Origin of the sequence: Kitasatospora sp. NPDC056181, from assembly GCF_042266225.1 — a bacterium.
In the GTDB taxonomy this organism is placed as follows: Bacteria; Actinomycetota; Actinomycetes; order Streptomycetales; family Streptomycetaceae; genus Kitasatospora.
In genome coordinates, this window is the sequence record NZ_JBHJUK010000026.1 from 1 (window position 1) to 54,372 (window position 54,372).

The 54,372-nt window shown below is 73.1% G+C and carries 58 protein-coding genes; 36 read left to right on the top strand and 22 right to left on the bottom strand.

Features of this window, described 5'->3' with window-relative positions; all coding sequences use genetic code 11:
• Positions 1-176: 176 nt before the first annotated feature.
• Positions 177-560, bottom strand: coding sequence for a hypothetical protein (locus tag ACFC1F_RS12945; protein ID WP_376157739.1), 384 nt, complete (start codon positions 558-560; stop codon positions 177-179).
• Between the two features lie 269 nt (positions 561-829).
• On the opposite strand from ACFC1F_RS12945, the gene ACFC1F_RS12950 reads away from it, so the two are divergent.
• Positions 830-1,270 carry a PPOX class F420-dependent oxidoreductase gene (locus tag ACFC1F_RS12950; RefSeq protein ID WP_376157742.1) on the top strand — a complete coding sequence of 147 codons (441 nt, stop codon included), beginning with the start codon at positions 830-832 and terminating at the stop codon, positions 1,268-1,270.
• A gap of 84 nt (positions 1,271-1,354) precedes the next feature.
• Positions 1,355-2,212 carry a hypothetical protein gene (locus ACFC1F_RS12955; RefSeq protein WP_376157744.1) on the top strand — a complete coding sequence of 286 codons (858 nt, stop codon included), beginning with the start codon at positions 1,355-1,357 and terminating at the stop codon, positions 2,210-2,212.
• Between the two features lie 256 nt (positions 2,213-2,468).
• On the opposite strand, the gene ACFC1F_RS12960 is transcribed toward ACFC1F_RS12955, so the two are convergent.
• The 7 genes from ACFC1F_RS12960 to ACFC1F_RS12990 all read right to left on the bottom strand — a co-directional run bounded on the left by ACFC1F_RS12960 (position 2,469) and on the right by ACFC1F_RS12990 (position 7,740).
• A complete protein-coding gene (locus ACFC1F_RS12960; protein WP_209412501.1) occupies positions 2,469-2,801 on the bottom strand; it encodes a TcmI family type II polyketide cyclase in 333 nt (110 codons plus the stop codon).
• A 5-nt stretch (positions 2,802-2,806) separates the two neighbouring features.
• Positions 2,807-3,262 (bottom strand): SRPBCC family protein, encoded by a 456-nt coding sequence (locus ACFC1F_RS12965; protein ID WP_209412500.1) that lies wholly within the window; start codon positions 3,260-3,262, stop codon positions 2,807-2,809.
• A gap of 1 nt (position 3,263) precedes the next feature.
• Positions 3,264-3,524: an acyl carrier protein gene (locus ACFC1F_RS12970; protein ID WP_148641381.1), complete on the bottom strand. Its 261-nt coding sequence runs from the start codon at positions 3,522-3,524 to the stop codon at positions 3,264-3,266.
• A 39-nt stretch (positions 3,525-3,563) separates the two neighbouring features.
• On the bottom strand, positions 3,564-4,805 hold the full coding sequence (locus tag ACFC1F_RS12975) for a beta-ketoacyl synthase N-terminal-like domain-containing protein (RefSeq protein ID WP_209412499.1): 1,242 nt from the start codon (positions 4,803-4,805) through the stop codon (positions 3,564-3,566).
• A 5-nt stretch (positions 4,806-4,810) separates the two neighbouring features.
• Entirely contained in the window at positions 4,811-6,067 is a 1,257-nt protein-coding gene (locus ACFC1F_RS12980) for a beta-ketoacyl-[acyl-carrier-protein] synthase family protein (RefSeq protein WP_376157747.1), read from the bottom strand.
• Positions 6,064-6,498 (bottom strand): cupin domain-containing protein, encoded by a 435-nt coding sequence (locus tag ACFC1F_RS12985; RefSeq protein WP_209412497.1) that lies wholly within the window; start codon positions 6,496-6,498, stop codon positions 6,064-6,066. Before ACFC1F_RS12985 ends, ACFC1F_RS12980 begins: the two co-directional genes overlap by 4 nt.
• A gap of 75 nt (positions 6,499-6,573) precedes the next feature.
• Complete coding sequence (locus tag ACFC1F_RS12990) at positions 6,574-7,740, bottom strand: SchA/CurD-like domain-containing protein (RefSeq protein ID WP_209412496.1); 1,167 nt, start codon at positions 7,738-7,740, stop codon at positions 6,574-6,576.
• A gap of 301 nt (positions 7,741-8,041) precedes the next feature.
• Here ACFC1F_RS12990 and ACFC1F_RS12995 point away from each other — a divergent pair, with 301 nt between their 5' ends.
• Positions 8,042-9,667, top strand: a complete 1,626-nt coding sequence (locus ACFC1F_RS12995) for an FAD-dependent oxidoreductase (RefSeq protein WP_376157750.1) — start codon at positions 8,042-8,044, stop codon at positions 9,665-9,667.
• 111 nt (positions 9,668-9,778) lie between these two features.
• Here ACFC1F_RS12995 and ACFC1F_RS13000 read toward each other — a convergent pair whose 3' ends face one another.
• Positions 9,779-11,437 carry an APC family permease gene (locus ACFC1F_RS13000; RefSeq protein WP_209412494.1) on the bottom strand — a complete coding sequence of 553 codons (1,659 nt, stop codon included), beginning with the start codon at positions 11,435-11,437 and terminating at the stop codon, positions 9,779-9,781.
• Between the two features lie 389 nt (positions 11,438-11,826).
• Between ACFC1F_RS13000 and ACFC1F_RS13005 the strand changes: the two genes are divergently transcribed.
• The 6 genes from ACFC1F_RS13005 to ACFC1F_RS13030 are packed head-to-tail and all read left to right on the top strand — an operon-like array spanning position 11,827 to position 16,406.
• The gene (locus tag ACFC1F_RS13005) at positions 11,827-12,129 is read left to right on the top strand and encodes an urease subunit gamma (protein WP_376157753.1); all 303 of its coding nucleotides are present in this window, start codon (positions 11,827-11,829) and stop codon (positions 12,127-12,129) included.
• 14 nt (positions 12,130-12,143) lie between these two features.
• Positions 12,144-12,455, top strand: a complete 312-nt coding sequence (locus ACFC1F_RS13010; protein ID WP_376157755.1) for an urease subunit beta — start codon at positions 12,144-12,146, stop codon at positions 12,453-12,455.
• Positions 12,448-14,184 carry an urease subunit alpha gene (locus ACFC1F_RS13015; RefSeq protein ID WP_376157758.1) on the top strand — a complete coding sequence of 579 codons (1,737 nt, stop codon included), beginning with the start codon at positions 12,448-12,450 and terminating at the stop codon, positions 14,182-14,184. The genes ACFC1F_RS13010 and ACFC1F_RS13015 overlap by 8 nt, the downstream gene beginning before the upstream one ends.
• Entirely contained in the window at positions 14,184-14,849 is a 666-nt protein-coding gene (locus tag ACFC1F_RS13020) for an urease accessory protein UreF (RefSeq protein WP_376157761.1), read from the top strand. Before ACFC1F_RS13015 ends, ACFC1F_RS13020 begins: the two co-directional genes overlap by 1 nt.
• Entirely contained in the window at positions 14,839-15,654 is an 816-nt protein-coding gene (ureG, locus tag ACFC1F_RS13025) for an urease accessory protein UreG (RefSeq protein ID WP_376157763.1), read from the top strand. The genes ACFC1F_RS13020 and ureG overlap by 11 nt, the downstream gene beginning before the upstream one ends.
• On the top strand, positions 15,651-16,406 hold the full coding sequence (locus ACFC1F_RS13030; RefSeq protein WP_376157766.1) for an urease accessory protein UreD: 756 nt from the start codon (positions 15,651-15,653) through the stop codon (positions 16,404-16,406). The genes ureG and ACFC1F_RS13030 overlap by 4 nt, the downstream gene beginning before the upstream one ends.
• 5 nt (positions 16,407-16,411) lie before the next feature.
• On the opposite strand, the gene ACFC1F_RS13035 is transcribed toward ACFC1F_RS13030, so the two are convergent.
• A complete protein-coding gene (locus tag ACFC1F_RS13035) occupies positions 16,412-17,338 on the bottom strand; it encodes a serine/threonine dehydratase (RefSeq protein WP_376157768.1) in 927 nt (308 codons plus the stop codon).
• A 133-nt stretch (positions 17,339-17,471) separates the two neighbouring features.
• On the opposite strand from ACFC1F_RS13035, the gene ACFC1F_RS13040 reads away from it, so the two are divergent.
• Positions 17,472-17,867 (top strand): EamA family transporter, encoded by a 396-nt coding sequence (locus tag ACFC1F_RS13040; protein ID WP_376157771.1) that lies wholly within the window; start codon positions 17,472-17,474, stop codon positions 17,865-17,867.
• Positions 17,868-17,926: 59 nt separating this feature from the next.
• Here ACFC1F_RS13040 and ACFC1F_RS13045 read toward each other — a convergent pair whose 3' ends face one another.
• Complete coding sequence (locus tag ACFC1F_RS13045; protein ID WP_376157773.1) at positions 17,927-18,241, bottom strand: hypothetical protein; 315 nt, start codon at positions 18,239-18,241, stop codon at positions 17,927-17,929.
• Entirely contained in the window at positions 18,238-18,528 is a 291-nt protein-coding gene (locus tag ACFC1F_RS13050; RefSeq protein ID WP_376157776.1) for an SAV_915 family protein, read from the bottom strand. The genes ACFC1F_RS13045 and ACFC1F_RS13050 overlap by 4 nt, the downstream gene beginning before the upstream one ends.
• 234 nt (positions 18,529-18,762) lie before the next feature.
• Here ACFC1F_RS13050 and ACFC1F_RS13055 point away from each other — a divergent pair, with 234 nt between their 5' ends.
• The 3 genes from ACFC1F_RS13055 to ACFC1F_RS13065 all read left to right on the top strand — a co-directional run bounded on the left by ACFC1F_RS13055 (position 18,763) and on the right by ACFC1F_RS13065 (position 21,988).
• Positions 18,763-19,200, top strand: coding sequence for a helix-turn-helix domain-containing protein (locus ACFC1F_RS13055; protein ID WP_376157778.1), 438 nt, complete (start codon positions 18,763-18,765; stop codon positions 19,198-19,200).
• Positions 19,193-19,603: a DUF4180 domain-containing protein gene (locus tag ACFC1F_RS13060; RefSeq protein WP_376157781.1), complete on the top strand. Its 411-nt coding sequence runs from the start codon at positions 19,193-19,195 to the stop codon at positions 19,601-19,603. Before ACFC1F_RS13055 ends, ACFC1F_RS13060 begins: the two co-directional genes overlap by 8 nt.
• A gap of 165 nt (positions 19,604-19,768) precedes the next feature.
• Entirely contained in the window at positions 19,769-21,988 is a 2,220-nt protein-coding gene (locus ACFC1F_RS13065) for an NADP-dependent isocitrate dehydrogenase (RefSeq protein WP_209412481.1), read from the top strand.
• A gap of 70 nt (positions 21,989-22,058) precedes the next feature.
• On the opposite strand, the gene ACFC1F_RS13070 is transcribed toward ACFC1F_RS13065, so the two are convergent.
• Positions 22,059-23,528, bottom strand: a complete 1,470-nt coding sequence (locus ACFC1F_RS13070) for an MFS transporter (protein ID WP_376157783.1) — start codon at positions 23,526-23,528, stop codon at positions 22,059-22,061.
• A gap of 146 nt (positions 23,529-23,674) precedes the next feature.
• Here ACFC1F_RS13070 and ACFC1F_RS13075 point away from each other — a divergent pair, with 146 nt between their 5' ends.
• Positions 23,675-24,469, top strand: coding sequence for a TetR/AcrR family transcriptional regulator C-terminal domain-containing protein (locus tag ACFC1F_RS13075; protein WP_376157785.1), 795 nt, complete (start codon positions 23,675-23,677; stop codon positions 24,467-24,469).
• 78 nt (positions 24,470-24,547) lie between these two features.
• On the opposite strand, the gene ACFC1F_RS13080 is transcribed toward ACFC1F_RS13075, so the two are convergent.
• Positions 24,548-25,519, bottom strand: a complete 972-nt coding sequence (locus ACFC1F_RS13080; RefSeq protein WP_209412478.1) for a cytochrome c oxidase assembly protein — start codon at positions 25,517-25,519, stop codon at positions 24,548-24,550.
• 357 nt (positions 25,520-25,876) lie between these two features.
• On the opposite strand from ACFC1F_RS13080, the gene ACFC1F_RS13085 reads away from it, so the two are divergent.
• The 16 genes from ACFC1F_RS13085 (at position 25,877) to ACFC1F_RS13160 (ending at position 40,246) form a co-directional block, all read left to right on the top strand.
• Positions 25,877-27,439 carry an AMP-binding protein gene (locus ACFC1F_RS13085; RefSeq protein WP_376157788.1) on the top strand — a complete coding sequence of 521 codons (1,563 nt, stop codon included), beginning with the start codon at positions 25,877-25,879 and terminating at the stop codon, positions 27,437-27,439.
• Between the two features lie 121 nt (positions 27,440-27,560).
• On the top strand, positions 27,561-28,793 hold the full coding sequence (gene hemA / locus ACFC1F_RS13090; protein ID WP_376157790.1) for a 5-aminolevulinate synthase: 1,233 nt from the start codon (positions 27,561-27,563) through the stop codon (positions 28,791-28,793).
• Positions 28,790-30,310, top strand: a complete 1,521-nt coding sequence (locus tag ACFC1F_RS13095; protein ID WP_376157792.1) for an AMP-binding protein — start codon at positions 28,790-28,792, stop codon at positions 30,308-30,310. The genes hemA and ACFC1F_RS13095 overlap by 4 nt, the downstream gene beginning before the upstream one ends.
• A 251-nt stretch (positions 30,311-30,561) precedes the next feature.
• The gene (gene fabG, locus ACFC1F_RS13100) at positions 30,562-31,302 is read left to right on the top strand and encodes a 3-oxoacyl-[acyl-carrier-protein] reductase (RefSeq protein WP_376157794.1); all 741 of its coding nucleotides are present in this window, start codon (positions 30,562-30,564) and stop codon (positions 31,300-31,302) included.
• Positions 31,302-31,730 carry a 3-hydroxyacyl-ACP dehydratase FabZ family protein gene (locus ACFC1F_RS13105; protein WP_209412474.1) on the top strand — a complete coding sequence of 143 codons (429 nt, stop codon included), beginning with the start codon at positions 31,302-31,304 and terminating at the stop codon, positions 31,728-31,730. The genes fabG and ACFC1F_RS13105 overlap by 1 nt, the downstream gene beginning before the upstream one ends.
• Positions 31,727-32,203 carry a 3-hydroxyacyl-ACP dehydratase FabZ family protein gene (locus ACFC1F_RS13110; RefSeq protein ID WP_376157796.1) on the top strand — a complete coding sequence of 159 codons (477 nt, stop codon included), beginning with the start codon at positions 31,727-31,729 and terminating at the stop codon, positions 32,201-32,203. The genes ACFC1F_RS13105 and ACFC1F_RS13110 overlap by 4 nt, the downstream gene beginning before the upstream one ends.
• A 118-nt stretch (positions 32,204-32,321) precedes the next feature.
• Positions 32,322-32,582, top strand: a complete 261-nt coding sequence (locus ACFC1F_RS13115) for an acyl carrier protein (RefSeq protein ID WP_148641354.1) — start codon at positions 32,322-32,324, stop codon at positions 32,580-32,582.
• 1 nt (position 32,583) lies between these two features.
• The gene (locus ACFC1F_RS13120; protein WP_376157800.1) at positions 32,584-33,792 is read left to right on the top strand and encodes a beta-ketoacyl-[acyl-carrier-protein] synthase family protein; all 1,209 of its coding nucleotides are present in this window, start codon (positions 32,584-32,586) and stop codon (positions 33,790-33,792) included.
• Positions 33,789-34,910, top strand: a complete 1,122-nt coding sequence (locus ACFC1F_RS13125) for a beta-ketoacyl synthase N-terminal-like domain-containing protein (protein ID WP_376157803.1) — start codon at positions 33,789-33,791, stop codon at positions 34,908-34,910. The genes ACFC1F_RS13120 and ACFC1F_RS13125 overlap by 4 nt, the downstream gene beginning before the upstream one ends.
• Positions 34,894-35,751, top strand: a complete 858-nt coding sequence (locus ACFC1F_RS13130) for an alpha/beta fold hydrolase (RefSeq protein WP_376157806.1) — start codon at positions 34,894-34,896, stop codon at positions 35,749-35,751. The genes ACFC1F_RS13125 and ACFC1F_RS13130 overlap by 17 nt, the downstream gene beginning before the upstream one ends.
• Complete coding sequence (locus ACFC1F_RS13135) at positions 35,748-36,386, top strand: 2-hydroxychromene-2-carboxylate isomerase (RefSeq protein WP_376157808.1); 639 nt, start codon at positions 35,748-35,750, stop codon at positions 36,384-36,386. Before ACFC1F_RS13130 ends, ACFC1F_RS13135 begins: the two co-directional genes overlap by 4 nt.
• A complete protein-coding gene (locus ACFC1F_RS13140; protein WP_209412468.1) occupies positions 36,383-36,556 on the top strand; it encodes a hypothetical protein in 174 nt (57 codons plus the stop codon). Before ACFC1F_RS13135 ends, ACFC1F_RS13140 begins: the two co-directional genes overlap by 4 nt.
• On the top strand, positions 36,553-37,989 hold the full coding sequence (locus ACFC1F_RS13145) for an aldehyde dehydrogenase family protein (RefSeq protein ID WP_376157811.1): 1,437 nt from the start codon (positions 36,553-36,555) through the stop codon (positions 37,987-37,989). The genes ACFC1F_RS13140 and ACFC1F_RS13145 overlap by 4 nt, the downstream gene beginning before the upstream one ends.
• A gap of 26 nt (positions 37,990-38,015) precedes the next feature.
• Positions 38,016-38,801, top strand: a complete 786-nt coding sequence (locus ACFC1F_RS13150) for a response regulator transcription factor (protein WP_376157814.1) — start codon at positions 38,016-38,018, stop codon at positions 38,799-38,801.
• A gap of 31 nt (positions 38,802-38,832) precedes the next feature.
• The gene (locus tag ACFC1F_RS13155; RefSeq protein WP_209412466.1) at positions 38,833-39,363 is read left to right on the top strand and encodes a DUF4188 domain-containing protein; all 531 of its coding nucleotides are present in this window, start codon (positions 38,833-38,835) and stop codon (positions 39,361-39,363) included.
• A gap of 58 nt (positions 39,364-39,421) precedes the next feature.
• Positions 39,422-40,246, top strand: coding sequence for a thioesterase family protein (locus ACFC1F_RS13160; protein WP_209412465.1), 825 nt, complete (start codon positions 39,422-39,424; stop codon positions 40,244-40,246).
• 155 nt (positions 40,247-40,401) lie between these two features.
• Here ACFC1F_RS13160 and ACFC1F_RS13165 read toward each other — a convergent pair whose 3' ends face one another.
• The gene (locus tag ACFC1F_RS13165) at positions 40,402-41,166 is read right to left on the bottom strand and encodes a response regulator transcription factor (RefSeq protein ID WP_209412464.1); all 765 of its coding nucleotides are present in this window, start codon (positions 41,164-41,166) and stop codon (positions 40,402-40,404) included.
• Positions 41,167-41,344: 178 nt separating this feature from the next.
• Positions 41,345-41,776: a MarR family winged helix-turn-helix transcriptional regulator gene (locus ACFC1F_RS13170; protein WP_245204826.1), complete on the bottom strand. Its 432-nt coding sequence runs from the start codon at positions 41,774-41,776 to the stop codon at positions 41,345-41,347.
• Positions 41,777-41,863: 87 nt separating this feature from the next.
• On the opposite strand from ACFC1F_RS13170, the gene ACFC1F_RS13175 reads away from it, so the two are divergent.
• From ACFC1F_RS13175 to ACFC1F_RS13190, 4 genes are all read left to right on the top strand, one after another.
• Positions 41,864-43,420: an MFS transporter gene (locus tag ACFC1F_RS13175; protein WP_376157818.1), complete on the top strand. Its 1,557-nt coding sequence runs from the start codon at positions 41,864-41,866 to the stop codon at positions 43,418-43,420.
• Positions 43,421-43,762: 342 nt separating this feature from the next.
• On the top strand, positions 43,763-44,263 hold the full coding sequence (locus ACFC1F_RS13180; protein WP_209412462.1) for a hypothetical protein: 501 nt from the start codon (positions 43,763-43,765) through the stop codon (positions 44,261-44,263).
• Between the two features lie 107 nt (positions 44,264-44,370).
• Complete coding sequence (locus tag ACFC1F_RS13185) at positions 44,371-46,461, top strand: M48 family metalloprotease (RefSeq protein WP_376157821.1); 2,091 nt, start codon at positions 44,371-44,373, stop codon at positions 46,459-46,461.
• 106 nt (positions 46,462-46,567) lie between these two features.
• Entirely contained in the window at positions 46,568-46,984 is a 417-nt protein-coding gene (locus ACFC1F_RS13190; RefSeq protein WP_209412460.1) for a VOC family protein, read from the top strand.
• Positions 46,985-47,075: 91 nt separating this feature from the next.
• On the opposite strand, the gene ACFC1F_RS13195 is transcribed toward ACFC1F_RS13190, so the two are convergent.
• From ACFC1F_RS13195 to ACFC1F_RS13210, 4 genes are all read right to left on the bottom strand, one after another.
• The gene (locus tag ACFC1F_RS13195; protein ID WP_376157825.1) at positions 47,076-47,864 is read right to left on the bottom strand and encodes a DUF6597 domain-containing transcriptional factor; all 789 of its coding nucleotides are present in this window, start codon (positions 47,862-47,864) and stop codon (positions 47,076-47,078) included.
• Between the two features lie 73 nt (positions 47,865-47,937).
• Positions 47,938-48,342, bottom strand: coding sequence for a hypothetical protein (locus tag ACFC1F_RS13200; protein ID WP_376157827.1), 405 nt, complete (start codon positions 48,340-48,342; stop codon positions 47,938-47,940).
• A gap of 97 nt (positions 48,343-48,439) precedes the next feature.
• Positions 48,440-48,850, bottom strand: coding sequence for a roadblock/LC7 domain-containing protein (locus ACFC1F_RS13205; RefSeq protein WP_376157830.1), 411 nt, complete (start codon positions 48,848-48,850; stop codon positions 48,440-48,442).
• 95 nt (positions 48,851-48,945) lie between these two features.
• Positions 48,946-49,869: a hypothetical protein gene (locus tag ACFC1F_RS13210; RefSeq protein WP_376157832.1), complete on the bottom strand. Its 924-nt coding sequence runs from the start codon at positions 49,867-49,869 to the stop codon at positions 48,946-48,948.
• A gap of 501 nt (positions 49,870-50,370) precedes the next feature.
• Between ACFC1F_RS13210 and ACFC1F_RS13215 the strand changes: the two genes are divergently transcribed.
• Both ACFC1F_RS13215 and ACFC1F_RS13220 read left to right on the top strand, forming a co-directional pair.
• The gene (locus tag ACFC1F_RS13215) at positions 50,371-50,739 is read left to right on the top strand and encodes a hypothetical protein (RefSeq protein WP_376157834.1); all 369 of its coding nucleotides are present in this window, start codon (positions 50,371-50,373) and stop codon (positions 50,737-50,739) included.
• A 183-nt stretch (positions 50,740-50,922) separates the two neighbouring features.
• A complete protein-coding gene (locus tag ACFC1F_RS13220) occupies positions 50,923-52,095 on the top strand; it encodes a CopD family protein (protein WP_376157837.1) in 1,173 nt (390 codons plus the stop codon).
• Between the two features lie 247 nt (positions 52,096-52,342).
• Here the strand turns inward: ACFC1F_RS13220 and ACFC1F_RS13225 are convergent, their stop codons facing one another.
• Positions 52,343-53,020 (bottom strand): response regulator transcription factor, encoded by a 678-nt coding sequence (locus ACFC1F_RS13225; protein ID WP_209412454.1) that lies wholly within the window; start codon positions 53,018-53,020, stop codon positions 52,343-52,345.
• Positions 53,017-54,348 (bottom strand): sensor histidine kinase, encoded by a 1,332-nt coding sequence (locus tag ACFC1F_RS13230; protein ID WP_376157840.1) that lies wholly within the window; start codon positions 54,346-54,348, stop codon positions 53,017-53,019. Before ACFC1F_RS13230 ends, ACFC1F_RS13225 begins: the two co-directional genes overlap by 4 nt.
• Positions 54,349-54,372: the final 24 nt, after the last annotated feature.

The following is a 54,372-nucleotide window of genomic DNA, read 5'->3' on the forward strand; positions in this document are numbered from 1 at the left end:
CCCCGGGCCCCGGCCGGGCGCTCCCCCCCCGGGGCCCGTCCCCCCGGCCGGCCCCCCCCCCCAGGGGGCCGGGGGGCCACCCCCCGCCCCCCCGCGCCGGGGCCCCCGGGGACCCGGCCCCCCACGGCGGGGAGGCGACGGGACATGGCTTGCGGCGCCGGAGCCGGCGCCGCGGGTCAGATCGCGGCGCCGGGGGAGCGGCGACCCTTGCGCAGGGCGATGGCGCCCGCGCCGAGGCCGCCCAGCAGCAGGACGGCGCCGGAGGCGAGGCCGCCGCCGGACAGGGCCAGGCCGCCGCCGCCGGTGTGCACGCCGCCGTGCGGGGTCTTCTCCTCGGCCTTCTTCTCCTCGCCCGAGTAGCCCGAGGAGCCCGAGGAGGAGGAGTCCTTGTCCTGCTTCTCGTCCCAGGTCTTCTGGCCGTCGGGGCTGGCGGCCTTGTCCTGCTTCTCCTGCCAGGTGAGGTTCTTGTCGGAGCCGTCGGCGAAGGCGGCGGGGGCACCGACGGTGAGGGCGGCAGCGGCCACGACGGCTCCGGCGAGCAGTGTGCGGGCAGAACGCATGATGATGATCCTTCCGGCGCGGAGCCGCGACAGCCGACACGTCGTCGGGCAAGGGGACTCGCGGAGGTGCGCCTGATCCACCGTCAACCACCGTGACGGCCGCTGCCACCGGAGGACGGCAGCGACGGCGGCGGTCGTGCGGCCCTTCGGGTGGACTCGCGGGCGTGTTCACCCGGGTGCCCCGGCGATCCGGGTGAATCCGGTTCCGGCCGGGCCCGGGGGAGGCGGGCGGCGGCGTGGAGCCCGGCGCGCGCGGGCAGGCATGACGCATGGTCGAGATCTCGAAGGACGTACAGGCGCGGATCGAGGCGGGGCACGTCTGGTACGTCGCCACGGTCAACGCGGACGGGTCACCGCACGTCAGCCCGATGTGGGTGGGCACGCAGGGCGGTCTGGTGCTGTTCAACACCTCGGTCGGCCGGGTCAAGGAGCGCAACCTGCGGCGTGACCCCCGGGTCTGCCTCTCGCACGCGGACGCCGTCGACCCGTACGACCGGGTGCAGATCCGGGGGCGGGCGGTCCGGTTCGTCGAGGGGGAGGAGGCGGACCGGAACATGGACCGGCTGGCCGCGGTGTACCTCGGGGCGGAGCGCTACGAGTGGCGGATCCCCGGCGAGCGGCGGGTGGTGGTCCTGGTCGAACCGGACCGGATCAGCCGGGTGGTCGGCGTCGAGGCCCTCCCGCCGGGTGCGCCGGGGGCCCACGGGTAACCCGGCTCCCGAGGGCACCCCGGGGAACCGGGTCCGGCCGGCCGCGTCTATCTTGATGGTCCACTGACACCAGAGGGAGCGGGAATGGGCACGGTCGGTCGGAAGGTTGCGGCGGTGGCGGCGACGGGGGTTCTGCTGGGCGTGCTGGCGGCCTGTGGCTCCGGAGGGTCGAAGACCTCCCACGACGTGGCGGCGGGCGGCGCGAGCCCGGCGGCGGGGGCGACCGCCGGCGCAGCCACGACGGCGCCCGCGGACGCCGGGGCGAGCCCGGCCGGCGGTGCCGCGTCCGCCACCTCCGCGGCCGCTTCGGCACCCGGTGCGGCGGCCGGTACGCCCGGCACGCCCGCGCCCGGGGCTCCGGGCACGCCGTCGCAGGGCGGCGGTGCGGCCGGCGGCGGCGGCGCCGCGCAGCCCGCCGGGGCGGACTCCGACACGCTGCTCCTCGACGACAGGCTCCTGCTCCAGCTGATGCCGGACCAGAAGGCCATGACCGGCTGGGAGGAGGAGAAGCGCCGGGTGGACACCGCCGACCACGCCACCACCTGCAACGGCGCCGGCTCGTGCACCGGCAAGCCGCTCAGCGGGACGGCCCGGTTCTCCTCCGGTGAGGTGACCGCGCGCTTCGGGATCGACACCCTCCCGAGCAAGGCGGCGGCCAAGGACCGGCTCGCGGAGGCCTACGCGGCGTACGGCGACGCCGGCAAGTACCACACGGTCGACCTGGCCGCGCTGGGCAGCGAGAGCCGCGTCTTCCAGGGCCAGCTGGCCGGCCGGGACGGCGTCACCGTCGTGCTGCGCTCCGGCACGGTCGTGGCGACGGTGACCACCGAGGGCGGCCCGGTCGACCCCGCGGCGACCCGGCGGCTCGCCGCGATGCTGGTCCAGCGCGTGGAGCAGGCCCAGGCGGGCCGGACCCCGGACGCGGTCCTCGGCACGGCCTGAGAAACGGCCTGAGGGACGGCCTGGGGGACGGCTCGGCGAGCGGCCCGGCGAGCGTTCCGTGAAACGGGGGCCGGCGAACTGCCTCACGAGCGTCCTGACGAGCGACCCGGCGAACGTCCCGGGAAACGGGGCCCGGCGAACGGCCCGGGCGTGCCGCGGGGCGCCCGGCCCCGTGCCACGCGCCCCGCACGCAGCGTGCGCCCGCGCACGCCGGTGCCCCGCAGGCCTGCCTGCGGGGCACCGTGCGGTTCGCGGCTCAGTTGAGGCCGCTGCGCTCCCAGCGGTAGAACTCGCGCGCCATGGCGTCCTTGGGCTCCCGCCAGGTGGCCGGGTCGTACGCCTGGACGTAGGCGGTGAGGGCGTCGCTGACCGCCCGGAACTCCGGGTGGCCGGTCACCTGGGCGACGGCCGGGCCCGGCGGGCGGTCCGCCTCGATCAGGTGCAGGTAGACGTCGCCGAACTGGAAGAGGCTGCGGCCGGTGACGCCGATCAGGTGCGGCAGTTCGCCGCGGTCGGACTCGGCGAACACCTCGGCGATGCCCTGGGCCGCGTCCGGCTTCATCCGGGCGACGATCAGTGCGCGGTGCATCCGGCTCACACCTCCCCGGCCTGCTTCTCGACCTTCTCGCGGATCAGCTGCATCTGGATGCGCGAGTTGCGGTTGATGTGGTTGACCATGCCGTCGTCGTCGACCGGGGCGGTGGGCTTCATCGCGAAGTCCTGGACCCAGCGCATCTTCGTGCCGGCCGGGACCTCCGTGTACTCCCAGCGGATGTCCATGAACTCGAACGGCCCGGGCTCGACCCGGCGGGCGCGCACCGCGAGCGAGGCCCGGTCGGTGGTGCGCTCGGAGACCCAGCTCCAGACCTGGCCGTTCTCGTCGGGGTGCATGGTGAGCCGGAAGCGCACGCTGTCGCCGTCCCGCTCCAGCACCTCGACGGAGGCGTACTCGCTGAACAGCTGCGGCCAGTTCTCCAGGTCGTTGGTGATCTCCCAGACCAGGTCGAGCGGCGCGGCGATGACGATCTCGTTGTCCGTGTGTCCGGGCATCTCAGGCACCGGCCTTCGAGGTGAACGCGGAGTTCACCAGGTCGAGGAACTCGGCCGGGGTCTTGGCCGACTCCGCACCGTTGGTGACCTTCACGCCGTGCCGGTTCTCCAGTTCGCCGACCACGCCGAGCAGACCGAGGGAGTCCACGCCGAACTCGTCGAAGCTGGCGCCGGGGCGCTCCAGCTCGACCGGGTCGATCGCGACGCCGGCCCGGGCCTCGATCAGTGCGGCCAGTTCGGGGTGACTGAGGGTGTTGCTCACGGGAAGTCCCTTCTAGGTGAGCCAAACAGGGGTTGTCGGTCAGGCCCGGTCGTCGCGCCGGAGGACCAGCGCGGCGTTGGAGCCCATCAGCCCGCGGCTGAGCACCAGCGCGGTGCGCAGCTCGGCCGGGCGGGCGCGGCCGGTCACCAGGGCGAGGTCGTGGCAGACCTCGGTGACGTTGGGGGTGGGCGGCAGGACGCCGTCCTCCATGGCGAGCACGGCGGCCGCCGCGTCGAGCAGCGGTGCGCCGCAGTAGGCCCGCCCGGTCCCGGACTTGGGCGCGGTCACCGGGACGCGCTCGGCGTACGGGCCGAGGGCGTCGGCCAGGGCGAGCGCCTCGGCGCGGTCGGCGGCCGGGACGCCGAGGGCGTCGGCGAAGACCACGTCGACCTCCTCCGCGGCGATCCGGGCCTGGTCGAGCGCGATCCGGATCGCGGCGGCCAGCCCCTCCCGGGAGTCCTCCCAGCGGGAGGCGCCGGTGAAGGTTGCGCCGTGCCCGGCGATGCGGGCCCGGACGGCGGCCCCGCGCCGGCGGGCCGCCTCCTCGTCCTCCAGCAGCAGCATCGCACCGCCCTCGGCGGGGGCGAAGCCGTTGGCGTCGGCGGAGAACGGCAGGTAGGCCCGGTCGGGATCCTCGGCGAGGCTGAGCTCGGGGTACCCGAGCTGGCAGACCATCGAGTACGGCGCCAGTGGTGCCTCGGCCGCGCCGGCCACCACCGCGTCGGTGCCGCGCGCGATCGTGCGGGCCGCGTGCGCGAGGGCGTCCAGGCCGCCGGCCTCGTCGCTGGCGACCACACCGCAGGGGCCCTTGTAGCCGCCGCGGATCGAGACCTGGCCGGTGCTGGCCGCGTAGAACCAGGCGATGGACTGGTAGGGGCCGACGAACTGTGGTCCCTGGCCCCAGAGTTGCTGCAGCTCGCGCTGGCCGAACTCGCCGCCGCCGGAGCCGGCCGCGGTCACCACGCCCACCGCGTACGGCTGTTCGGGGTCGGCGGTGTAGCCGGCGTCCGCCACCGCCAGGTCGGCGGCGGCCATCGCGTAGTGCGTGAAGCGGTCGGTCTGTACCAGGTAGCGGCTGTCGATCACGGACTGCGGGTCGAAGTCCCGTACCTGGCCCGCGATGCGCAGCGGGAGGTCGGCGCAGCCCTCGCGGGATATCCGGTCGAGGACGCTCACGCCCTGCCTGGTGGCCTTCCAGAAGGCGTCGGTACCGACGCCGTTCGGCGCCACCACGCCGAGGCCGGTGATCACGGCCCGGCGGCCCTGTTGACGTGACGTCATGGATCTCACCCCGTTCTGTTGAGCACGACGGCGGACTGGAACCCGCCGAATCCGCTGCCGACCGAGAGGATGTGACGGAGCGGCAGCTCGCGCGCGGTGCGCGGCACGTAGTCGAGGTCGCACTCCGGGTCCGGAGTCTCGTAGTTGGCGGTCGGCGGTACCACGCCGTGGGCCAGTGCGAGGGTGCAGGCGACCACCTCGATCGCGCCGATCGCGCCGAGCGAGTGCCCGACCATCGACTTGATCGAGCTCATCGGCGTCTCGTACGCGTGCCCGCCGAGCGAGCGCTTGACGGCCGCCGTCTCGTGCCGGTCGTTCTGTTTGGTGCCCGAGCCGTGCGCGTTGACGTAGTCGACGTCGGTGCGGTTGACCCGGGCGTGGCCGAGCGCCTCGTCGATCGCCCTGGACATCTCCAGCCCCTCCTGGGTGAGGCCGGTCATGTGGTAGGCGTTGCCGAAGGTCGCGAAGCCGCCGATCTCGCCGTAGATCCGCGCGCCGCGCCGGCGGGCGTGCTCCAGCTCCTCCAGCACCAGGACGGCGCCGCCCTCGCCGAGCACGAAGCCGTCCCGGTGGGCGTCGAAGGGGCGGGAGGCGTGTTCCGGGTCGTCGTTGCGTTCGCTGGTGGCCTTGATGGCGTCGAAGCAGGCGACGGTGATCGGCGAGATCGGCGAGTCGGAGGCGCCGGCGATGCAGATGTCGGCGCGTCCCTCCTCGACCGCCTGGAAGGCGTAGCCGATCGCGTCCAGCCCGGAGGTGCAGCCGGTGGAGACGGTCTGCACCGGGCCGTGTGCGCCGGTGCGCTCGGCGACCGTGGAGGCCAGGGTGGAGGGCGCGAAGGCCCGGTGCAGCTGCGGCTCGGCCCGCCGGTGGTCGACGTCCCAGCGGGCGCCGCCGGCGCTGACCAGGGCGTAGTCGTGCTCCAGCCGGGTGGTGCCGCCGACGGCGGTGCCGAGCGAGACCCCGATCCGCCACGGGTCCTCGGCGGCGAGGTCCAGGCCCGCGTCGGCGACCGCCTCGTCCGCCGCCACCATGGCGAACTGCACGTACCGGTCGGCCCGTTGGACGTCCTCGGGGCTCAGTCCGTGCGCCGCCGGGTCGAAGTCGCACTCGGCGGCGATCCGGGAGCGGAACCCGGTGGGGTCGAAGAGCGTGATGCCCCGGGTCGCCGTCCGGCCGGAGGTGAGCAGCCGCCAGAAGGCCGGAACGCCCACGCCGCCGGGTGCGACCACGCCGATCCCGGTGACGGCGACGCGCCGTGTCACGAAGCGACCTTGGCGTGTTCCGGGGGACCGGAGGTGCCGGCCTCCCCGGTCTCCTCGGTGTCGACGTGGCCCAGCTCGGGGCGCGGGGCGAGCGGGCCGAGGTGGAAGACCATCCGGGCCTCGGTGTCGCCGACGTTGCGGAACCGGTGGCGCATGTTGAGCGGGATCATCAGGCCCTGGTTGGGCTTGAGCGCCCGGGTGACCCCGTCGAGGTCCACCTCCAGGTCGCCGCTGACCACGAAGACGAACTCCTCGGAGTACGGGTGGTAGTGCTCGCCGATCCGCTCGCCGGGCTGGACGATGGCCAGGCCCATGAAGCCGCTGGTCGCGCCGCAGGTGGTGGGGGTGAGCATGGCGCGCAGGTCGCCGCCGCGCCGGCGGTTCTCCGGTGCCTCGTCGACGTGCACGATCCGTGGGTACTGCGTGGACATGGTTTCTTCCTCCGAGTGTGTTGGGTCCGGGCTTCGGGGCCGGGGGCTCTGGAGCCGGTGTGGAACGGGGTGTCGTCAGTTCCCCTGCGAGCTGCGGTCGGTGACCGGGTTCATCGCGCGGGCGGCGAGGACGGCGCTCAGCCCCGCGACGGTGCGCAGGTCGCTGTCGGCGCCGAGGTCGAGCAGCCGGCCGAGGACGGTGGCCTCGCGCTCGCCGGCCACGCCGAGGGCCGCCGCCGGGTCGGCCTCGGCGGGTACCCGCAGGTCCACCAGGCGGACCACGACGTCCTCCCGGTGGAAGACGACGGCCGTCGCGACCGGGCCGGTCGGGTCCGCGGTGGCGAGGTTGTCGTACTCGGCCAGCAGCGCGGCGACGGCCTGCCCGTTGCCCGGCTTGACCGGGTAGAGCACGGCGTGCCGGTGCAGCCGCCCGGAGGCCGGGGAACCGGCGATCGCCTGGTGCTCGGCGGGCAGCGCGGCCTTGGCGAAGAAGGCGCGCGCGGCCTGCGGGTCGCCCAGCTGGCGGGCCTCCTCCAGGTACGGGTTGATCGCCTCCTCGACGGCCCGGACCTCGGGCTGCATGGCGACGTGGCGCAGCGCGTCGCCGAGGCTGCCGGTGACCTCGACGGCCCGGACCACCCGGTTGCCGTGCATGAACAGCGAGGTGCGGCGCAGCCGCGTGTTCTCGTCCACCTCGGCCTTGGGGGAGGCGTAGCCGGACAGGATGCGGGCCACCTTCTGCTCGCTGCCGGGCTTGACGGTGAAGGTCAGCGCGTGGCGGATCACCCCGTCCGGGCCGGGGGCGGCCTGCGGCGGGCCGACGTGCCCGGCCGGCGCGGTGCGCGGCAGGCCGGGCGGCACCTCGACCGGGGCGCGGGTGCCGGTGGCGCCGGCCGCGGAGGTCTCCCGGAGGATGGAGTAGCGCAGCGAGCGGAAGGTGTCGCTCACGCAGCCGTGCATCGGCTTGACCATCTCGCGGTGCGCCGGGCTGTCCACCCACTCCAGGAAGGTCTCCTGGTCCTGCCACTCGCTGGTGATCAGCCACTGCCGGGGGTCGTTGATCGACTGGCACAGCTGGTCGCTGACGTGCCCGGGGACGGACGCCACCTGGTGGCGCAGCTTCTCGTACACGTCCAGGAAGCGCTGCTGGGCGCCGTCCTTGATCTCCAGCATCAGCATCACGCGCAGCCGCGTTTCGGTCTCGGCCTGCTGTTGCGCCTGCGGTTCGGACAGAGTCGTCATGATCCACTTTCTGCTTCTGGGGCGCCCGCGTCCGGCCGCGCGGGGCGGCGTCCGGCCAGGGGTCCGGCGGGGGAGGGCGGTGCGGTGGCGGTCGGCCCGGGCATCGGCATCAGGCCTGAGGTCGATCGTGCGCGGAGCCCACGGGTGGCGCGAGATTTGCGGGCCATCCGAGCGAAGAGGCGGCACAACACCCCCGGGGCGGGGGATGCAGAGACGGGGCCGCCGTCTGTGCGCGCCCCGCCGAGGGCGGCGCCGAGCCCCGCAGCCGGTCCGCGAACTCCCGTACAGGCTGGAGTAATTGATGAATCCGAAGGTTGACGACCGGGTGCCGGTCCTGATCGTCGGCGGCTCGCTGGTCGGGCTGTCGGCCTCACTCTTCCTGGGCCGACTGGGTGTCAGACACCTGCTCGTCGAGAAGCACGCCGACACCTCGCATCACCCGCGTGGCCGAGGCAACAACGTTCGCACGATGGAGCTGTACCGGGTGGCCGGGATCGAGCCGGCGATCCGCGAGGCGGCCTCGGTGCTCGCCGCCAACCACGGCATCCTCCAGACCCCCTCGCTGACCGGGGAGGAGCAGGAGTGGCTGTTCCGGGAGATCGACCCGGGCGGCCGGCTGGCCCGGTTCAGCCCGAGCGCGTGGTGCCTGTGCAGCCAGAACGACCTGGAGCCGGTGCTGCTGAAGTCCGCCCGCGAGCTCGGCGGCGACCTGCGCTTCAGCACCGAGCTGCTCTCCTTCGAGCAGGACGCCGACGGGGTGACCGCGCTGCTGCGCAGCCGGGAGACCGGTGAGGAGCGCACCGTCCGGGCGCAGTACCTCGTCGCCGCGGACGGCCCGCGCAGCCCGTCCCGGGAGCGGCTGGGCATCGGCCAGACCGGCAAGGGCGAGCTGTTCCACAACGTCAGCATCACCTTCCGGGCCAAGCGGCTGGCGGAGGTGGTGGGCGACCGGCACTTCATCGCCTGCTACCTCACCAACCCGGAGGCCGACGGCGCGCTGCTGCCGGTGGACAACCACGAGGAGTGGGTGTTCCACGCGCCCTGGCACCCCGAGCACGGCGAGCCGCTGGAGGCGTTCACCGACGGGCGGTGTGTGCGGCACATCCGGGCGGCGGTCGGCATGCCCGACCTGGAGGTGGAGGTCACCGGCAAGGCGCCGTGGCACGCGGCCGAGCGGGTGGCCGAGCGCTACTCCGGCGGGCGGGTCTTCCTGGCCGGGGACGCCGCGCACGAGATGTCGCCGACCGGCGCGTTCGGTTCCAACACCGGCATCCAGGACGCGCACAACCTGGCCTGGAAGCTGGCCGCGGTGCTCGGCGGCTGGGCCGGGCCGGGGCTGCTGGACACGTACGGGCAGGAGCGCCGGCCGGTTGCCGAGGTGACCAGCGAGCGCGCCTCGGCCCGTTCGGCCGAGCACAGCCACCCCGGGTACGCGGTGGTGCCGGGCGTGGGCCGGCAGGCCGGGGTGCTGGCGGTGGCGCTGGGCTACCGCTACCCGGCGGGCGCGGTGGCCGGGGCGGACCCGGCCGGCGCGGTGGTGCCGGAGAAGTTCGAGTCGGCCGGCGAGCCCGGCAGCCGGGCACCGCACCAGTGGCTGCTGCGGGCGGGCGTGAAGCTCTCCACCCTCGACCTGTACGAGCAGGCGATGGTGCTGCTCACCGGCCCGGACGGGCGGGCCTGGCACGAGGGTGCCCGGCGGGCGGCCGACCGGCTGGCCGTCCCGCTGGACGCGTACCGGATCGGCCTGGGAGGGGAGGACGACCTGGCGCCCGAGCCGGGCACCGACTTCGCCGAGCTGCACGGGGTGCGGCCGGACGGCGCGGTGCTGGTCCGGCCGGACGGCTTCGTCGCCTGGCGCTCCGAGGGCGCGGTGGCGGACCCGGAGGCGGTGGTGACGGCGGCGCTGCGCGAGGTGCTGAAGCTGTAGCGCCGGCCCGGTGCCGGACCCGGTCGCCACAGGAGGCGAGCGGGTGGCGGACGCAACGGGACGGGCCCGCCGGGTGAACCGGCGGGCCCGTCCTGGTGTGCAGCGGGGGCGTCAGTGACCGCCCGCGTCGACCACCTCGATGTCCTCGATGTTCTGCTCGATCGCGTCGGCCGGCAGCGCGACCCGGATCGCCCAGAAGTAGATGGCGAGGGCGAACGCGGCGACCGCGCCCATGTCCCACCACATCGGGATGTTGCCGGCGCCGTCGCCGAACCCGCCCTGCCAGGAGATCAGGCCGAGGCCCACCAGGTAGACCGGCAGCCACTGGGCGGCGCGCCAGTCCAGGCGCGGGGCGTTCGGCAGGCCCTTGCGGATCGCGTACGCGGCGTAGCTGCCGAGCAGGACGTAGCCCAGGACGATCGCCATGCCCAGGCGGGACAGGGTGTGCCAGCCGGCCCAGTAGATGATCAGGCTGGCGACCACGAAGGCGAGCGGGGAGATCACGCCGCCGAGGGGCAGGCGGTAGGAGCGCTCACGGGCGGGCAGGCGGCGGCGCAGCGCGCCGAAGGCCAGCGGGGCGCCCGCGTACATCAGCACGCTGGCGGAGGTGATGAAGCCGACCAGCTCCTGCCAGCTCGGGAAGGGCAGGAAGCAGATGACGCCGGTGATGAAGGAGAGGGCCAGGCCGAACCACGGCACGCCGCGCTTGTCGAGCTGCTCGAACTTCTGCGGCGCGTAGCCGTTCTTGCTCAGGCCGTAGGAGATGCGCGAGGTGGAGGTGGTGTAGATCAGGCCGGTGCCGCCGGGGGAGACGATGGCGTCGAAGTAGAGCACCCAGGCGAGCCAGCCGAGGCCGACCACGGTGGCGAGGCCGGCGAACGGGCCCTCGATGCCGGGGAAGTCCAGCTTGTCCCAGCCGTTGGCGAAGGAGCTGAGCGGCAGCGCGCCGATGAAGACGACCTGCAGCAGGACGTAGATCAGGGTGCCGATGGCGACCGAGCCGAGCACCGCGCGGGGGATGTCGCGCTTGGGGTTGCGGCTCTCACCGGAGATCTGGATGGCCTGCTCGAAGCCGAGCAGCGCGAAGATGATGCCGCTGGAGCTGATCGCCGCGAGCACGCCCTTGATGCCGAACGGGGCGAAGCCGTGCGAGGTGAAGTTCGAGCCGTGGAAGTTGGTCAGGGCGAGCACGAAGATCGTGAACAGCGGAATGAAGATCTTCAGCCAGGTCGCGACCGAGTTGGTGTGGGCCAGGACCCGCACACCGAGGAAGTTGACCGCGACGAAGACGCCCATCAGCAGCACCGCGACGATGAAGCCGCTGGTGGTGAGGGTGCCGTTGTCGTTGAGGAAGCTCTTCGCGAACTCCCAGTGCCCCGCGTACCCGATCATGGCCTCGACCTCGATCGGTGCCACCGTCGCGGCCTGCAGCCAGGAGAACCAGCCGAAGGACATGCCGGCCAGGCCGCCGAAGGCGTAGTGCGGGTAGCGGGCGGTGCCGCCGGCGACCGGGAAGAGCCCGCCGAGCTCGGCGTGCACCAGGGCGAGCAGCACGATGGCGACGGCGCCGATGCCCCAGGAGATGAGGGCGGCCGGGCCGGCGACCATGACGGCGTTCTTCGCGCCGAACAGCCAGCCGGAGCCGATGATCGAGCCGACCGAGGCCCAGAGCAGGCCGATCAGGCCCACTTCCCGGCGGAGAGACCGGTGGGCCGGGGCACCGTTGTCGGTGCCCGTGCCGGGCGGGGTCATCTGGTTGAGGGAAACCATTGGCAATCTCTCTGTGTGTGGGGGCCCCGGCTGTCGGAGCGCGGAGAGTTGCCACACAGTAGGCGTATTCATAGGCCTCTGCACAGATTTCATTACTGAATGTTTACCTACTTCGCCGGACATCCGCCCTGGTAGGGGGCATTCAGTTCATACATGTGTTACGTAACTGATGAGTAGGTTCAGTACTTGAGCGCGAATTGAGCTTCGGTCCAAGCTCTGGCAATCTGGACGGCAAATACGGTCATAGAAATGGTGTGGACTGCATAGTGATACCGTCCGGGCCCGGCGGTGCGGTCTGCTGTCCGGGTGGTTCGTCCGCTACGGTATGCGCCACCACCGCGGCACAGTGTCGTGTCCGCGCGCTCTGACTCCCTCGAAGGTGCGCGCAGTTGAAACTCACCCCCAACGAGCAGGAGCGCCTGCTCATCCACGTGGCCGCCGACGTCGCCCGCTCCCGGCGGGCCCGCGGTCTGCGGCTCAACCACCCCGAGGCGGTCGCGCTGATCACCTCGCACGTCCTCGAAGGCGCCCGCGACGGCCGCACCGTCGCCGAGCTGATGGACTCCGGCCGCAGGGTGCTCACCCGGGACGACGTCATGGAGGGCATCCCCGCGATGATCCCGGACGTCCAGGTCGAGGCGACCTTCCCCGACGGCACCAAGCTCGTCACCGTCCACGGGCCGATCCAGTGAGCGCCGCCGAGGAGATGACGCCGGGTCAGATCCTCTACGGCGAAGGCGAGATCGGGCTCAACCTCGGGATGGAGGTGACCCGGCTGACCGTGCTCAACGGCGCCGACCGGCCCGTCCAGGTCGGCTCGCACTACCACTTCGCCGAGACCAACCCCGGCCTCCGGTTCGACCGTGCGGCCGCCCGTGGCCTGCGCCTCAACATCCCGGCCGGCACCGCCGTCCGCTTCGAACCGGGCATCCCGGCGGAGGTCCAGCTGGTCCCGATCGCCGGCCGGCGCGAGGTGGCCGGCCTGCGCGGCGAGACGGCGGGAGCCCTCGATGACTGACCGCCCCGCGCTCCGGCTCACCCGCGAGCGCTACGCCGACCTGTACGGCCCGACCACCGGCGACCGGATCCGGCTCGGCGACACCAATCTGCTCGTCGAGATCGAGGAGGACCGCAGCCGCGGCGGCGACGAAGCCGTCTTCGGCGGCGGCAAGGTGATCCGCGAGTCCATGGGCCAGGCCCGCACCAGCCGGGCCGAAGGGGCCCCGGACACCGTCGTCACCGGCGCCGTGGTGCTCGACCACTGGGGCGTCGTCAAGGCCGACATCGGCATCCGGGACGGCCGGATCACCGCCCTCGGCAAGGCCGGCAACCCCGAGACCATGGACGGCGTCCACCCGCTGCTGGTGATCGGCCCGGAGACCGAGGTGATCGCCGGCAACGGGCGGATCGTCACCGCCGGCGGCGTCGACACCCACGTCCACTTCATCTGTCCGCAGCTGGTGGACGAGGCGCTGGCCTCCGGCGTCACCACCCTCGTCGGCGGTGGCACCGGGCCCGCCGAGGGCACGAAGGCCACCACGATCACCCCCGGCGCGTGGCACCTCGGCCGGCTCTTCGCGGCGATGGACGGCCTGCCCGTCAACATCGGCCTGCTCGGCAAGGGCAACACCGTCAACGAGACGTCGATGCACGACCAGCTGCGGGCCGGCGCGCTCGGCTTCAAGATCCACGAGGACTGGGGCGCCACCCCGGCCGCGATCGACGCCTGCCTGCGGGTCTGCGAGCGGACCGGCGCCCAGCTCGCCATCCACACCGACACCCTGAACGAGGCCGGGTTCGTCGGCGACACCCTCGCCGCGATCGCCGGGCGCGGCATCCACGCCTACCACACGGAGGGTGCCGGCGGCGGCCACGCACCCGACATCATCACCGTGGTGGGCGAGGCCAACGTGCTGCCCAGCTCCACCAATCCGACCAGGCCGCACACCGTCAACACCATCGACGAACACCTCGACATGCTGATGGTCTGTCACCACCTCAGCCCGCACGTGCCGGAGGACCTCGCCTTCGCCGAGTCCCGGATCCGGCCCTCCACCATCGCCGCCGAGGACGTCCTGCACGACCTCGGCGCCATCTCCATCATCAGCTCCGACTCCCAGGCGATGGGGCGGATCGGCGAAGTGGTGCTGCGTACCTGGCAGACCGCCCACGTGATGAAGGCCCGGCGCGGCGTGCTGCCCGGCGACGGCCGCGCCGACAACCACCGGGCGCGGCGATACGTCGCCAAGTACACCATCAACCCGGCCGTCGCCCAGGGGCTGGACGGCGAGATCGGCTCGGTCGAACCCGGCAAGCTCGCCGACCTCGTGCTCTGGTCGCCCGCCTTCTTCGGGGCCAAGCCCGACCTGGTCGTCAAGGGCGGCCAGATCGCCTGGGCGCAGACGGGCGACGCCAACGCGTCCATCCCCACGCCCCAACCGGTGCTGCCCCGGCCGATGTTCGGCGCCACCGGGCGCTCGGCGGCGGCCAACTCGCTCAACTTCACCTCGCAGGCGGCGATCGACGACGGCCTGCCCGGGCGGCTGGCCGAACAGCTCGGCGTCGCCAAGGAGTTCACCGCGATCCGGAACACCCGCGGGGTCACCAAGGAGCAGATGGTCAACAACAGCGCCCGCCCCGACGTCCGGGTCGACCCCGACACCTTCACCGTCACCGTCGACGGTGAGGTCGTCACCCCGCAGCCGGCCGTCGAACTGCCGCTCGCCCAGCGGTACTTCCTCTTCTGATGACCCTCGCCGCGCTGCTGCTGCTCGCCGACGGGCGGTTCCCCGCCGGCGGGCACGCGCACTCCGGCGGCGCCGAGGCGGCGGTCAGGGCCGGGCGGGTGCACGACGGTGCGAGCATGACGGCCTTCCTCACCGGACGGCTGCACACCACCGGCCTGGTCGCCGCCGCCCTGGCCGCCTCGGCCGCCGCCGGACAGGACACCGCCGTCCTGGACGCGGCCGCCGAGGCCCGCACCCCCTCGCCCGCCCTGCGCGCCACCAGCCGTCGGCTCGGCCGCCAGCTGCTCCGGGCCGCCCGCGCCGCCTGGCCGCACCACCGGCTCGACCGGATCGCCGAGGCGTTCCCGCGCGGTGCGCACCAGCCGGTGGTGCTCGGAACCGCCGCCCTGGCCGCCGGGGTCACACCCGCCCAGGCCGCGTCCGCCGCCGCCTACGAGAGCGTCAACGGGCCGGCCACGGCCTGCGTCCGGCTGCTCGGCCTCGACCCGTACGAGGTCGCCGCCGCGCTCGCCGGCCTCGCGCCGCAGCTTGACGCCGTCGCCGCCACCGCCCTCGAAGCGGCCCTGCGCGGCGACCCGGACGCGCTGCCCGCCGCCTCCGCCCCGCTGCTCGACGTCTACGCCGAGGAGCACCACTCCTGGAAGGTCCGCCTCTTTGCATCGTGACCACGTCGACCCCGTCGACGCCCCCGTCCGCCACACCTACGGCGCCGCGGCCCCCACCGGCACCGACGCCGCGGCCGGGGGCCGCCGCCGCGCCCTGCGGATCGGCCTCGGCGGGCCGGTCGGCTCCGGCAAGACCGCCACCGTCGCCGCCCTCTGCCGCCTGCTGCGCGAGGAGCTGTCGCTGGCCGTCGTCACCAACGACATCTACACCACCGAGGACGCCGAGTTCCTGCTCCGCAACGCCGTCCTGCCGCCCGAGCGGATCACCGCGGTCGAGACCGGCTGCTGCCCGCACACCGCCATCCGCGACGACATCTCCGCCAACCTGGAGGCCGTCGAGGACCTGGAGGACGCCGTCGGCCCGCTCGACCTCGTCCTGGTGGAGTCCGGTGGCGACAACCTCACCGCCACCTTCAGCCGCGGGCTGGTCGACCACCAGATCTTCGTCATCGACGTGTCCGGCGGCGACAAGATCCCGCGCAAGGGCGGCCCGGGCGTCTCCACCTCCGACCTGCTGGTGGTCAACAAGACCGACCTGGCCCCGCTGGTCGGCGCCGACCTCGGGGTGATGGCCCGCGACGCCGCCGCCCAGCGCGGCGCACTGCCCACGGTCTTCTGCTCGCTCACCTCCGCCGAGGGCGTGGCACCGGTCGCGGCCTGGGTCCGGGAGAAGCTCACGGCCTGGCGCGGGAACGGCCTGCACGGGACGGGTCCGCAGGGGACGGACCTGCACGGGACGGACCTGCACGGGACGGCTCTGCGCGAGGCCGGCCCGGACGGGGCCGACCGGCACGGGGTCCGGTGACGGCCGCGCTCGCCTCGCGGGCCCGGATCCTCGCCGTGCCGGACGGGCGGGGCACCACCGCCCTGCCCGTCCTTTCCGGAGCCGGCCCGCTCGCACCCCGCCGCACCCGGGACGACGACGGCGCCGCCCACGTGGTCCTCGTCGGCTCGATGGCCGCACCGCTCGGCGGCGACCACCTCGCGCTCGACGTCGAGCTGGCGGACGGCGCCGCGCTCACCCTCACCAGCGCCGCCGCCACCATCAGCCTCCCGGGCCCCGGGCCCGCCCGCTACGACATCGACCTGACGGTGGGGGAGGGCGCCCGGCTCGACTGGCGGCCCGAACCGGTCGTCGCCGCGAGCGGCAGCCACCTCGTCCTGCACACCAGGATCACCCTCGCCGCCGGCGCCCGGCTGCGCTACCGGGAGGAGCAGATCCTCGGCCGCCACCACGACTGGACCCGCGGCGCCGCCCCCGGCCGGCTCACCTCCCGGCTCACCGTCCGCCGGGCCGGCCGGCTCCTGCTCGACCAGCAGACCGACCTCGGCCCCGGCGCCCCCGGCTGGGACGGCCCCGCCGTCCTCGGCGGCCACCGCGCCACCGGCCAGCGGCTCACCGTCGGCCACCCGCAGCCGGAGCCGCCCCCGCCGCCCCTGCCGCAGCGGCAGCCCGGCGCGGGCGACGCCGCCCTGCTCACCCTGCCCGACCCGGACGCCCTGCTGCTCACCGCCGCCGCCCCGGACGGGCTGGCCCTGCGCAGGCTGCTGGGGTAGGGCCGCTACCGGCCCGCGACCAGGTCGGACGGGTCGGTGTTGGCGCCGCACAGCAGGACGGCGATCCGCTCGCCGTCCGTTTGGTCCAGCGCGGCGAGGGCGGTGGCCGCGGCGTGCTCGACGGCGATCCGGCGTTCGTCCCAAAGCTCCTGCCGGGCAAGGACGATGGCGGTGTCCGGCACCAACACCGACCGCACGCCGTCCTGTCGGGCGGCGTGCAGGGCAAGAGCCGTGGCCCGCCTGGCCCCCAACGAGTCCGATGCCACCGACTCGACCGGGACGTCCACCGGGCGGCCGGCCGCCACCGCCGCGTTCAGCGCCCGGCTGCCGGCCGGCTCCACCGCCACCACCCGGACGCCGTGCTCGCGTGCCGCGGCCGCCACCCCCGCGAACAGCCCGCCGCCGCCCACCGAGACCACCACCGTGTCCAAGCCGGGGACACGCTCCCTGATCTCCTCCAGGACCGTCCCGGCCCCGGCGGCGATCAGCGGGTGGTCGTAGGCGTGCGAGGCCAGTGCGCCACCCGTCGCGGCGAACTCCTCGCAGGCGGCCAGCGCCTCCGCGTACTCGCCGCCCGCAAGCCGCACCTCGGCGCCGTACGAGCGCAGCCGCGCCACCTTCACCGGCGGGGCCGTCTCCGGCAGGAACACCGTGGCGCGTACGCCGAGTTCACGGGCCGCCCAGGCGCAGGCCAGGCCCGCGTTGCCGCCCGAGGCGATGGTCACCCCGGCGGCGGGCAGGGTGCCCGCCGCGGCGTGCGCGAGCAGGAAGTTCTGTGCGCCACGCGCCTTGAAACTGCCGGTGTGCTGGAGGTACTCCAGCGCCAGCCAGACCCGCCCGCGCTCGTCCCCCGGTGCCACCACCACCGGCCGCACCCGCCCCGCGATCCGTTCCCCGGCCGCCTTCACGTCGTCGTACGTCAGGTGGTCCACGCCGCTGGTCTCCTCCGCGCCGGGGGCGGAGGCCGGCCCCCGCCACGTCACCGCCGACGGTACGCGCCCGCGGTGCGGAGGTGAAGATCACGACCGGGCCGGCCCGCGTCCTGCCCTCGGCGTCGCGCTCGCCGTGCCGGCGGGCGCGGGGCAGAGCGGGCTCACGCTCTGGGCCCGCGGCGGCGGGTCGGCGCGGGCGACCACCGGCGCGTTCACCACCGGCCTGCTCTGCCTGCTGCCGGCGGCCTTCGTCGAGGGCGGCGTGCTGCCGGCGGCGGGTGACCCGGCCCTGACGGCGGGCGCGCTGCTCTTCCTGGGCACCGTGCCGACCCTGCTCGCCTACCGCTGGTACTTCGCCGGCCTGGCCGCCGTCCCGGGCACGACGGCCTCCGTGCTCGTCCTGCTGGAGCCGGCGACGGCCGCCCTGATCGCCGTGGCCTTCCTCGGCGAGCCGCTCACCCCGGGCCTCCTGGCCGGCTCCGCGCTGCTGCTCGCGGCGATCGCCGCCCTGGCCCGCGAGAGCGGCTGACGGCGGGCCCGCCCGTTCCCCCGGCGGGGCGCGGGCGGGCCCGGGGCGCGTGGTCCGCCCTACGGCACCGGCCGCAGGGTCGGCGGCCGCGGGACGAGGGCCCGCAGGACGACGTCGATCCGGACGTGGGCGGCGCCCGCGCGCTGCAGGGCCGTGGAGACGGCGCGTAACTCCTCGGGGCCGGTGCAGGCGAGGCGGAGTTCGAGGTCGGCGTCCCCGGCCAGGGCGAGTCCGCTCTGCACGGCGGGGAACTCGGCGGCCAGCCGGTCGAAGTCGAGCGGGACGGGGCCGAAGCGGATCCGGGCGAGGGCGTGCAGGGACCGGGCCGCCCCGGGCTCCGGGTCGCCGCCCGGGAGCAGTCGGAGGGCGGTCACCGGGTCTGGAGCACGGGCGTCGGAGCGGGGGAGCCGGTCCCGCGGACGGGCGGCGCGACGAGGCGCGGGTCCAGCACCAGGGCGTCGATGCCGAGGGGCGCGGCGAGCGCCCGCAGTGCCGGTTCCCCGAGCTCGGCGGCCGCCTGGTCCGGCCCGAGCAGGGCGGTCAGGGCCGCGGCGGAGCTGAAGCCGACCGCGCAGCGGCGGCCGTCGCGGAGGCGGAAGAGCCGGAGGGCGGTGGTGCGTCCGGTGACGGTGACCGGGACGTGCCAGACGACGCGGGCCATGCGGGTGCTCCCGGGTGGTGGAGGGGCCTGCCGGAACTGCTCCTAAGACGCTAGGGCGTCCGCGGGCCGCGGGCCGCCGTCCTGACGCGGTGTTGACCGAATGCGGTGCCGTATTGACGGGCTTCTGACGGTGGCGCCGCGGTGATGGGTCCAACACTCCTTATTCTTCCCTATGGCTGGCATCGTCATGGTAGTTTGCGGAGTCATGGAGGAGCTCGGGGAAGGTGGCGTCCGATGCCGCAGTACTACTCGGTGGAACAGGTGGCCGAGCTGCTGGGGCTGCACGTCCGCACCGTGCGCGGCTACGTCCGCGACGGACGGCTGAAGGCGGCCCGGATCGGCAAGCAGTACCGGATCACCGCGGAGGACCTCGCGGCCTTCACCGGCGCCCCGGCGGTGCCCGCGCCGGCCGTCGTCGTGCCGGAGCTGCGTGCCGAGGCGTCCACGATCGTGCAGGTGGACGGCATCGGCACCCGGGAGGCGGCCCGTCTCGCCAGCACCGTGATGGCGGCGATCTCCGGCCCCCGCGAGGGCGGCCGGCCGCTCAAGTTCCAGACCGTCCACGACGAGGAGCGCTCGACGCTCAAGGTGATCGTCTTCGGCGGGCTGGCCGACACCGCCGAGCTGCTCGTCCTCATCAACGCGCTGATCAGGGAGAATCGCCATGTCTGAGCACCACGAGGCCACCGAGACCGTCGAGAGCGTGGCCGGCTCCGAGGTCGTCGAGATCGCCGGGACCACCGTCCTGCGCCTGCCCGCCGAGGGCACGGTGATCGGCGGCGAGGGGGACGCGATGGACCTGATCGGCGACGCGATGGGCCGCGACGCCACCTGGGTCGTCGTCCCGGCCGCCCGCCTCGGGGACGACTTCTTCCGGCTGAGCACCCGCGTGGCGGGCGGCATCGTGCAGAAGTTCGTCAACTACCGGATCGGCCTGGCCGTCACCGGCGACATCTCGGAGCACGTGGCCGCGAGCAGCGCCCTGCGCGACTTCGTGGTCGAGAGCAACCGCGGCAACCAGCTCTGGTTCCTCGCCGACGCCGGTGAGTTCGACGCCCGGCTCGCCCGGGCCTGAGCCCTCTCCGTTTGCCCTGCGCCCGTCCCGGGACCACGGTGGAGCTGACCACCGACGGCCCGGGGCGGGCGTCGGCGTGTGCTCCGGGACGGGGGGTGGTGGAGCGGAGGGGCGAGCACGAGATATCTTGACATCAAGACGTTGGAGACGTGAAGCGGAGTACCGATGACTGACTCGACCATCATCTATACGCACACCGACGAGGCGCCGGCCCTGGCAACGTACTCGTTCCTGCCCGTGGTCCAGGCCTACGCCTCGACGGCCGGCGTGCAGGTGGAGACGCGTGACATCTCCCTGGCCGGCCGGATCATCGCGAGCTTCCCGGAGCGTCTGGAGGAGGGCCAGCGGATCGAGGACGCCCTCGCCGAGCTGGGCGAGCTCGCCAAGACCCCCGGCGCCAACATCATCAAGCTGCCGAACATCTCGGCCTCCATCCCGCAGCTGAAGGCGGCCATCGCCGAGCTCCAGGCGCAGGGCTACGCGCTGCCGGACTACCCGGACGACCCGCAGACCGACGAGGACAAGGACGTCCGCGCCCGCTACGACAAGGTCAAGGGCAGCGCCGTCAACCCCGTCCTGCGCGAGGGCAACTCGGACCGCCGCGCCCCCGCGTCGGTCAAGAACTACGCCAAGACGCACCCGCACCGCATGGGCGCCTGGACGGCCGACTCCAAGACCAACGTCGCCACCATGGGCCAGAACGACTTCCGCTCCACCGAGAAGTCCACCGTGATCGCCGCCGACGGCTCGCTGCGCATCGAGCTGGTGGCCGAGGACGGCGCCACCACCGTGCTGCGCCCGTCGGTGCCGGTCCTGGCCGGCGAGGTCGTGGACGCCTCGGTGATGCGCGCCGCCGCCCTGAACGAGTTCCTGGCCGCGCAGGTCGCCCGTGCCAAGGCCGAGGGCGTGCTGTTCTCGGTGCACCTCAAGGCCACCATGATGAAGGTCTCCGACCCGATCATCTTCGGCCACGTGGTCCGCGCCTTCTTCCCGCAGACCTTCGCCAAGTACGGCGAGGCGCTCGTCGCCGCCGGCCTGAACCCGAACAACGGCCTCGGCGGCATCCTGGGCGGCCTCGACAAGCTGGCCAACGGTGCCGAGATCAAGGCCTCGTTCGAGGCCGAGCTGGCCGACGGCCCGGCGCTGGCCATGGTCGACTCCGACAAGGGCATCACCAACCTGCACGTGCCGAGCGACGTCATCGTCGACGCCTCGATGCCGGCCATGATCCGCACCTCGGGCCACATGTGGGGCCCGGACGGCAACGAGGCCGACACCCTGGCCGTCCTGCCGGACAGCAGCTACTCCGGCGTGTACCAGGCCGTCATCGACGACTGCCGTGCCAACGGCGCCCTCGACCCGGCCACCATCGGCTCGGTGCCGAACGTCGGCCTGATGGCGCAGGCGGCCGAGGAGTACGGCAGCCACGACAAGACCTTCGAGATCCCGGCCGCGGGCACCGTCCGCCTGGTCGACACCGAGGGCAACGTGGTGCTGGAGCAGGCCGTCCAGGCCGGCGACATCTTCCGCGCCTGCCAGACCAAGGACCTGCCGATCCGCGACTGGGTCAAGCTGGCCGTCACCCGCGCCCGCGCCACCGGCAGCCCGGCCGTCTTCTGGCTGGACGAGGGCCGCGCGCACGACGCCGTCCTGATCGGCAAGGTCAAGGAGTACCTGCCGGAGCACGACACCGAGGGCCTGCAGATCGAGATCAAGACGCCGGTCGAGGCGACGAAGTTCTCGCTGGAGCGGATCCGCCGCGGTGAGGACACCATCTCCGTCACCGGCAACGTGCTGCGTGACTACCTGACCGACCTCTTCCCGATCCTGGAGCTGGGCACCAGCGCCAAGATGCTGTCGGTCGTCCCGCTGATGAACGGCGGCGGCCTCTTCGAGACCGGCGCCGGCGGCTCCGCCCCGAAGCACGTCCAGCAGCTGGTCAAGGAGAACTACCTGCGCTGGGACAGCCTGGGCGAGTTCTTCGCGCTGGCCGCCAGCTTCGAGCACCTGGCCCAGTCCACCGACAACGCCCGCGCCCAGGTGCTGGCCGACACGCTGGACCGTGCCACCGGCACCTTCCTGAACGAGGACAAGTCGCCGAGCCGCCGCCTCGGTGGCATCGACAACCGTGGCAGCCACTTCTACCTGGCCCTGTACTGGGCCCAGGAGCTGGCGCAGCAGACCGCCGACGCCGAGCTGGCCCAGGCGTTCGCGGGTCTGGCCAAGGCGCTGTCCGACCAGGAGCAGACCATCGTCGAGGAGCTCATCGCCGTCCAGGGCTCCCCGGTCGAGCTCGGTGGCTACTACCAGCCCGACCCGGCGAAGGCCGCGGCCGCGATGCGCCCGTCGAAGACCTTCAACGACGCGCTGGCCAACCTCGGCTGATCCAGGCCCGGTTGAACGGGGAGGCCCCGGAGTCCGTACAGGACTCCGGGGCCTCCCGCGTACCCGGGGGTCAGTGACCGTCCTCCGGGCGGGCGTGGCGGGGGAGCAGGAAGGCGACCAGGAAGGCGAGCGCCAGCAGGCCGGCGGTCAGGCCGAAGGTCCGGCCCGCCGCGTGCTGGAAGCCCTCCGGGCCGGCCCAGCCGAAGAACGCGGTGCCGAGCAGTGCGACGCCGATCGAACCGCCGAGCTGCTGCTGGGCGTTGAGCACGCCGGAGGCCGACCCGGTCTCGGCGTCCTCGACGCCGGCCAGGGCGATGTCGAAGAACGGCGCCATGATCAGGCCGAGGCCGAAGCCGGTGACGGCCAGCGCGGGGATCAGCTCCCAGCTGGTCAGGCCGCCGGCCCAGTGGTCGACGCAGGCCCAGAGGCCGAGCGCCCCCGCGGCCGCGACGGCCATGCCCGCGTGCAGGACCCGGCGGCCGAACCGCGGGCCGAGGAAGCCCCCGGAGAGGACCGCGCCGATCACGATGCCCAGCGAGAGCGGGATCATGCTGAGGCCGGAGTGCAGCGAGGTCCAGCCGAGGCCGAGCTGGAGGTAGAGGGTGAAGGTCAGCAGCAGGCCGGAGACCGCGGCGAAGAAGACCAGCCCGGTGGCGAGCGCCGAGGTGAAGGCCCGCTTGGCGAAGAGCGAAGGCTCGATCAGCGGGGTGCCGCCGCGCTTCAGCACGCGGCGCTGGTGGAGGACGAAGAGCCGGAGCACCGGCAGCGAGGCGGCCATGGACAGGTAGGTCCAGAGCGGCCAGTCCAGCTCGCGGCCCTGCACCAGCGGGTAGACCAGCAGCAGGACGGCGGCGCTGAGCACCAGGACGCCGAGCGGGTCGAGCCGGCCGGCGCCGGCGGTGCGGGTGGTCCGGTCGGCGGGCAGGATCCTGACGGCGGCGAGCACCGCGAGCAGGCCGAGCGGCAGGTTGATCAGGAAGACCATCCGCCAGCCGGTGCCGAACCAGTCGGCGTCGGTGAGGTAGCCGCCCAGGGTCGGCCCGAGGACGGAGGAGAGGCCGAGGACCGGGCCGAAGAGACCGAACGCGGCGCCCATCTCCTTCGGCGGGAACATCGCCTTGATCAGGCCGAGCCCCTGCGGGATCAGCAGGGCGGCGAAGAGGCCCTGGACGGTCCGGGCGGTGATCAGCGTGCCCGGGCCGGGCGCGGCGGCGCAGAGCACCGAGGCCAGGGTGAAGCCGGCCGCGCCGGCGACGAAGAGGTTCTTGCGGCCGAAGAGGTCGCCGAGCCGGGCGCCGGTGATCAGCAGGACGGCGAAGGCGAGCGTGTAGGAGGCGGAGATCCACTGGATCTGCGCGTCGCTGCCGCCGAAGTCGCGCTGGATGGCGGGGGAGGCGACGCCGACGATCGTGGTGTCGAGGAGGTCCATCACCTCGGCGGCCAGGATCACGGCGAGGGCGGCCCAGCGCAGCCGGTAGCCGGCCGGTTCGGGCTCGGCGGCCTCGGTGGCGGGTGGGGGAGGGGCGGCCTGACTGGTCATGGGAGGGCTCTCCGGGAAGGTCTGAGCTGAACGAACCACGTTCGTCCTAACGAACACTGTTTCCTTGCGACGAACAGTGTTCTCCCATGGAACAGTGTTCGTGTCAAGTAGTGTGGGACTCGTCAACGACCACGAAGGAGCCCTCCATGACCAGTGCCGCCCCGCGTCCGAGCTGGTCGGCGCACTGGCAGGAGAAGGAGAGGGCGGCGTCCAGGCGCCAGCCGCTCAGCCGCGAGCGGATCGTCGAGGCCGCCCTGCGGATCGTCGACACCGAGGGAATGGACGCGCTGAGCATGCGCCGGGTCGGCCAGGAGCTCGGCACCGGCGCCGCCAGCCTCTACGCCCACGTCGGCAACAAGGACGAGCTGGTCGAGCTCGTCCTCGACCTGGCGTACTCCGAGATCGCCCTCGAAGAGCCGGACCCGGCCAACTGGGAGGACCAGCTCAAGCGGCTGATGCGCCGCTCGCGGGACGTCCTGCTCGGCCACCGCGACCTCGCCAAGGCCGCCGTGGTCGCGAACGTCCCCGTCACCCCGCACGCCATGGACATCGCCGACACCATGCTGGGCATCCTGCGCGCCGGTGGGCTGGACGAGCAGACCGCCGCGTACGGCGTGGACCTGCTCGGGCTGTACACCACCGCGACCACCTTCGAGGCGTCCACCCGCAGCGCCCACACCGAGGCCGACGCGGAGGCCTACACCGGACGGGTGCGGGAGTACTTCGGCACGATCCCGGCCGACCGCTACCCGATGATCACCTCGATGGCCGCGGCGCTCACCCGCAACGTCGGCGACGAGCGTTTCGAGTTCGGCCTGGACATCCTGGTCGCCGGCCTCGCCCGGCAGGGCGGCGGGGCCGGGCAGAGCGGCGGGGCCGGTCAGGGCGGCGGGGCCGGTCAGGCCGACGGTGTCGGGCAGGCCGACGGACCGACGGGCTGACGGGTCGCCGGGCGTCCCCGGGAACGACGGAACCCCCCGCCCGGGCGTCGGGCGGGGGGTTCCGTCGGGCGGTGGAGGCTAAGCGTCGGCCGCCGGCGCCGGGCGCCGGCCGCGCTTGTCCAGCGAGGCCAGGTACGCGTTGTACGCCGCCAGCTCGGCGTCGCCGCTGCGGTCCTCGGCCCGGTCCCGGCGGCGGGACACCCGCTGCTCGGAGCGCATCCACTGGTAGACCAGCGCGATCAGCACGATCGCGGTCGGGATCTCGCCGAACGCCCAGGTGATGCCGCCGGCCAGCTTCTGGTCCTCCAGGAGGCTCGTCCCGGGCGGCGCGCCGGCCTCGGTGAAGGTCGTCACCAGCGGGTGGCCGGCCATCATCACGGCCACGCCGAAGAAGGCGTGGAACGGCATCCCCATGAACAGCTCGATGATCCGCATCACGTGGCCGGGGCGGTTCGGGCCCGGGTCCACACCCATGATCGGCCAGAAGAACGCCAGCCCGGTGGCCAGGAAGTGCACCATCATGAAGATGTGCCCGAGGCGGTACTGCATCAGGAAGTCGAACAGCGGGGTGAAGTACACCCCGTACAGGCTCGCGATGAACAGCGGAATGGTGAACGCCGGGTGCGAGATCACCTTGACGTAGGTGCTGTGCAGCAGCGCCACCAGCAGCTCGCGCGGTCCGCGCGGGCGCCCCTTCCCGGCCGGGCGCAGCGCCCGCAGCGCCAGCGTGATCGGCGCGCCGAGCAGCAGCAGGATCGGTGACAGCATCGAGAGCACCATGTGCTGCATCATGTGCGCGCTGAACAGCACCATGCCGTAGTCGTTCAGCCCGGTGCAGGTGACCAGGATCACCGAGCCGACGCCCGCCACCCAGCCGACGGCCCGGCCGATCGGCCAGCGGTCGCCGCGCCGGTACAGCCGCACCACGCCCGTCCCGTACAGCGCCAGCGCGACCAGGCCGCCGATCAGGAACACCCAGTCGGGGGACCAGGTCATGACGTTGGAGAGGGAGAACGGCCCCAGCTCCGTCATCCCTCCGTGGTGGTGCATGCCTGACATTCCGTCGCCCATGGGCGGGTCCTGCTTTCCCTCGTCGCGGCCCCCGGACGGGTCCGGTTCGCCCGTTTTGCTTCGGCATACAGAGTAGGCGGGCCTTACCCCGGCGCTTTCCCCGGCCCCCGCCCCGCGCGGGCCCGCCGGCCCGCGCGGCCGCTCGGCCACCCCCGGCCGCACGACCCGGCCACCCGACCGGGGTACCCGTTCGGCTACCCCGGTCGTGCGCCCCTTCCGAGGCGCCGGTCAAGCCGTCCGAACGTTCTTTCCCGGGCCTTTCCCGACCGGAAGGATCGGAACGCACCCGGGCAGCAGACCGAGATCCGCCGGGGGTTCACATCGAGAGGCAGGGCCATGACCCCACAGGACCACTGGTGGACAGAGAGCGACAGCTACGTCGCGGACATCCTCTCGGTGTTCGCGGGGGCGCCGGAGCGCCCCGCCGTTCACTGGCGGGGCGAGGCGCTCTCCGGCGGTGAGCTGATCCGGTCCGTCACCGGCACCCTCCGCGCGCTGCGGGACAACGGCGTCGGACCGGGGGACGTCGTGGCCGTCCTGGTCGCCCCCAACAGCCCCGAGATGCTCACCGCGCGGTACGCCGCGCACCTGCTCGGCGGCGCCGTCTGCTACCTGCGCTCCACCAACCCGGGGACCAGCTCGACGATCCTTCCGCTGGACCACCAGATCCAGATCCTGCGCGACACCGCGGCCGTGACGGTCTACGCGGACGACGAGAGCGCGCAGCGCGCCCTGGAGCTCGCCGAGGGCGCCGGCGGACTCCCGGTGACGCGCGCCCGCCGCGCCGACGGCGAACCCGTCGAGGCCGGCGCCCCCACCGCCGCGCCGTGGGACCCGCAGGCCCTCTCGGTGATCAGCTTCACCAGCGGGAGCACCGGACGGCCGAAGGGCATCCGGCTGGCCGGCCGGGTCTGGAACGGCTCGGTCCGGGGGATGGTGGCGGCCGACCGCGCGGCCGAGTCCGTGAAGCTGCTGGTGACGACCCCGCTGAGCCACACCGTGGCCGCGATGGCCGACGCCGCCCTCGCCCTGGGCGGGGAGATCCACCTCCACGAGGCCTTCGACGCCGGGCGGTTCGTCGCGGCCGTCTCCGAGCAGGAGATCTCGTGGACCTTCCTGGCGACGACCCAGCTGTTCCAGCTGCTCGACCACCTGGACGAGCGCGGCGCCCTGGACCTCGCGTCCGGCGGTCTGTCCTCGCTGAAGCGGCTGATCTACAGCGGCAGCCCGGCGGCGCCCGCCAGGATCGCGCAGGCGGTCCGGATCCTGGGCCCCGTCATGGTGCAGGCCTACGGCACCGGGGAGACCGGCCGCATCACCTCGCTGCGCCGCGAGGACCACTACGACCCGTGGCTGTCGACCACCGTGGGGCGCCCCTTCCCCGAGGTGGAGGTCGTCGTCGGCGACCCGAACACCGGCGAGCCGGTGGCCACCGGCGAGGTCGGCGAGGTCCGGGTGCGTTCGCCGCACCTCATGGACGGCTACACCGGAGACCCGGAGCGGACGGCGAAGGTCCTCCGGGACGGCTGGTACTTCACCGGGGACATCGGCTACTCCGACGAACGCGGCTACCTCCACCTGCTGGGCCGGGTGGCGGACGTGGTCAAGGTCGGCGGGGTCAAGGTCCATCCGACGGTGGTCGAGCGGGAGATCCTCTCGCTGCCGGGCGTCCGCCACGCCGCCGTCTACGGCGTGCAGGACCGGGACGGCGCCGAGCACCTCCACGCGACGCTGGTCTGCGACCCGGCGGCCGAGGTCCGGACGGAGGCCGTCCGTGCGCACCTCGCCGAGTCGCTGTCGGTCCTGCACGCGCCCGAGAAGATCAGCCTCGTCAGTGCGCTGCCGCTGAACGACAACGGCAAGCCCGACAAGCTGCGGCTGCGGCTGCTGGAGGCCTGATCCGCCCGGCCCGGCACGCGCAAGCCCGGCGTCCCGGCATCCCGAACCCCAGTTTCCCGGTCCCCGAACCCGGATCACCGCATCCGGCTCCCGGGGGATCGACATCGAGAAAGCGAACGCAATGAACCTGCATCTGGAATCGTATTCCGACGGCGCCACCGCTGCGGACCTCGCCGAGCGCAGGCGCGAGTTCCTGGAGATCGGACGTCGCTCCGGCGAGTTCCCCAGCGCCACCGCCCGGCGGGACGGCGTGGACTCGCAGATCAGCGTCTGGTGCAGCAACGACTACCTCGGCATGGGGCAGAACCGCCAGGTCGTCGAGGCGATGAAGGCCGCGATCGACGCCCACGGCGTGGGCTCCGGCGGCTCGCGCAACATCGGCGGCACCAACCACTACCACGTCCAGCTGGAGCAGGAGCTGGCGGACCTGCACGGCAAGGAGGCCGCCCTCCTCTTCACCTCCGGCTACACGGCCAACGACGGGGCGCTCACCGTCCTGGCGGGGATGCCGAAGGACACCGTCGTCTTCTCCGACGCGAAGAACCACGCGTCGATCATCGACGGCCTCCGGCACAGCGGCGCGCAGAAGCACGTCTTCCGCCACAACGACGTCGCCCACCTGGAGGAGCTGCTGGCGGCCACCCCCGCCGACCGCCCGAAGCTGGTCGTCCTGGAGTCGGTCTACTCGATGTCGGGTGACATCGCGCCGCTGGCCGAGATGGCCGAGGTCGCGGACCGGTACAACGCCACGACGTACATCGACGAGGTGCACGCCGTCGGCATGTACGGCCCCCAGGGCGCCGGCATAGCCGCGCGGGAGGGCATCGCCGACCGGTTCACCGTCGTCATGGGCACCCTGGCCAAGGGCTACGGCACGGTCGGCGGGTACATCGCGGGCCCGGCCGCCCTCGTCGACGCCGTCCGCACGCTCTCGCGCTCCTTCATCTTCACGACCTCGCTGCCGCCGGCCGTCGCGGCCGGCTCGCTGGCGGCGGTCCGCTACCTGCGGACCTCCGACGCCGAGCGCAAGAAGCTGGCGGAGAACGCGCAGCTGCTGCACCGGCTGCTCACCGAGGCCGACATCCCGTTCATCTCCACGGACTCGCACATCGTCTCGGCCTTCGTCGGCGACGACGAGACCTGCAAGAAGGCGTCCCAGCTGCTGTTCGAGCAGCACGGCATCTACGTCCAGTCCATCAACGCGCCCAGTGTGCGCGCCGGCGAGGAGATCCTGCGGATCGCCCCGTCCGCGGTGCACGGGCGGGCGGACGTCGAGAACTTCGCCGAGGCGCTGCGCGGGATCTGGAAGGAACTGGAGATCCCCTCGGCGAGCGACCGGAACTGGCTGAAGTGACCGGGTCGGTGGCCGCCGTGCTGGCCGGTTCGGCAGCCCGGCGGCCGGACCGTCCGGCGCTGGTGTGCGGCACGGCACGGCTCTCGTACGCGCAGCTGTGGGAGCAGGCCCGGCGGTACGCCGCGGCCCTGCGGGCGGAGCGGATCGGGCCCGGTGACAGGGTCGCCCTGCTGCTGCCGAACACGCCGGAGTTCGCGGCGCTGTACTTCGCGGTGCTGGCGCTCGGCGCCGTCGTCGTGCCGGTCGGCACCGCCCTGAGGTCGGCCGAGATCTCGCACGTGCTGCGGGACTCGCAGGCGCGGGCGCTCGTGTGGGCCGGCGCGCTGCCCGAGGAGGCCGCCCGCAGCGCCGAGGCGGCCGGTGTCCTGGTGCTGGCCGTCGGGGACGCCGACGGCGCGGCGCACCGGCTCGACGCCGACACCGAGCCGGTCGCCACCTACGTCGAGCGGGCGCCGGACGACCTCGCGGTCGTCCTGTACACCTCCGGCACCACGGGCACGCCGAAGGGGGTGATGCTCACCCACCACAGCGTCCTGACGAACATCACGGTGACCGCCGTGTCGCCGTTCGCCTTCGGGGAGGACGACGTCCTGCTCGGCGCCCTCCCGCTGTCGCACACCTTCGGGCAGATCTGCGGGATGGCGGTGTGCTTCCACGCCGGGGCGACCATGGTCGTCATGGAGCGCTTCGGGGCGGAGGACGCCCTGCGGCTGATGCGCGAGCACGGCTGTACGGTCTTCATGGGCGTCCCGACCATGTACTACGGCATGCTCGAAGCCGTTGCGGCGGGTGCGCGGGCCCCGCGCCTCTCCCGCGTCTACAGCGGCGGTTCGGCCCTTCCGGTGCCGGTCCTCGAACAGGTCCGGACGACGTTCGGGTGCGAGGTGTACGAGGGGTACGGGCTGACGGAGACGTCCCCGGTCGTCGCGTACAACCTGCCCGGGACGGTGTGCAAGCCGGGGACGGTGGGCCTGCCCATCGAGGGCGTGGAGGTCGCGGTCGCGGCGGCCGAGGTGGAGGGCCGCATCGAGCTGTTGGACCGGGGCGAGATCGGCGAGGTCGTCGTGCGCGGGCACAACGTGATGGCCGGCTACCTCGGCCGCCCCCGGGAGACCGCCGAGGTGCTGGTCGACGGCTGGTTCCGCACCGGGGACCTCGGCGTGCAGGACGCGGACGGCTATCTGACCCTCGTGGACCGCAAGAAGGACCTCGTCGTCCGCGGCGGCTACAACGTGTACCCGCGCGAGGTCGAGGAGGTGCTGCTCGGTCATCCTGCGGTGGCCAGGGCGGCGGTGGTAGGAGTCCCGGACGCGAAGCACGGCGAGGAGGTGTGCGCCGTCGTCGTGGTCCGGGCGGGCCATCACGCGGGCGCCGCGCTCGCCGGCGACATCGTGGCGTGGAGCAGGGAACGCATGGCGGCCTACAAGTACCCGCGCCGGGTCGAGTTCGTGGCGGACTTCCCGCTCGGTTCGAGCGGCAAGGTCCTCAAGCGGGAGCTGGCGCGCCGCTACGCCTGACGGCTGGTCAGTCGTCCGACTGGGCGTCATAGACACTTCTGTGTAGGGGAGTTCATGCAGGGACGACGGGACCGCCCGGCCGATACCGGCCGGGCGGTCCCGTCGTGTCCGAGGCCGTGGTCCAGACCGCCGGGACCGGCGGGCAATCCCTCGGAAGCCTCCAATGGCAGGAACCTGCCAGTCCCGGGGAAGGCCCTCCGGGTGGACCTAGCATTCAAATTGCCATCGCGATCAAAGGGGTCGAAGAAGCAATGAGCGAGCAAGGCTGTGTGGTTGTCACCGGCGGCTCCCGGGGAATTGGTCGGGCCGTAGCGCTTCAGCTGGCGGCGGACGGGTTCGATATCGCGTTCTGCTACCGGACCGGCGGCGCCGCGGCCGAGGAGACCGAGAAGGAAATCCGCGAGCTGGGCGTGGAGTGCTACCACGCGCCGTGCGACGTGGCCGACCTCGAATCGGTGCAGGCGTTCGTCAAGACCGTCGAGGAGAAGCTCGGCGGGATTGCCGGGCTGGTCAATTCGGCCGGCATCGTCAAGGACAACCCGATGGTCCTGATGCCGGCCGCGGACTGGCACGCGGTCATCGACACCAACCTGACCGGCACCTACAACTTCTGCCGCAGCGTGGTGTTCGGGTTCATGAAGCGCCGGAGCGGCGTCATCGTGAACATCTCGTCGGTCGCCGGCGTGTTCGGCAACCCGACCCAGAGCAACTACTCGGCGGCGAAGTCGGGAATCCACGGCATGAGCCGGGCGCTGGCGAAGGAAGTGGCCGGGTACGGCGTCCGGGTCAACGTGGTGGCCCCCGGGTTCATCGAGACCGACATGACCGCGGGGCTCGGCGAGAAGGCCCGCAAGGCCGCGCTCGGGATGATCCCGATGAAGCGGATCGGCGAGCCGGAGGACGTCTCCGACCTGGTGTCGTTCCTGGTCTCGGACCGCGCGGCCTACATCACCGGCCAGGTCATCCAGGTCGACGGCGGAATCGCGTTCTGATGCCGGAGACACCCGCGACGCGACCGCGCAGGCGCGCCGCACCGCTGGCCGCCGTCGACGGCGTCACGCTCGTCGGCGACACGGAGGTGACGGCGGTCAAGGCCGTCCACGCCGCCGACCCGTACCTCGACGGGCACTACCCGGAATTCACGATCTATCCGGGCGTGTTCATCATGGAGTCGGTGAACCAGGCGGTCGACGAATTCGTGGCCCGCCGGTTCGGCGCCGGCCGGATCGCGGACCTGACGACCGTCAAGTCCGTGCGGTTCACCACCCCGGTTCTCCCGGGGGACACGCTCCAGGTGTCCTGCACGATTCTCGCCGACGGCGACGCGCTGGCCGTGAACGCGAGCTGCCGGAATTCCGCCGGCGCCACCGCGGCGAAACTGAGGCTGTCCTACGGGGTCGTGGACGGAGGCGGCCGGTGATCGACCACGCCGCAATCCGGGGAATCCTTCCGCACCGCCACCCGATACTCCTGGTGGACACCGTCCTGGAATGGCATCCGTTCGACCGGATCGTCACCACCAAGGCCGTCTCCGGCAGTGAGCCCTGTTATGCGGGAATGGCCGAGGGGCTCGGCCGGTCCGCCTATTCCTATCCGAAGACGCTGCTCATCGAATCGTTCGGCCAGAGCGGCGCCGTGCTCTGGCTGGAAAGCATCAGGACGCGTGGCGAGAGCCTGGACGGGACGCTGATATTCGCCGCGGCGCGCAATGTCGAGTTCCACCGCCCGGTGCACCCGGGTGACACCGTCCGGCACGAGCTGAAGATCGACCAGCTGGTCGGCGCCAACGCCTTCCTGTCCGGTCGGAGCCTCGTCGGCGACGAGCCGGTCATGACCGTCGGCGAGGCCATCGCGGTCATCCGGCCCAACGGGCCTGCGGCACAAGAGGCCTGACGTCACGTCGGAGCAGGACCCGCCGGTCCGTTCCCGGGCCGGCGGTCCAGAGCACCACGACCAACACCCAACCCCCAACACCCACCCCCCAACACCCAACCCAGAAAGCGGTAACGAGATGTCGACTGCGACCAACCAGCAGGTCATGGACGAGCTGCGCGAGATGATCGCGGAGGTCCTGGAGGAGGAGCCCGAGAACATCACCGAGACCAGCAGCTTCATCGAGGACCACGACGCCGACTCGCTCCGGGCGATCGAGATCCTGGCCCGCATCGAGAAGAAGTACAAGGTGTCGGTGCCGCAGGAGCGGCTCGCCGACATGGTGAACCTGCGCGCCGTGTACGACACGCTGGTCGAATACTCCGACGGGAACATCTGACATGCCCCGCCGTGTGGTGATCACCGGCCTCGGACCCCTGTCGACCATCGGTGTGGGCCCGGACGCCTTCGCGGCCGGCCTGCGGGCCGGCGCGAGCAACAGCGGGCCCATCCGCAGCTTCGACGCCTCCGGCTTCCCGCACAACGTCGCGAACGAGCTGGGTGACGTCAGCCCCGCGGACTACGTCACCAACCTCGACCCCGACGCCTGGGGACCGGCGAGCCTCGCCGCGGCCGCCGTCGCGCGGCTGGCGGTCGAGGACGCCGGCCTGGACCGCGCCGAACTGCGGCGCGGTCGGGCCGGGTCGGTCTTCGGGACGACCGGTGCCGAGACCCGCCTCCACGAGGAGGCGTACGAGAAGTGGCTGGCCGAGGGGGCCGGCGCCGACATCGGCGGCCTCGTCAAGAGGATCCCCGCCTACCGGCTGGCCGTCGCCGCCAACCGCGAACTCGGCATCCACGGGGAGGCGGTGACCCTGGCCACCGCCTGCTCGGCGAGCAACTACGCCATCGGCTACGCCTACGACGTCATCGCGGCGGGTGACTCGGACTACATGATCGCCGGTGGCTCGGAGGCCATGTGCGCGTTCGCCGTCGCCGGCTTCTACCGGCTCGGTGCGCTCGCGAAGGACGTGTGCACGCCCTTCGACGCCGACCGCAAGGGCATCCTGATCGGCGAGGGCAGCTCCGCGCTGCTGCTGGAATCGCTGGACTCGGCGCTCGCCCGCGGGGCCGAGATCTACGCCGAGGTGCTCGGCTACGGGCTCAACTGCGATGCCAACCACATGGTGTCGCCGTTGGCGACGTCGATCGCCGAGTGCACCCGCCGGGCCCACGCCAACGCCGGGGTGAAGCAGAGCGAGATCGACTACATCTGCGCCCACGGGACCGGCACGCCGTCGAACGACTCCGCCGAGGTCGCCGCGCTGCGCGAGGTCTTCGGCGACGAGCTCCCCCCGGTGAGTTCGATCAAGTCGATGCTCGGCCACTCCATGGGCGCGGCGAGCGGGTTCGGTGCGATCGCCTCCTGCCTGGCGATCAGGGACGGCTTCCTGCCGCCGACGATCAACCTGAACACGCTCGACCCGGCCTTCGAGGGCATCGACGTGGTGCCGAACGTGTCGCGGGCCGCCGATGTGCGGATCGTGCAGAACAACGGGTTCGCCTTCGGCGGCAACAACGCCATCACGATCTTCGGGAGGTACGAATGAGCGCCCTGGCCGTGACCGGATGGGGGGTCCTGTCCGCCATCGGGTCGGGCGCGGAGGAGTTCTCCGAGGCCTGGGGAGAGCGCCGCAGCGGCCGCACGGACGTGACGGGGATGTTCGAGCAGCAGCTCCCGTCCGCGACCGCCTGCGCGATCCCCGGCTTCGACGCCAAGGAGTACCTGGGCAAGAAGGGGACGCGCTTCTTCGACAGGTCGACGGCGCTCTCCGTCGTCGCCTGCAAGCTCGCCCTGGACGACGCCCGCCTCGCCCGCGGGGAGGAGGCCGACGGCGGCATCGGGCTCGTGCTCGGACTGAGCAGCGGCGGGCCCCAGGCGATGTCGGACTTCATCCACGAGATGTACACCAGCGAGAAGCCGTACCTCGTCAACCCGCTGCTCTTCCCGTACGCGGTGATGAACGGTGCGGCGAGCGCCACGGCGATCTGGCACAAGCTCAAGGGTGTCAACGCCACGGTGTCCGGCGGGCAGATGGCCTTCCTCACCGCCCTGCGGTACGCCCGCAACAAGGTGCGCAACGGCTACGTGCACGCCGCCGTGACCGGGGTGGTGGAGGAGTTCTCGCCGACCCGCGCCTGGGCGTCGCACCAGGCCCGCGGCACCGCGGAGGGCCGCGTCGAACTCGGCGAGGGCGGTGCGTTCTTCGTGCTGGAGGACGCCGAGGCCGTGCGGACCGCCGGCCGCAGCCTCGACGCCGAGATCCTGGCGGTCGACGGCGGCCTCTACGGTGAGCCCGGCAGCGAGGACGACCCGGCCGCCGGCCTGGCGGAGTGCATCACCCGGGCGCTCGAAGCGGCCGGTGTCGCCGCGGCCGACGTGTGGGCGGTGGCGCCGTCGCTCTCCGGTTCACCGAGGCGCGACGCGATCGAGCTCGCGGCCGTCAGGACCGCGCTGGGCACCGGCACCCCGAACCTCCTGCCGGTCAAGGAGCTGGTCGGTGAGACCTACTCCGCGGCGGGGGGCCTGCAGTTGGCCGCGCTGCTCGCGGAGCACCGCAACAACCCCGCTCGCGACGGTGCGGTCTCGCTGGTGACCTCGCTCACCTCCGAGGGGATGGCCGGGGTGGCCGTGGTCCGGGGGTGGAGCCGTGCGACGAGCGCATAGCGACCGGGGACCGGTCGCGCAGTCCGTGGTCGAGGGCGTGTCGCTGAGCGCGCACGGTCCGGCCCGCCCTCCGGTGGTGGCCATGCTGCACGGCCTGGAGGACGACTGGCAGAGCTGGAAGCCGGTCACGGACGGGCTCGGCGACCGGTTCCGCTGCTATGCGATCGACCTCCCGTGGCGCGCCGGCGGTGACTACGGCTGGCGCGCCGGCGGGACGGCCGGGCAGTGGGTGGAACGGGCCCTGGAGATCGTCCCCGAGCCGGTCTCCGTGGTCGTCGCCCACTCGATGGGCGCGAACGCCGTGCTGCACTGGCTGACGTCCGGTGCGGCGCGGCGGCTCGACGCCGTCGTGCTGCTCTCGCCGTTCTACCGCCTGACCTCCGTCCCGGTGGACTGGCGGATGTTCGACCGGTCGCTCGCCGACTTCCGGGCGGTCATGAAGGCCGGCCTGCGGGCGCGCCTCGGTGAGCGCGCCGCGCGGATCGGCCCGGAGCTGGTCGACCTGATGGCCGAGAAGGCACTCGACCGGATCGGCCCGGAGGGCTTCCTCGCCCTGTTCGACCAGTTCATCTCCTCGTCCGGGCTGGACCTCGCGGCGAACACCGTGCCGACCCTCGTGGTCGGGGGGACCGCCGATGCCGGCCTCAGCGGTCCCCGCGCCGAGGCGCTCGGCCTGGCCATGCCGTCCGCGGAGATCCGCCTGGAGGACGGGCTGACGCACTTCTGCCACATCGAGCAGCCGCACCGGGTGGCCGAACTGGTCGCGGAGTTCCTGCTCCGCACGACACCCGCATTCACGAAGGCCGGGCAACGGCCGGGACCGGAAGGAGCGACCCCGTGAGCAAGCGGTACCCCCCGAAGTTCTACTTCTCCCTGCACAGCCCCTACAGCTGGATGGCGAGCAGGCTGCTGGCCGAGCGCTGCCCGCAGGCGCTCGAAGAGATGCAGATGATCCCGTACTTCTACCCGGACGCGCAGACCTGGAAGTCGATGGACGAACGGGGGATCGAGCTGCACTACGCGGACATGAGCAAGGCCAAGCACCTCTACATCCTCCAGGACGTCAAGCGGCTGTCCGCGCGGTTCGGCTTCGAGGTGACCTGGCCGGTCGACCGCGAGCCGTGGTGGGTGCTGCCGCACCACGCGTGGCTCGCCGCGAGGCGCACCGGCGACCAGAACACCCTGTACTGGGCGATGGTCGAGGCCCGCTGGGGCCGCGGCGAGGACATCTGCGACCGCGGGACGCTGCGCGGCATCGCCGACGCGGCCGGGCTCGACGGCGCGACGCTGGTCGCCGCGCCCGAGGACGAGGAGCTGCGCCAGGAGGGCATGGACGCCATGGAGGCGGCCTACCTGGACGACGTGTTCGGCGCTCCCTACTTCAAGATCGGCCCCCACCGCTACTGGGGACTGGACCGCCTCGACGACTTCATCGCGGGATTCGAGCAGTGGCAGCGGAAGGGCAGGGCGGCATGACGGCGAACCCGGCCGGTCCCCGGGCGGCGGAGACGGAGAGCCTGACGGGCCTGCGTCGCCCGGTGCCGCTCGTCGCGGACATCGACGACGACCCGATGGACGGCATCCCGGCCGAGCTCACCGGGCTGGTGAGCGGCCTCGGCAACGACACCGCGGGCGGCTGCGGATGAGCGCCTCCGTACCCGCGCGGACGCACTGGATCGGCGGCACCCGGACCACCGGCCACACGCGGTGGATCGACGTCGTCGACCCGGCGACGGAGGAGCGCCTGTCGGTGGTGCCGGCGGGCACCGCGGCGGACGCGGACCTCGCGGTCGCGGCGGCCGTGCGGGCGTTCGGTCACTGGTCCGGCGTGCCGCTGCGCGAGCGGGTCGACGCGGTGCGGGCGGTCGCGAAGGGGCTGGCGGCCCGGCAGGACGAGATCGCCGCGGCCGTCACCGCGGAGGTCGGCGTGCCGACGGTGTTCTCGCAGCGGGTCCAGGCGTCCCTGCCGGTCGCCGTCGCGTCCGGGGCCGCCGCCGTCGCGGAGGACTTCGCCTGGACCGAGCAGATCGGACGCTCGACCGTGTTCCGCGAACCGGTCGGCGTGGTCGCGGCGATCACGCCGTGGAACTTCCCGCTGCACCAGGCCGTCGCCAAGGTCGCGCCCGCCCTGCTGGCCGGGAACACGGTGGTGCTGAAGCCCAGCGAGATCGCCCCGCTGACCGCGATGATCCTCGCCGAGGTCGTCCGCGGGGCGGGGGTGCCCGACGGTGTCCTCAACGTCGTCCACGGACGGGGCCCGGAGGTCGGTGCGGCGCTCGCCTCCCACCCGGTCGTCGACATGGTCTCCTTCACCGGATCGACCGGGGCGGGCCGCAGCGTCGCGGCACTCGGGGCGCGGACCGTCAAACGGGTCGCCCTGGAACTGGGCGGCAAGTCCGCCAACCTGGTCCTGCCGGACGCCGACCTCCTCACCGCGGTACGGGCCGGCGTCGCGAACTGCTTCATGAACAACGGCCAGATGTGCTGGGCCTGGACCCGGCTGCTGGTGCCCGCCGCGCTGCACGACCAGGCGGTCGAGGCGGCCGCGGAGGCGGCGGCGGCCTTCACCGTCGGCGACCCGACCCTGCCGGGCACCCGGATCGGTCCGCTGGCGTCCGCCGCCCAACGCGACCGGGTACGGGGCTACATCGAGCGCGGGATCGCCGACGGCGCCCGGCTCGCGGCCGGCGGTCCGACGCCCCCGGACGGGCTCGACCGCGGCTACTACGTCCGCCCGACCGTCTTCGCGGGGGTGAGTCCGACCGCGGTGATCGCCCAGGAGGAGATCTTCGGGCCGGTGCTGTCCGTCATCCCGTACTCCTCCGAGGACGAGGCGGTCTCCATCGCCAACGGCACGCGCTACGGCCTCGGCGGCGCCGTGTTCTCCGCGGACCCGGACCGTGCACTGGCCGTGGCCAGGCGGCTGCGCACCGGCCAGGTCGACATCAACGGCGCGGCCTTCAACGAGGCCGCCCCGTTCGGGGGGTACCGCCAGTCGGGCAACGGCCGCGAGCTCGGCCGCTTCGGGCTGGAGGAGTTCTGCGAGGTCAAGTCAATCCAACGATCGGCATCCGGGTGACGGTCGTTGCAGGGAAGTGAGGCACCGTGCCGACCAGCACGCTCGACATCGACACTGACATCGACATCGACATCGACATCGACACCATCGTGACGGCCGCGACGACCGGGACGACCAGGACGGCCGGGACGGCCGGGACGGCTGCGACGACCGTCACGGCCGACCGCGCCGGGACGGGCGGCACCACCGCGATCGTCCTGATGATCCGTGATCACATGCGGCGCTACGGCGTCGAGGGGATGTTCCGTTCGCTCGACCCCCGGCTGACCACCCGCACCTGCGCGGACCTCGGCGAGCTCGCGGGCATCTCCGGCGGTCAGCTGATCATCTCGTCCGGCGACGCGGTCGGCCCGCTCCCCGAGGAGACCGCCGACACCCTGCGCACCAACGACATCCGCGTCCTGATCCTGGTCGACCCGGCCACCGTGGTCGAGCAGTCGTGGGCCGACCGCGCGCACGGCTTCCTGGACTGGGCGGACCTCAGCCCGGAGACCCTGGGCCTGGCGGTCGCCGACGTGGCGGCCGGGCGGTTCCACGTCTCGGAGTCCCTGGTGCGGCGCTCCGTGACGGCGTCCGACCAGGCCGCGAACGAGGCGGCGGCGCGGCGGGCGGCGGTCTCGCTGACGGCACGCGAACTCCAGGTGCTGCGGCTGATCGCGGGCGGGTCGAGCAACCGGCAGGTCGCCCGTTCGCTGGGCATCTCCGAGCACGGGGTCAAGCGCCTGGTCGGGATCGTCCTGGCCAAGCTCAACTGCCCGAACCGCACCCTCGCCGTGGTCCGGGCCATCGAGTCGGGTCTCCTCACGCTGTGAGCCGGCCGTACGAGAGAAGGAGCAGCGACTCATGTCAGAGGTCCACCGCGGCCGCTACACCGCGGACATCGAGGGTGACTTCGTCGTCTTCCTGATCGGCATGCACGTGAACCGCCCCTGGCGGATCCACAAGTGGTGGCCGGTCTTCCGGTCGATGTTCGGCATGGTGAAGGACCTGCGCGAGCACCCCGAGAAGGGCGCGCTGTGCAGCTACTTCGCGCTGATCGCCGGAGTCGGTCCCGCGGTCGTCCAGTACTGGCGCAGCTTCGAGCAGTTGGAGGCGTTCGCCCGGAACACCGACGACCCGCACCTGCCGTCCTGGCGGCGGTACAACCGGGCCGTCCACGCGTCCGGGGACGTCGGCATCTGGCACGAGACCTACCTGGTGAAGGACGGACAGTACGAAACCGTCTACGCCAACATGGGCCGCATCGGGCTCGCCCGGGCCGGCTCGCTGAAGCCCGTGCAGAGCAAGGGCCACTCGGCCGCGCGCCGGCTCGGCCGGACCGCCGACGACCACCTGCCCGCCGGCATCCGCCCGCCGGGCGACCCGGCGGCCTGAGGCGCGCCGACGCGGCACCCCGGCTCCCGACGGCCGGTCCGACGAAAGGGAACGAAGGATGAACGACTCCACCACGACCGAGAACGCCCTGCCGCCCATCGACAGGTCCTGGCGGACCTGGGCCGGTGCGCTCGGCGGCCGGGTGTCCACGATGATGCTGCGGCACGCGGGTGAGCAGCTGACCGGGGACCTGGCCCCCAGGGCGGTGCACAGCTCGTTCCTCGCACCGGTGTCGGACCGCCCGCTGCTGGTGAGGTCCGAGGTGGTCCGCCAGTCGCGGACGAGCGCCGTGGTGCGTTCGACGCTCGTGCAGCACGAGCGTCCGGTGGCCCTGGCGACGGCCCTGTTCGGCACCGCGGGGGACAAGCCGACCCTGCAGGCGCCGGCGGCGCCGGTCGTACCGGCTCCCGAGGACTGCCCGGACGCGGGGTTCCCGGCCCGGATGTTCCCGTACACCGGCCACTTCGAGACCAGGATGGCGGGGGAGGAGCGGCCGTTCGGCGGCGGGACCAACCCCGAGATGACGGCCTGGATCCGGCTCCGGGAGCCCGACCTGACCCCGGCCGGGGCGGCGCTGGTCCTGCTGGACGCGATGCCGCCGGCGGTCTACGCGGCGACCTCCGAACTGGTGTCGGTGCCGACCGCCGAGTACTCGGTGCACTTCGCCGACGGCCTGTCCTTCGCCGGGAGCGGCGACTGGGCCCTCGTGCGGGTCAACACCGATCAGGCGAGCGACAGTTGGGCCGTGGAGTCCAGCAGTATGTGGAGTGCGGACGGCACCCTGCTCGCCGTCGGCCGGCAGACCCGTCAGATCCTGCGCCCGGCGGCGCCCGGTGGAGCGGTCCAGGTGCCCCCGACCTGGTGGACGGGCGCCGGCGCCTGACCCTGCGGGGCCGTGCCGGGCGCCGGGCCCGGTGGGGCCGCAGCGGCCGCGTGACTGCGCAGGCCGTCACATGGAATGCCTCCGCGAATTCTCCAGAAAACGAACACATGCCTCCCACCCGATCTGCCGACGGGTGGGAGGCATGCGGTGGAGGATCAGGCGGAGTGTCGGTACGAAAATTCCCCGTCAGGATCCCCGGGGCTCAGCAGGCCGTCCCGGAGCGCGTGCACGCCGGCCTGGAACCGTGAATTCGCGTCGAGTCGGCACATGATTTCCGCCACCCGCCTCCGGTAGGTGCGCAGCGACAGGCCGAGATTTCGGGCAGCCACTTCGTCCTTGTGGCCGAAGGCCAGTGCGTGGATGACCTGCCGGTCCATTTCGTCGAACTCCGACCGGAGGTTGCGCAGGTAACTCATCGGCTCGCTCGCGGCGTTCCAGGTCGCGGTGAGCAGTGACTGGATGTTCTTGATGACCGGCGGTGCCCAGACCGCCATGCACTGTTCCTGGGAGAGGCTCACCTGGGTGCGCATGAAGGCGACCTGGGAGTCCACGATCGCCAGCTCCTGGAGTCTGGTGTCGGTGACCCGCACCTGGATACCGCGGTCCCCGGCGGACAGCAGGTACTCCGGCGTGCACCAGTGCGGAAGATCGTCCCGGTGGTAGAGCACCCGGACCGAGAGTTTTCGCCGCACCCCGTCCTGGAGGATTTCCCGCGCCATCTGGAGGCGCTCCCCGCTGTACCATTCCGAACTGGGTGCAGAGATGATCACGGCATGCCGGGACCGGGTCATGGACTGCAGGGCCGCTATTCGCATCTGGCCCGCATTCCCGAATTGCTCGATAAGGCCGTCCTGTTCGGCGGCGGAAATAATGTTCCGATCATTGACTGTTGCCCGGTCATTGCCCGAGGATGCCAGCATCCGAATTCCCCCATGAGTTTGGCTCTGGCTCGTTCCTGGTCAAACTGTAGTCGTCTGACAGGGGCCGCTCAAGTCGGACTTCGGTCAAATCTGGCTATACGCCTTCCGGTCCGGCCAGGGGCCGGAACGGGCGCGGTGGCCCTGATTTCCCGGCCCCGCGCCGTACCGCGGAAGCGCTTCAGTGGCAGGCTTTGGAGACGCCTTCCAGCCAGTGCCGGACGGCGGCCCGCTCCTCCGCCGAGAAGGCGGCCTCCAACTGCTCCTCGCAGCGGTCGACGGCGGTGCGGGCCTCCGACAGGCGGGACTGCCCGGCCTCGGTGACGTGGATCTGCTGGCTGCGCCGGTCGGTCGGATTGGGGCGCCGCTCGATCAGGCCCTCCTGTTCGAGGCCGACCAGCATCTCGTTGGCGGCCTGACGGGAGCTCGCCACCTCGCGGGCGATGTCCGAGGCCGAGAGTCCGGGCTGTGACTCGGCCATCAGCAGCGTGGCGTACTGCGAGGTGGAGAGCCCGAACGCCTTGAGCTCCGCGGCGATCGCCGACCTCATGTTCAGCCAGACCTTGCGGACCAGGAAGGTCAGCGAGCCGACAGCCGCCCCGTGGGAATCCAACGTTCCGCCTCCTCAGAATCGACAGGTTCCTGACGGATGTGCATACTGATCCCGTCAGGTTCTTGTCGATCCTATTCGAAGGCCCTCATGACGACGCCCCCGACCTTGCCGAGGACCAGGCAGCAGCTCATCCTCGCCGTGCTCCTCCTGTCCTCGCTGCTGATCTGGCTGGACAACAGCATCCTCACCACCACCTTCGAGACCCTCGCGGACCCGGTCCGCGGTCTCGGCGCCAGCCCCGCCCAACTCCAGTGGGCGACCGGGTCGTACACCCTGGTCTTCGCCACCCTGATGTTCGGCGCGGGCGCCCTGGGCGACCGCTTCGGGCACCGGACCGTGCTCGCCACCGGCATGGTGGTCTTCGGCGGCTCCTCGCTGTGGGCGGCCTACGCCACCGACGCGGGCCAGCTGATCGCCGGCCGGGCCGCGATGGGCCTGGGCAGCGCACTGATCATGCCCGCCGCCATGGCCGTTCTCATGTGGACCTTCACCGGTCCGGCGCGGGCGACCGCGATCGGCATCTCCTCGGCGTCCGCCGGGGTCGGGATCGCCGCCGGCCCGCTGCTGTCCGGACTCCTGCTCGACCGCTTCTGGTGGGGCTCGGTCTTCCTCATCAACCTCCCGGTCGTGGTGCTGGCGCTGATCGGGATCACCGTGCTCGTCCCCAACTTCCGTAGCCCCACCCGGCGTCCGCTCGACCCGGCCGGACTGCTGCTGTCGGTCAGCGGGCTCGCCTCCCTGGCCTACGGGCTGATCCGGGCCGGGCAGGTGGCCTCCTGGACCCCGGTCGGCGTCTGGCTGCCGATCGCGGCCGGCGTGGCCCTCCTGGCCACCTTCGTGCTCGTCGAACTGCGCACCAGGCAGCCCAGTTTCGACCCGCGGCTGCTCGGCCGGCGGATGTTCGGCGGCGGCAACGCGGCGCTCGGGATGCTGCTCTTCGCGATGACCTCCGCGAGCTTCTACGGCGCCTTCTACCTCCAGGGCGCACGCGGCTTCTCGCCGCTCCAGGCCGGTCTGGCCTTCTCCCCCGCGGCGTTCGGCTCGATCGTGGGGGCGCCGCTCGGCGTCCGGCTCTCCCGGCGCTGGTCGCTGCGCTCGGTCACCGCGTCGGCCCTGGCCACGGCGGGCCTGGCGATGGGCTCGCTGATGTTCTTCGGGCTGGACACCCCGCTCTTCTGGAACGAGATCATGTACCTGGTCCAGGGGCTGTCGATCGGGATGGTGATCGGCCCGGTGACGGCGGCGCTGATGAGCACCCTGCCCCTGGAGCGCGCCGGTGCCGGTTCGGCCGTGACCAACACCGTGCGGCAGACCGGCAGTCTGCTCGGGATCGCGGTGGGCGGCACGATCATGTCCATCGTGTACCGCCGGGCGATCGAGCCCGCGCTCGAGGACACGCCCGGCCCGCTGCGGGAGCAGGCGCGGATCTCCGCCGAGCAGGCCCGGCACGCCGCGGCCGCCGCCCACGAGCCCGCGCTGGCGCACGCCGCCGACAACGCCTTCATCCACGCCATGCACGTCAGCGCGGCCTGGACCATGCTGATCGCCCTCACCGGAGCGGTCCTGCTGGTGATCGCGCTGCGGCCCGACCGCAAGCCCGTCGAGCCGGTGCCGGACGACGTCCTGGAGCCGGCCGCCCGCTGACCGCGCCGGCGACGGCGCGGGGGAGGCCCTGTCTCAGTGGGGGGACAGGGCCTCCTGCCGCACGACGGCCGCGCATGATCGGCGCCGTGCGTGCCCGGCGTCGCGCGCGACCGGCCCGTGCGCGACCGGCCCGTGCGTGCTCGGCGTCGCGCGCGACCGGACCCGTCCGCGAAGGGGCCGTGCGCGTACGGGCCCGGGCCGGGGGGAGCGGCGGGCGTGCGTCGGTCACAGCTTGGCCAAGGCCCTCCGGCAGGGCTGCGCCGGCGACGTTCCTGCGCCACAATGCGGGGTGTCCGGGGACCGGCGAACCGGGGGGTTGGCATGCGCGCATACGACAGCACCATGGCGACGAGGCTCGCGCGGCGGGCCGTGGAGGCGGTGGCGCCGCAGGAGCTGGCCCAGTTCGCCATGACGGCGGAGGCGTTCCACAGCACGCCGCCGCGCAAGCGGCTCCAGGCCGTCCGGCGCGACGAGCCGTTGGGGCTCGGGCTGGAGACCGCCGCGGCGCTGCTCAGCACCGCGGCCCTCGCGGTGGCCGTCCGGGTGCTCGACCACCTCACCGAGCGGGCCGCCGGGCAGGCCGCGGACACCGCCGAGCGGGGCGTGCGCGCCCTGTTTCGGCGCAGGCGTGCCGAGCCCGCCGCGGAGGCGGTGGAGCGGCTCTCCGCCGAGCAGTTGACGACCGTGCGCCAGGTGGCCGTCGACGCGGCGCTGCGCTTACGAGTCCCCGAGGAGCAGGCCCGGACGATCGCGGACGGGATCGTGGCGGAACTGGTCACCATGGCCCGGGGTCCGGCCCGGGAGGCCGGGCGGGGGGAGGACGCCGGGGAAGCCGCGCAGTGAGCGCGCTGCCCATACCGGGGCCGGGCCCGGGGACGGGCAGGGGAGCGGGCCCGGGGCAGCGGCACCCACGGCCTACGGGCCTGCCGTCCGGCACCACGGTGCGGTTCGTGCTGCTGATCGCGGTGGTGGCCGCAGCGGGGGCGATCCTGCTGAACGGCTCCTCGTCCGTGCTCCTCACCGCGGTGGACCTTCGGGAGACGCTCGACTACTCCGAGTGCGCCACCCGCGCGGCCGAGACCGCGGCCCGGCTGCGCGCGGGGGACTCCACGGTGACCGTCCCCGACTACGAGTTCGACTGCCGGGACCCGCGCGCCGCCACCGGCCGGCTGATCCCCCTCGCCGCCACGGCCTGTCTGCTGCTGGCCGTCGCCTGCGTCTACGTCTGCCTGCCGAAGTGGCGGAGCAGGCGGCGCGGCTACCGCCCGACGGCCGGCATGCCGGAGCTCACCGCGTATCTGGAGGACGTGGTCCGCGGAACGGACGTGCGCGCCCGGGTCTCCTTCCTGTTCGAGCCCCTCGACGCGGGGGTCTCCGCCCTGGCCTTCGGCCGGGTGGGGCAGCGCCGGATCGTGCTGAGCGGCGGGCTGGTGAAACTCTTCGCCGACGACCGGGGCGCGTTCCGCACCGTGGTCCTCCACGAGCTCGCGCACATCCGGAACCGGGACGTGGACGTCACCTTCCTCACCCTGATCGTCTGGCGCATGACCGGGCCGCCCCTGCTGGCGATGGCGCTGATCTCCCTGACGGGCGCCGTCACGATCGACGAGCGACCGGTCGTGGCCACCATCCTCGCCTTCGCCGTCGAGGTGCTCGTCCTGGCGGTGCTGGTCACGCTCCTCAGGAACGCCGTGCTGCGCAGCCGCGAACTGCACGCGGACGCCCGCGTCGTGCAGTGGGAGGGGTCCGCGGCCCCGGTGAGGAGGCTGTTCGCCGAGTTCGGCCTGGCGTCCGTGCCGGCCACCGCCCGCCGGCCGGCCGCCCTGCGGGTCCACCCGTCGCTCGCCGAGCGCGACGCCGCGCTGGACGACGGCCGGGTCCTCTTCCCCACGGGCTTCTGGGACATGTGCGCGGTGGGGGCCGCCGCGGAGTTCCTCTACGAGTTCCTGCGGCTCGGTCCGATCGGCGGCGGCACCCGGACCGGTGTCGTCACGGACACGGTGGCGGCGGTGGCGGTCGCCACGCTGCTCGTCGGCGCGGCCGGCACCGTGCTGTGGCAGGCCTCGGGAGCGACGCCCGGAGGCGTCCCGCCCGCCCTCGTCCGGAAGGCCGGCCTCGGGCTCGGGGCCGGGCTGGGAGTGTCGCGCCTGCTGGCGCCGGCGGGGGTGTTCAACCTGGCGACGCTCGACGGCAGGGGTGCCGAGATCGCCGTCCCGTACGCGGTGTTGCTCTGCCTGTGCGGCTGGGGCATCGCCCGGTGGCTGGCGCTGGTGGCCCGGACGTGGATGCCGGTCGTGCTCCGCCACCGCCGTCCCCGTCTGGTGCTCCTCGGGGTGCTGGGTGTGTCGACCGTCGGTCTCGCCCCCGCCCTGGACTTCCTGCTGGGTCTGCCGACCATGGTGCTGTTCGCGGTGTCCTTCATCGCTCCCGCCGTCCCGGCGCTGCTGGTCTTCGTCGGCAGCGTGCTCTACCTGGCCGCCGCCCGGATGTCGACGGTCCTGACGCCGCTGGTCCTCACCGCCGGGCTGGTCCCGCTCGTCGGGCTCCGCGTCGCGTGGCGCAAGGGCATGGCCCACACCTTCCCCGGCTTCGGCCCACCGCTGCGGACGGACGGGCTCCTCACGCGGTTCGGCGTTCCCGCGGGGGCCGCGGCGGCCTGCCTCGGTGTCCTGATGCCGCTCTCGGGCGTCTCGCTCACCGGCTGGGACCCCGTGCCGGTGGTCTGCGCCGCCCAGGTGACCGCCGCACTCCTGGCCGGCCGGGGCTACGCGCCGCTGCCGCTCTCCCGGGGGCTGCTGGCCGCGTACGGCGCGGGCGTCGTCGCCCTGCTGCTCTGGTTCACGGTCATGGACGGTCTCGCGGGCTGCGACCCCGGCGAGGCCGGCTGCCGGGCACAGTTGACCGCCCGTCAGGTCCGGTTGTCCCTCGGCCTGTCCTCCGTGGGGACGGCGGTGGCCTGGGTGGTCCACGCGACGCTGCTCGCCCTCACCCGGCGCTCCGACAATCGCACGAACGGCCATCGCACCACCGGTCACCGCTGACAGCCGGGCACCACACAGCCGGGCTCCGTGCCACCGGGCACTGCTGACCGCCGGATGTCCGTTTTCTCCAAGACCCGTCGCCCGCCCGCTGCCTAGGCTGCCGACCATGAACACCGTACAAGCACCGCAATTCGCCTTCATCGGTCTCGTCGTCTCCGACCTGGCCGCGTCGCTGGCCTTCTACCGGCGCCTCGGGGTCGGGTTCCCCGAAGGCTGCGAGGACCAGCCGCACGTCGAGGCCGCACTGCCGGGCGGTCTCCTCCTCGTCCTCGACACCGAGGAGACCGTCCGGTCCTTCCACCCGTCGTGGCGCCCGCCGGCCGGGGGCGGCCGGATCGGGCTGGCGTTCCGCTGCACGGACCCCGAGCACGTCGACGCGGTGTACGAGGACCTGGTCGCGGCCGGTTACCACGGCGAGCTGAAGCCGTGGGACGCCTTCTGGGGTCAGCGCTACGCCACGGTGCACGACCCGGACGGCAACGGCGTCGACCTCCTCGCACCCCTGCCGGGCGCGGCCGGGTGAGCCGGGGTCCTTCTCCGGGCCCCCTTCCCGCCCGACCGGCGGACGGGCGGGAAGGGCGGAGGGGCGGACGACGGGAGTCCGCCGGCGGACCCTAGCGCCGGACCAGTGCGCTCAGCGACTCCCCGGTCAACTCCCTGACGTCGCGTGCCAGATGGGCCTGGTCCGTGTAGCCCGTCACGGCGGCGGTCTGCGCGAAGGCGACGCCCGAGCGGGCCAGGGCGAGGGCGCGTTGCAGGCGGAGGATCCGGGCCAGGGTCTTGGGGCCGTAGCCGAAGGCGCCCAGGGACCGGCGGTGGAGCTGTCGTGCGCCCAGCCCCACCGACTCGGCGGTCGCCGTGACGGATCGGCCGGCCTCCAGGGACGCCACGACGGCTCCGAGCAGCGGGTCGGCGGGTTCGGCCTCGACCGCGAGGAGCACCGCCAGGTCCTCCAGGGCGGCGGCCGGGTCCGGCGCCGCGTCGACGCGTTCCGTGAGACGGCGGACCCTGGCACCGGGCCAGAGATCGGCGAGGCCGACGCGCTGGTCCCTCAGCTCGTGGGCGGGCACTCCGAGCAGGGCGGGGGCGGTGCCGGGGTAGAACCGGACGCCCGCCCACGGCCCCTCACCGCCGGCGCCGGGCCGGTGAGCACGGGTGTCGGGCCCGGCGACGAGGAGCCGCCCCCGGGTCCACAGCAGGTCCATGCAGCCGTCCGGCAGGACGGACGGCGGCGCGGGCGCCTGGAGGGAGGGCGGCACGGACGCCTGGGCGGAGAGCCGCACGGACGGCTGGCCGGATGCCTGCGCGGACGCCGACCCGCCGACGGGCCGCCCGGCGGCTCCCCTCGTCCACACGACCGCGCCGGGCAGCCGGGACGCGCGCTCCGCGTACTCGAAGGACACGGGACGAAGGCTACGCCTCCCGGCCGGCGCGCCCGCCGGGAGCGGGGCACTCCGGCCGGGCCGTGCGGAGCGGTCACAGCCGGCCGTGGTCCTTGAGCACCCTCCGGGCCTGGGCGAACAGCATGCCGACGTTGACCGTCTTGCGGCAGACGACCACGGCGACGATCTCGTCGGTGCTGTCGACCCGCAGGAAGAGGTGTGCCAGGTTGTCGCTGTTGACGAGGATCTCCTGGAAGTAGTGCCGGTCGCTGACGACCCCGCGCCGCTCCTTGAAGATGCCCTCGATCATCACCACGTTCCGGCCCTGGAAGAGGTCGAGGGTGGCCGCCGCCAGCATGTCGAGGACCTCCGGCGGGTGCGAGTCCACGGTCTCCACGGACAGCAGCATGCCCGTGGACATGTCGATGACCCCCGCGGCCACGCAGTCCGGAACCTCGGCGCGCAGGGCCTTCACCAGGCTCGCGATCCTCTCGGCCATGCTCCGGGACCCTCTTGCTTCCGACCCGCTCACTTGCGCTCCTTCTCCGTGTCGTCCTGGAATGGCACCGCTGTCGACACCGTGGTCGACAGCCCGGTTACTGCTGGGGGTGGTCGGCCTCGCCCTGGCCGCTCGCCGCGGTCAGCAGCACGCTGATCCGCTCCGCGGACTCCTGGGCCTCGGCCTGCAGTCGCTGCACGTCCATGCCGGCGTCGCCGAGCACCCCGATCAGCGCCATGTCGCCCACGGCCCGGGCGACCAGGTAGCCGTCGGTGAACTGCGACACGGTGTGGTGGAGCCGGCCCTTGCTGCTCATGCTGCCGGCGCGGCGGGCGATGCTGAACGAGGCCGCGGTGAGGGCGGCCAGGCCCTCGGCCCCCGCGGTCTCGTCCGTCTCCGAGGTGATCACCAGCCCGTCGACGGAGGCCACCACGACGTCGGTGACTCCGACGACGCGGTCCCGGAGCACCCGCACCTCTGCGGCCAGCTGGTCATGTCTGTCTGTCACGGTTCTCCCGTTGATTGGTCTCCGGGCGCCGACGAGCCGTCGCCGCCCGGTCCGTTCGTCCACCCGGCACGCGCCGGGTACGTCCGCGGTGACTGCTACTGCGCGCTGCCGAACCGCCGGTCCTCCGCAGTGAGCGCCGCCGGGGGCCGCCAGGGTCCGGAGACGGGGCGCAGGGGAAGGACGCCGGTGATCCCGCTGGTCCCCGGCCGGCGGCGCGGCAGTCGCGACGCGTCCTCCGTGCGGCCCGGCTGACCGGTCGGCTCCGGGGTCCGTCCGTACTCCGGGGCGGGGGCGGGTCCGTCGGCCGCCCCCGTGGCCGAGGGCGCGACGTCGACCAGCCCTTCGTGCAGCAGTCGCGAGGCCTCGACCGTCACGGCGTAGAGGCCCCGTCCGAGCAGGAAGGCGATGTCCCGGGAACTGCGCCTGCCGTTGGCCCTTTGCAGGATGTCGCGCCGTTCGCCGGCGATCCCGTCGTCCAGGAGCCGGGTCCCGGCGTCGGTCCGCGACAACCGGTCGCGGAACGGTGAGACCGGCTGTCCGCCCAGGGCCCTGATCCGCCGCTCGGTCTCCCGGCTCAGCCACTCCGGTTCGACGCCCTCCGGAGCGGCGAAGCAGGTGGCCGGCGGCTCGGGATCGAGCGCGACCCGGTCGATCCGGCCCATTCCCATGGCCAGGGCCCCGTCCAGCGCCGCCATCGCGCAGATCAGTTGCAGCTCGGCCGAGCCGACCAGTCCCCGGGCGACCAGTTCGGCGCCCACGCGCCTCCCGGTGGCCCCGGCCCGGGCCGCCGACGCCCAGTCGGCCTCGGTGACCCGGCCGGAGCGCAGGAGGATGGTCTCGACTCCCGGCGAACCGGGGGAGGCGACCTCCAGGATGACGCCGTCCTCGAGGAGGAAGCGGCCGCCGGGGTCACCCGTCACGAGGAGCGTCCCGGAGAGGCGGCCGTGCGGGACCTCCCTCAGCACCCTGGCGAAGTCCAGCCCCGCGCCGCCCGGCCGCGAGGCCGCGGACAGCGGCAATACCCTCGCGGACCCGGCTTCCCCCGTACGGGGACCGGGATTCCGGTGCGTCGGTATTCCGATTTCTGACATGTCTCCGCTATCGACCGTGTTCTCCTGGACACCTGCCGCCGACGTTCCCGGAAGTCGGCTCAGGAATCGCACTGTAGTCGCAGGGGCAGGATTTCGGTTGGACGGGCGGGAATTGAACGCTTGTCCGTTCCTGGTGACTCCTTGTGCATCATTGATGAGACAGTGACATTCAATTCTGGCGGATCTTGTTCGCCGGTCGGATGCCGGATGCCCGATGCCGGATGCCTGATGCCGGGGGAGGGGGTGCCGCCGCCGGAGCACGTCGACGGCGGGCGCCGGCCTCCGGTGGCCCGCGGCCGTGCGGATCCGCTGCGGCACCTGCGAGTTCCGGTCGTGCGGGGCGGCCGTCGCCGCCTCGCCGCACCGCCGCATCGGCGTTACGGTGAACCGGGCGGCAGGCGTGTGCGGCCCGTCGAAGGAGGTCCCGCCATGGCGCGTGGATTCGCCAGGGTCGACAACCCGGGCAACCTGATTTCCTCCCAGGGCGTCACGGGAATGGCGAAGGCCCTGAGTGACGGTCGACCAATTCCGTTCGGGGCCTACTGCTTCAAGCTCGAATTCACGCCCCTGGCGGTCGTCGCCTGTTCGGTCGCGCACCCCGACGACAACAGGTACGGGCCGTTCGGCCCGATCCTGTACACGGCCGGGCCGAACATCAGCGGCATCCTGACCACGGACGACAACGGGACCCCGGTCGAGTGCCCGGCCGGGTTCCAGGACGCGGCGGTGATCGGCCGCGTCCCGTCGGGCGTCGGGCTGGGAATCGCCTACGGCGGCTTCTACGTCCTCTTCGAGTAGCCCGCGAGCCTCCGTGGGGCCCACCCCTCCACGTCCGGGGCGAGGAGCGTTCCCGTTGGTGCGTCCGGCGCCGTTCTCGGCCGTCGGTGCAGCTCAGGGCGCCGTTGCTCACGAATTGGTGACGATCGGCCGAACTGTGGTCAGCCGATATAAGGCTGACCTTATTTAGGCTAGCCTCACCTTATGCACACTGCCTCGTTGGCCGCGACCACGGCCGGATACGCCATGCCCCAGCTCTGGCGGGCCCTCACCAAGACCGGCTACTTCATCGGTCTCAGCGGAGCCATCGGCGCCACCGTCACCTACGCGACCACGGTCCGCCCGGCACTGCGGGCGCCGGAAACGGACACCGAGGACGCTCGACTCCTGAGCAGACGCACCGCCCACTACCTCGCCTGGGCCGGCGTGGTCCTGCTGGTCGCGGGCTACTTCCAGCTCGCCGCGCGCGTCGCCCGGGCCGGCAAGGGGATGCCCTTCGGTGACGCCCTCGCACCGGACCGGATCTGGCACTACCTGCGGGCCCCCGCGGCCAAGGGCGCCTGGATCGCCCAGGGCACCGTCCACCTGGTCCAGAACCTCGTCCTGGTGGCGACCGCCGCCACGCTGATCGCCCTCTTCGTACCGGCCGCCCGCCGCCACACGGACCGGATCGCCCTGACCGCCCTACCGCTCTCCCTGGCGGTCACCCTGATCGCCGGCGTGCCGACCACGACCCCGGCCGATCTCGACGCGTGGCTCAACCCGGTCTTCGACCAGGCCCACATCGTCTCCGGCACCGTGTGGCTCGGCGGACTGGCCCTGCTGGTCGCCCTGGCCGGCACCCGCAAGCGCCTCGGCGCCGGCGCCGGGCTGCTCTGGGCCGACACCTGGCGGCGCTTCGGCCTCGTCGCCATGGTCTGCGTCGGCGCGGTCACCATCTCCGGCCTCTGGCTCAGCTGGAAGCACGTGGGCGGCATCTCCCAGCTCTGGACCACCGGCTACGGCATCGCACTGCTCGTCAAGATCCTCCTGGTCGCCGGCCTGGTCACCGCGGGCGCCTTCAACCAGTTCTGGCTGATGCCCCGAATCGTCCGGGCCCGCACCACCGACGACACCGCCTCCCTGCTGCACCTGACCCTGCGGCACTTCCCCAAGGTCGTCTGGGGCGAGGTGGTCCTCGGCGTGGCCGTGCTCGTCGTGCTCCCGTACATCTCCGGTTCGGCCCGCACCGAGGCGGGCAGTCCGAAGGCCGTCTCCTCCGGCACCCTGTTCGCCGGCGGCGCTGCTCTCGCCATCGCGCTGGTCGTCTCCCTCTACGCCACCGCCAAGGCCTCGGACGCGCTCGCCCGCCGCGGGCTCCCGTCCGCAGCGGCCTGACGGTCGCACCCTCCGCGGGGTTTCGCACGGGGTGGGGTGCGGGTGAGCAGACCGGCTCACCCGCACCCCACCCCGTGCACGCGCACGCAGGTCGTCACCCCCCGGTACGCCGAGGAGGCGAGCGAGGAGACGTCAGCAGCACGGACCGTCGCCCCGGTGAGTCGGCCCGGTGAGCCGGCGCGGGTGGCGGAGCGGACCGGCGTAGGCCGGCGGGGGAGGGCGGGAGGGCTGAGGCAGGGGAGGGCGGTCAGGCCGGCGGGTTCGGGTGGGTCAGGCCGCGGTCGTAGGCGAAGATCACAGCCTGCACGCGGTCCCGAGCGCCGATCTTGGCCAGGACCCGGCTCACGTGGGTCTTGACCGTGGATTCCGCGAGGACCAGCCGTTGGGCGATCTCGGCGTTGGTCCAGCCGTGGGCGATGGCGACGAGGATCTCCCGTTCGCGGTCGGTCAGGGAGTCCAGGCGTTCGTCGGGAGCGGGCATCGCGCCGGGGGGACGGAACGGCAGGCGGTGGGCGTAGGCGTCGAGGAGGCGCCGCGTGATGGCAGGGGCCACGACCGCGTCGCCTTCGGCCACCGCGCGGATGCCGGCGAGGAGCTCTTCGGGGCGGGCGTCCTTGAGGAGGAAGCCGCTGGCCCCGGCGCGCAACGCGGCGTGGGCGTACTCGTCGAGGTCGAAGGTGGTCAGGACGAGGATGCGCGAGCGGCCGCCGGTGGCGACGATCTGACGGGTGGCCTCGATGCCGTCCATGCCGGGCATGCGGATGTCCATCAGGACGACGTCCGGCCGCAGGTCGGCGGTCAGCCGGACGGCCTCGGCGCCGTGGGCGGCCTCGCCGACCACCTCGGTGTCGGGCTGGCTCTCCAGCAGCATCCGGAAGCCGTAGCGCTGCAGGGGCTGGTCGTCCACGATGAGGACGGTGGTCACGTCGGGCCGCCTGTCGGGTCGGGGGTGAGGTCGAGTTCGGCCTCGACGGTCCATCCTGCCCCGGGGCCGGGACCGGCCGTGACGGTGCCGCCGTACACCGCCGCGCGTTCGCGCATTCCCGAGATCCCGTGCCCCTCGGTGGTGCCGTGTGCGGGCGCGCGGTCGGGACCGCTCGGGCCGGTGTCCCGGACGCGTACCTTCAGCCGGGTGGTGTCGGCGGCCAGGGTGACGTGGGCCCGCGTGTCGGGGCCGGCGTGCTTGAGGGTGTTGGTGAGGGCCTCCTGGACGATGCGGTAGGCCATGAGCTGGACGCCGCGGTCCAGCTGGTCGAGCTCGCCGGCCGCGGTGTAGAGGACCTGGGGGCCGGCGGCGCGGATCCGGGTGCACAGCGCGTCGAGGTCGCCGATGCCCGGTTGCGGGGCGAACTCGGCGGCCTGGTCGCCCTGGTCGCGCAGGACACCGAGCATGCGGCGCAGCTCGCCGAGTGCCTGGCGGCTCGTCTCCCCGATCAGGAGCAGTGCTTCACGGCCCCGGTCGGGAGCCGCCTGGGCCGCGTAGGCACCGCCGTCCGCGAGGGTGACGATGACGGACAGGTTGTGGCCGATGATGTCGTGCATCTCACGGGCCACCCTGGCCCGCTCGTGGGCGGTGGCGAGTCGGCTGCGCTGGTCGCGCTCGATCTCCAGCCGGGCTGCGCGCTCGCGCAGCCCGGCGAGCTGGGCGCGGCGGATCCGCACGGCGATGCCGAGGGCGACCGCGGCGATCGCGGCGCTGAACAGGAAGAACAGCGCGTCGCCGACTGTCACGCCGGAGGACAGCTCGACCGCGACCAGGGCCAGGGCGCCGGTCATGGCGCCGCACGCCCAGGCCAGCTTCCGCAGGCTGCCGTGCAGGGCGAGGCTGTAGAGGGCGACCAGCAGGGCCACGTCCGCGCGCAGCGCGGCGCCGAGCGACCACTGGAGCACGAAGACGGCCATGATCGCTGCGAAGGCCGCGGCGGGCCGGCGGCGCCGCCACAGCAGGGGCAGGACCAGGCCGGCCTGGAAGGCCAGCATGGCCGGCAGGGCCAGGTGGGTGAAGGCGATCCGGTGCTGGTGCGGGGAGTCGCCGTCGGCGTGGAACGGGCCGGTGGCGCTGCCCCGGACGAGGTCGGGCACGCAGAACAGCACGAAGACCACGGCGACCACGGCGGTGTCGAGGACCCAGGGGTGGTTGCGGTCCGCCTGCCGGACGCGCTGGCCGAACCGGGCCAGGCGGCCGAACACCGGGTGGGCCGACAGCAGGTCGGTGCCCGGGGCGGCGGCGTGCTGGTCGTTCACGGTTGTCACCTGTCCATCGTCGCCCGGTCGCGC

What these genes read in the sequence shown, in the direction of transcription:
- ACFC1F_RS12945 (WP_376157739.1), bottom strand. Translation starts at nt 560, where the DNA reads ATGCGTTCTGCCCGCACACTGCTCGCCGGAGCCGTCGTGGCCGCTGCC.
- ACFC1F_RS12950 (WP_376157742.1), top strand. Translation starts at nt 830, where the DNA reads ATGGTCGAGATCTCGAAGGACGTACAGGCGCGGATCGAGGCGGGGCAC.
- ACFC1F_RS12955 (WP_376157744.1), top strand. Translation starts at nt 1,355, where the DNA reads ATGGGCACGGTCGGTCGGAAGGTTGCGGCGGTGGCGGCGACGGGGGTT.
- ACFC1F_RS12960 (WP_209412501.1), bottom strand. Translation starts at nt 2,801, where the DNA reads ATGCACCGCGCACTGATCGTCGCCCGGATGAAGCCGGACGCGGCCCAG.
- ACFC1F_RS12965 (WP_209412500.1), bottom strand. Translation starts at nt 3,262, where the DNA reads ATGCCCGGACACACGGACAACGAGATCGTCATCGCCGCGCCGCTCGAC.
- ACFC1F_RS12975 (WP_209412499.1), bottom strand. Translation starts at nt 4,805, where the DNA reads ATGACGTCACGTCAACAGGGCCGCCGGGCCGTGATCACCGGCCTCGGC.
- ACFC1F_RS12985 (WP_209412497.1), bottom strand. Translation starts at nt 6,498, where the DNA reads ATGTCCACGCAGTACCCACGGATCGTGCACGTCGACGAGGCACCGGAG.
- ACFC1F_RS12990 (WP_209412496.1), bottom strand. Translation starts at nt 7,740, where the DNA reads ATGACGACTCTGTCCGAACCGCAGGCGCAACAGCAGGCCGAGACCGAA.
- ACFC1F_RS12995 (WP_376157750.1), top strand. Translation starts at nt 8,042, where the DNA reads ATGAATCCGAAGGTTGACGACCGGGTGCCGGTCCTGATCGTCGGCGGC.
- ACFC1F_RS13000 (WP_209412494.1), bottom strand. Translation starts at nt 11,437, where the DNA reads ATGGTTTCCCTCAACCAGATGACCCCGCCCGGCACGGGCACCGACAAC.
- ACFC1F_RS13010 (WP_376157755.1), top strand. Translation starts at nt 12,144, where the DNA reads ATGACGCCGGGTCAGATCCTCTACGGCGAAGGCGAGATCGGGCTCAAC.
- ACFC1F_RS13015 (WP_376157758.1), top strand. Translation starts at nt 12,448, where the DNA reads ATGACTGACCGCCCCGCGCTCCGGCTCACCCGCGAGCGCTACGCCGAC.
- ACFC1F_RS13020 (WP_376157761.1), top strand. Translation starts at nt 14,184, where the DNA reads ATGACCCTCGCCGCGCTGCTGCTGCTCGCCGACGGGCGGTTCCCCGCC.
- ACFC1F_RS13050 (WP_376157776.1), bottom strand. Translation starts at nt 18,528, where the DNA reads ATGGCCCGCGTCGTCTGGCACGTCCCGGTCACCGTCACCGGACGCACC.
- ACFC1F_RS13055 (WP_376157778.1), top strand. Translation starts at nt 18,763, where the DNA reads ATGCCGCAGTACTACTCGGTGGAACAGGTGGCCGAGCTGCTGGGGCTG.
- ACFC1F_RS13060 (WP_376157781.1), top strand. Translation starts at nt 19,193, where the DNA reads ATGTCTGAGCACCACGAGGCCACCGAGACCGTCGAGAGCGTGGCCGGC.
- ACFC1F_RS13065 (WP_209412481.1), top strand. Translation starts at nt 19,769, where the DNA reads ATGACTGACTCGACCATCATCTATACGCACACCGACGAGGCGCCGGCC.
- ACFC1F_RS13070 (WP_376157783.1), bottom strand. Translation starts at nt 23,528, where the DNA reads ATGACCAGTCAGGCCGCCCCTCCCCCACCCGCCACCGAGGCCGCCGAG.
- ACFC1F_RS13075 (WP_376157785.1), top strand. Translation starts at nt 23,675, where the DNA reads ATGACCAGTGCCGCCCCGCGTCCGAGCTGGTCGGCGCACTGGCAGGAG.
- ACFC1F_RS13080 (WP_209412478.1), bottom strand. Translation starts at nt 25,519, where the DNA reads ATGCACCACCACGGAGGGATGACGGAGCTGGGGCCGTTCTCCCTCTCC.
- ACFC1F_RS13085 (WP_376157788.1), top strand. Translation starts at nt 25,877, where the DNA reads ATGACCCCACAGGACCACTGGTGGACAGAGAGCGACAGCTACGTCGCG.
- hemA (WP_376157790.1), top strand. Translation starts at nt 27,561, where the DNA reads ATGAACCTGCATCTGGAATCGTATTCCGACGGCGCCACCGCTGCGGAC.
- fabG (WP_376157794.1), top strand. Translation starts at nt 30,562, where the DNA reads ATGAGCGAGCAAGGCTGTGTGGTTGTCACCGGCGGCTCCCGGGGAATT.
- ACFC1F_RS13105 (WP_209412474.1), top strand. Translation starts at nt 31,302, where the DNA reads ATGCCGGAGACACCCGCGACGCGACCGCGCAGGCGCGCCGCACCGCTG.
- ACFC1F_RS13115 (WP_148641354.1), top strand. Translation starts at nt 32,322, where the DNA reads ATGTCGACTGCGACCAACCAGCAGGTCATGGACGAGCTGCGCGAGATG.
- ACFC1F_RS13120 (WP_376157800.1), top strand. Translation starts at nt 32,584, where the DNA reads ATGCCCCGCCGTGTGGTGATCACCGGCCTCGGACCCCTGTCGACCATC.
- ACFC1F_RS13125 (WP_376157803.1), top strand. Translation starts at nt 33,789, where the DNA reads ATGAGCGCCCTGGCCGTGACCGGATGGGGGGTCCTGTCCGCCATCGGG.
- ACFC1F_RS13140 (WP_209412468.1), top strand. Translation starts at nt 36,383, where the DNA reads ATGACGGCGAACCCGGCCGGTCCCCGGGCGGCGGAGACGGAGAGCCTG.
- ACFC1F_RS13145 (WP_376157811.1), top strand. Translation starts at nt 36,553, where the DNA reads ATGAGCGCCTCCGTACCCGCGCGGACGCACTGGATCGGCGGCACCCGG.
- ACFC1F_RS13155 (WP_209412466.1), top strand. Translation starts at nt 38,833, where the DNA reads ATGTCAGAGGTCCACCGCGGCCGCTACACCGCGGACATCGAGGGTGAC.
- ACFC1F_RS13160 (WP_209412465.1), top strand. Translation starts at nt 39,422, where the DNA reads ATGAACGACTCCACCACGACCGAGAACGCCCTGCCGCCCATCGACAGG.
- ACFC1F_RS13165 (WP_209412464.1), bottom strand. Translation starts at nt 41,166, where the DNA reads ATGCTGGCATCCTCGGGCAATGACCGGGCAACAGTCAATGATCGGAAC.
- ACFC1F_RS13175 (WP_376157818.1), top strand. Translation starts at nt 41,864, where the DNA reads ATGACGACGCCCCCGACCTTGCCGAGGACCAGGCAGCAGCTCATCCTC.
- ACFC1F_RS13180 (WP_209412462.1), top strand. Translation starts at nt 43,763, where the DNA reads ATGGCGACGAGGCTCGCGCGGCGGGCCGTGGAGGCGGTGGCGCCGCAG.
- ACFC1F_RS13190 (WP_209412460.1), top strand. Translation starts at nt 46,568, where the DNA reads ATGAACACCGTACAAGCACCGCAATTCGCCTTCATCGGTCTCGTCGTC.
- ACFC1F_RS13200 (WP_376157827.1), bottom strand. Translation starts at nt 48,342, where the DNA reads ATGGCCGAGAGGATCGCGAGCCTGGTGAAGGCCCTGCGCGCCGAGGTT.
- ACFC1F_RS13215 (WP_376157834.1), top strand. Translation starts at nt 50,371, where the DNA reads ATGGCGCGTGGATTCGCCAGGGTCGACAACCCGGGCAACCTGATTTCC.
- ACFC1F_RS13220 (WP_376157837.1), top strand. Translation starts at nt 50,923, where the DNA reads ATGCACACTGCCTCGTTGGCCGCGACCACGGCCGGATACGCCATGCCC.